Annotated in this window: 53 protein-coding genes (1 of these 53 running past the window's edge); 44 read left to right on the forward strand and 9 right to left on the reverse strand. The window is 33.6% G+C overall.

The genetic code is table 11. The features are described 5' to 3' along the window. The first annotated feature begins 168 nt into the window (after positions 1–168). The 10 genes from Q1W72_RS02525 to Q1W72_RS02570 all read left to right on the forward strand — a co-directional run bounded on the left by Q1W72_RS02525 (position 169) and on the right by Q1W72_RS02570 (position 8,829). Positions 169–474 (forward strand): DUF202 domain-containing protein, encoded by a 306-nt coding sequence (locus tag Q1W72_RS02525; RefSeq protein WP_099716363.1) that lies wholly within the window; start codon positions 169–171, stop codon positions 472–474. 116 nt (positions 475–590) lie between these two features. Further along, a complete protein-coding gene (locus Q1W72_RS02530; RefSeq protein WP_302137203.1) occupies positions 591–1,805 on the forward strand; it encodes an MFS transporter in 1,215 nt (404 codons plus the stop codon). 10 nt (positions 1,806–1,815) lie between these two features. Then, on the forward strand, positions 1,816–2,136 hold the full coding sequence (locus Q1W72_RS02535; RefSeq protein ID WP_302137205.1) for a rhodanese-like domain-containing protein: 321 nt from the start codon (positions 1,816–1,818) through the stop codon (positions 2,134–2,136). Between the two features lie 61 nt (positions 2,137–2,197). Then, complete coding sequence (locus Q1W72_RS02540; protein WP_302137207.1) at positions 2,198–2,767, forward strand: TlpA disulfide reductase family protein; 570 nt, start codon at positions 2,198–2,200, stop codon at positions 2,765–2,767. Between the two features lie 103 nt (positions 2,768–2,870). Beyond that, positions 2,871–3,434 carry a YeeE/YedE family protein gene (locus Q1W72_RS02545; protein WP_302137911.1) on the forward strand — a complete coding sequence of 188 codons (564 nt, stop codon included), beginning with the start codon at positions 2,871–2,873 and terminating at the stop codon, positions 3,432–3,434. 11 nt (positions 3,435–3,445) lie between these two features. After that, positions 3,446–3,943 (forward strand): DUF6691 family protein, encoded by a 498-nt coding sequence (locus tag Q1W72_RS02550; RefSeq protein WP_302137209.1) that lies wholly within the window; start codon positions 3,446–3,448, stop codon positions 3,941–3,943. A 6-nt stretch (positions 3,944–3,949) separates the two neighbouring features. Continuing rightward, on the forward strand, positions 3,950–5,029 hold the full coding sequence (locus Q1W72_RS02555) for a c-type cytochrome (RefSeq protein WP_302137211.1): 1,080 nt from the start codon (positions 3,950–3,952) through the stop codon (positions 5,027–5,029). Positions 5,030–5,038: 9 nt separating this feature from the next. Next, positions 5,039–5,464, forward strand: coding sequence for a DsrE family protein (locus Q1W72_RS02560; RefSeq protein ID WP_099715784.1), 426 nt, complete (start codon positions 5,039–5,041; stop codon positions 5,462–5,464). Between the two features lie 101 nt (positions 5,465–5,565). After that, positions 5,566–7,260, forward strand: coding sequence for a bifunctional UDP-sugar hydrolase/5'-nucleotidase (locus tag Q1W72_RS02565; protein ID WP_302137212.1), 1,695 nt, complete (start codon positions 5,566–5,568; stop codon positions 7,258–7,260). Positions 7,261–7,398: 138 nt separating this feature from the next. Then, on the forward strand, positions 7,399–8,829 hold the full coding sequence (locus Q1W72_RS02570) for an OprD family outer membrane porin (RefSeq protein WP_302137214.1): 1,431 nt from the start codon (positions 7,399–7,401) through the stop codon (positions 8,827–8,829). A gap of 360 nt (positions 8,830–9,189) precedes the next feature. Here the strand turns inward: Q1W72_RS02570 and Q1W72_RS02575 are convergent, their stop codons facing one another. After that, positions 9,190–9,636, reverse strand: a complete 447-nt coding sequence (locus Q1W72_RS02575) for a tellurite resistance TerB family protein (RefSeq protein ID WP_302137215.1) — start codon at positions 9,634–9,636, stop codon at positions 9,190–9,192. A 385-nt stretch (positions 9,637–10,021) separates the two neighbouring features. On the opposite strand from Q1W72_RS02575, the gene katG reads away from it, so the two are divergent. After that, complete coding sequence (gene katG, locus Q1W72_RS02580; protein WP_302137218.1) at positions 10,022–12,277, forward strand: catalase/peroxidase HPI; 2,256 nt, start codon at positions 10,022–10,024, stop codon at positions 12,275–12,277. Between the two features lie 431 nt (positions 12,278–12,708). On the opposite strand, the gene Q1W72_RS02585 is transcribed toward katG, so the two are convergent. Both Q1W72_RS02585 and Q1W72_RS02590 read right to left on the reverse strand, forming a co-directional pair. Beyond that, positions 12,709–14,289, reverse strand: coding sequence for an NADP-dependent glyceraldehyde-3-phosphate dehydrogenase (locus Q1W72_RS02585; RefSeq protein ID WP_121341801.1), 1,581 nt, complete (start codon positions 14,287–14,289; stop codon positions 12,709–12,711). A gap of 66 nt (positions 14,290–14,355) precedes the next feature. After that, the gene (locus Q1W72_RS02590; protein WP_099715790.1) at positions 14,356–14,667 is read right to left on the reverse strand and encodes a rhodanese-like domain-containing protein; all 312 of its coding nucleotides are present in this window, start codon (positions 14,665–14,667) and stop codon (positions 14,356–14,358) included. A gap of 165 nt (positions 14,668–14,832) precedes the next feature. Between Q1W72_RS02590 and Q1W72_RS02595 the strand changes: the two genes are divergently transcribed. The 9 genes from Q1W72_RS02595 (at position 14,833) to Q1W72_RS02635 (ending at position 22,435) form a co-directional block, all read left to right on the forward strand. Continuing rightward, positions 14,833–14,970, forward strand: a complete 138-nt coding sequence (locus Q1W72_RS02595) for a hypothetical protein (RefSeq protein WP_302137220.1) — start codon at positions 14,833–14,835, stop codon at positions 14,968–14,970. Beyond that, the gene (locus Q1W72_RS02600; RefSeq protein ID WP_121341799.1) at positions 14,955–15,581 is read left to right on the forward strand and encodes a Crp/Fnr family transcriptional regulator; all 627 of its coding nucleotides are present in this window, start codon (positions 14,955–14,957) and stop codon (positions 15,579–15,581) included. The genes Q1W72_RS02595 and Q1W72_RS02600 overlap by 16 nt, the downstream gene beginning before the upstream one ends. Positions 15,582–15,648: 67 nt before the next feature. Next, positions 15,649–16,437 carry a sulfite exporter TauE/SafE family protein gene (locus tag Q1W72_RS02605; RefSeq protein ID WP_302137223.1) on the forward strand — a complete coding sequence of 263 codons (789 nt, stop codon included), beginning with the start codon at positions 15,649–15,651 and terminating at the stop codon, positions 16,435–16,437. 79 nt (positions 16,438–16,516) lie between these two features. Beyond that, on the forward strand, positions 16,517–17,932 hold the full coding sequence (locus Q1W72_RS02610; RefSeq protein ID WP_302137225.1) for a rhodanese-like domain-containing protein: 1,416 nt from the start codon (positions 16,517–16,519) through the stop codon (positions 17,930–17,932). A gap of 49 nt (positions 17,933–17,981) precedes the next feature. Beyond that, a complete protein-coding gene (locus tag Q1W72_RS02615; RefSeq protein WP_302137227.1) occupies positions 17,982–18,818 on the forward strand; it encodes a methyltransferase in 837 nt (278 codons plus the stop codon). A gap of 25 nt (positions 18,819–18,843) precedes the next feature. After that, positions 18,844–19,050 carry a hypothetical protein gene (locus tag Q1W72_RS02620; RefSeq protein WP_302137229.1) on the forward strand — a complete coding sequence of 69 codons (207 nt, stop codon included), beginning with the start codon at positions 18,844–18,846 and terminating at the stop codon, positions 19,048–19,050. Further along, positions 19,043–19,342, forward strand: a complete 300-nt coding sequence (trxA, locus tag Q1W72_RS02625; RefSeq protein WP_099715796.1) for a thioredoxin — start codon at positions 19,043–19,045, stop codon at positions 19,340–19,342. The genes Q1W72_RS02620 and trxA overlap by 8 nt, the downstream gene beginning before the upstream one ends. Before the next feature lie 149 nt (positions 19,343–19,491). Continuing rightward, a complete protein-coding gene (locus Q1W72_RS02630) occupies positions 19,492–20,223 on the forward strand; it encodes a TIGR00730 family Rossman fold protein (RefSeq protein ID WP_302137230.1) in 732 nt (243 codons plus the stop codon). Between the two features lie 325 nt (positions 20,224–20,548). Beyond that, positions 20,549–22,435, forward strand: a complete 1,887-nt coding sequence (locus tag Q1W72_RS02635; RefSeq protein WP_302137231.1) for an IS1634 family transposase — start codon at positions 20,549–20,551, stop codon at positions 22,433–22,435. Here Q1W72_RS02635 and Q1W72_RS02640 read toward each other — a convergent pair. The 3 genes from Q1W72_RS02640 to Q1W72_RS02650 form a co-directional block, all read right to left on the reverse strand. Continuing rightward, entirely contained in the window at positions 22,425–24,443 is a 2,019-nt protein-coding gene (locus Q1W72_RS02640) for a PAS domain-containing hybrid sensor histidine kinase/response regulator (RefSeq protein WP_302137232.1), read from the reverse strand. The genes Q1W72_RS02635 and Q1W72_RS02640 overlap by 11 nt on opposite strands. A 66-nt stretch (positions 24,444–24,509) precedes the next feature. Beyond that, positions 24,510–25,043: a hypothetical protein gene (locus Q1W72_RS02645; RefSeq protein WP_302137233.1), complete on the reverse strand. Its 534-nt coding sequence runs from the start codon at positions 25,041–25,043 to the stop codon at positions 24,510–24,512. A gap of 483 nt (positions 25,044–25,526) precedes the next feature. Beyond that, on the reverse strand, positions 25,527–31,544 hold the full coding sequence (locus Q1W72_RS02650; protein ID WP_302137234.1) for a PAS domain S-box protein: 6,018 nt from the start codon (positions 31,542–31,544) through the stop codon (positions 25,527–25,529). A 402-nt stretch (positions 31,545–31,946) separates the two neighbouring features. On the opposite strand from Q1W72_RS02650, the gene Q1W72_RS02655 reads away from it, so the two are divergent. The 14 genes from Q1W72_RS02655 to Q1W72_RS02720 all read left to right on the forward strand — a co-directional run bounded on the left by Q1W72_RS02655 (position 31,947) and on the right by Q1W72_RS02720 (position 45,287). Then, positions 31,947–32,402: a MarR family winged helix-turn-helix transcriptional regulator gene (locus Q1W72_RS02655; RefSeq protein ID WP_099715801.1), complete on the forward strand. Its 456-nt coding sequence runs from the start codon at positions 31,947–31,949 to the stop codon at positions 32,400–32,402. Positions 32,403–32,414: 12 nt separating this feature from the next. After that, positions 32,415–33,047 (forward strand): NAD(P)H-dependent oxidoreductase, encoded by a 633-nt coding sequence (locus tag Q1W72_RS02660; RefSeq protein WP_099715802.1) that lies wholly within the window; start codon positions 32,415–32,417, stop codon positions 33,045–33,047. Between the two features lie 41 nt (positions 33,048–33,088). After that, positions 33,089–33,658 (forward strand): YceI family protein, encoded by a 570-nt coding sequence (locus tag Q1W72_RS02665; protein WP_302137238.1) that lies wholly within the window; start codon positions 33,089–33,091, stop codon positions 33,656–33,658. Between the two features lie 371 nt (positions 33,659–34,029). Further along, positions 34,030–35,307 carry a hypothetical protein gene (locus tag Q1W72_RS02670; RefSeq protein WP_302137240.1) on the forward strand — a complete coding sequence of 426 codons (1,278 nt, stop codon included), beginning with the start codon at positions 34,030–34,032 and terminating at the stop codon, positions 35,305–35,307. A 403-nt stretch (positions 35,308–35,710) separates the two neighbouring features. Beyond that, entirely contained in the window at positions 35,711–37,111 is a 1,401-nt protein-coding gene (locus Q1W72_RS02675) for an anthranilate synthase component I family protein (protein WP_099715805.1), read from the forward strand. A 94-nt stretch (positions 37,112–37,205) separates the two neighbouring features. Beyond that, a complete protein-coding gene (locus Q1W72_RS02680) occupies positions 37,206–37,772 on the forward strand; it encodes an aminodeoxychorismate/anthranilate synthase component II (RefSeq protein ID WP_302137243.1) in 567 nt (188 codons plus the stop codon). 55 nt (positions 37,773–37,827) lie between these two features. Then, positions 37,828–38,235, forward strand: a complete 408-nt coding sequence (locus Q1W72_RS02685) for a GNAT family N-acetyltransferase (RefSeq protein ID WP_302137245.1) — start codon at positions 37,828–37,830, stop codon at positions 38,233–38,235. Positions 38,236–38,311: 76 nt separating this feature from the next. Next, positions 38,312–39,304, forward strand: a complete 993-nt coding sequence (trpD, locus tag Q1W72_RS02690; RefSeq protein WP_302137247.1) for an anthranilate phosphoribosyltransferase — start codon at positions 38,312–38,314, stop codon at positions 39,302–39,304. A gap of 102 nt (positions 39,305–39,406) precedes the next feature. Further along, complete coding sequence (trpC, locus tag Q1W72_RS02695; protein ID WP_302137249.1) at positions 39,407–40,186, forward strand: indole-3-glycerol phosphate synthase TrpC; 780 nt, start codon at positions 39,407–39,409, stop codon at positions 40,184–40,186. Between the two features lie 2 nt (positions 40,187–40,188). Then, a complete protein-coding gene (locus Q1W72_RS02700) occupies positions 40,189–40,833 on the forward strand; it encodes a phosphoribosylanthranilate isomerase (RefSeq protein ID WP_302137251.1) in 645 nt (214 codons plus the stop codon). Between the two features lie 4 nt (positions 40,834–40,837). After that, complete coding sequence (gene trpB / locus Q1W72_RS02705; RefSeq protein ID WP_302137253.1) at positions 40,838–42,019, forward strand: tryptophan synthase subunit beta; 1,182 nt, start codon at positions 40,838–40,840, stop codon at positions 42,017–42,019. Between the two features lie 141 nt (positions 42,020–42,160). After that, on the forward strand, positions 42,161–42,478 hold the full coding sequence (locus Q1W72_RS02710) for a gamma-glutamylcyclotransferase family protein (protein WP_099715811.1): 318 nt from the start codon (positions 42,161–42,163) through the stop codon (positions 42,476–42,478). Positions 42,479–42,544: 66 nt separating this feature from the next. Beyond that, entirely contained in the window at positions 42,545–43,306 is a 762-nt protein-coding gene (gene trpA, locus Q1W72_RS02715; RefSeq protein WP_302137257.1) for a tryptophan synthase subunit alpha, read from the forward strand. Between the two features lie 250 nt (positions 43,307–43,556). Beyond that, positions 43,557–45,287: a hypothetical protein gene (locus Q1W72_RS02720; protein WP_302137259.1), complete on the forward strand. Its 1,731-nt coding sequence runs from the start codon at positions 43,557–43,559 to the stop codon at positions 45,285–45,287. Positions 45,288–45,520: 233 nt separating this feature from the next. Here the strand turns inward: Q1W72_RS02720 and Q1W72_RS02725 are convergent, their stop codons facing one another. Beyond that, complete coding sequence (locus tag Q1W72_RS02725; RefSeq protein ID WP_302135917.1) at positions 45,521–47,059, reverse strand: IS1182 family transposase; 1,539 nt, start codon at positions 47,057–47,059, stop codon at positions 45,521–45,523. 101 nt (positions 47,060–47,160) lie between these two features. Here Q1W72_RS02725 and Q1W72_RS02730 point away from each other — a divergent pair, with 101 nt between their 5' ends. The 6 genes from Q1W72_RS02730 to Q1W72_RS02755 all read left to right on the forward strand — a co-directional run bounded on the left by Q1W72_RS02730 (position 47,161) and on the right by Q1W72_RS02755 (position 51,711). Continuing rightward, positions 47,161–47,805, forward strand: coding sequence for a hypothetical protein (locus Q1W72_RS02730; RefSeq protein ID WP_302137260.1), 645 nt, complete (start codon positions 47,161–47,163; stop codon positions 47,803–47,805). Positions 47,806–48,028: 223 nt separating this feature from the next. After that, on the forward strand, positions 48,029–48,592 hold the full coding sequence (locus tag Q1W72_RS02735; RefSeq protein ID WP_302137261.1) for a TetR/AcrR family transcriptional regulator: 564 nt from the start codon (positions 48,029–48,031) through the stop codon (positions 48,590–48,592). Positions 48,593–48,632: 40 nt separating this feature from the next. Beyond that, on the forward strand, positions 48,633–49,043 hold the full coding sequence (locus Q1W72_RS02740; protein WP_302137262.1) for a nuclear transport factor 2 family protein: 411 nt from the start codon (positions 48,633–48,635) through the stop codon (positions 49,041–49,043). Positions 49,044–49,055: 12 nt separating this feature from the next. Further along, positions 49,056–50,024, forward strand: coding sequence for an alpha/beta fold hydrolase (locus Q1W72_RS02745; RefSeq protein WP_302137264.1), 969 nt, complete (start codon positions 49,056–49,058; stop codon positions 50,022–50,024). A gap of 216 nt (positions 50,025–50,240) precedes the next feature. Then, positions 50,241–50,840, forward strand: coding sequence for a transposase (locus Q1W72_RS02750; RefSeq protein ID WP_302137265.1), 600 nt, complete (start codon positions 50,241–50,243; stop codon positions 50,838–50,840). Between the two features lie 355 nt (positions 50,841–51,195). Continuing rightward, positions 51,196–51,711, forward strand: a complete 516-nt coding sequence (locus Q1W72_RS02755; RefSeq protein WP_302137267.1) for a GNAT family N-acetyltransferase — start codon at positions 51,196–51,198, stop codon at positions 51,709–51,711. 119 nt (positions 51,712–51,830) lie between these two features. Here Q1W72_RS02755 and Q1W72_RS02760 read toward each other — a convergent pair whose 3' ends face one another. After that, positions 51,831–52,388, reverse strand: a complete 558-nt coding sequence (locus Q1W72_RS02760; protein ID WP_302137269.1) for a DUF4494 domain-containing protein — start codon at positions 52,386–52,388, stop codon at positions 51,831–51,833. Between the two features lie 208 nt (positions 52,389–52,596). On the opposite strand from Q1W72_RS02760, the gene Q1W72_RS02765 reads away from it, so the two are divergent. The 4 genes from Q1W72_RS02765 to Q1W72_RS02780 all read left to right on the forward strand — a co-directional run bounded on the left by Q1W72_RS02765 (position 52,597) and on the right by Q1W72_RS02780 (position 57,304). Further along, positions 52,597–53,229, forward strand: a complete 633-nt coding sequence (locus Q1W72_RS02765; protein ID WP_302137912.1) for a TetR/AcrR family transcriptional regulator — start codon at positions 52,597–52,599, stop codon at positions 53,227–53,229. Beyond that, positions 53,219–54,550 carry a TolC family protein gene (locus Q1W72_RS02770; protein WP_302137271.1) on the forward strand — a complete coding sequence of 444 codons (1,332 nt, stop codon included), beginning with the start codon at positions 53,219–53,221 and terminating at the stop codon, positions 54,548–54,550. The genes Q1W72_RS02765 and Q1W72_RS02770 overlap by 11 nt, the downstream gene beginning before the upstream one ends. A gap of 11 nt (positions 54,551–54,561) precedes the next feature. Next, the gene (locus tag Q1W72_RS02775) at positions 54,562–55,641 is read left to right on the forward strand and encodes an HlyD family secretion protein (RefSeq protein ID WP_099715821.1); all 1,080 of its coding nucleotides are present in this window, start codon (positions 54,562–54,564) and stop codon (positions 55,639–55,641) included. A gap of 79 nt (positions 55,642–55,720) precedes the next feature. Further along, on the forward strand, positions 55,721–57,304 hold the full coding sequence (locus tag Q1W72_RS02780) for a DHA2 family efflux MFS transporter permease subunit (RefSeq protein WP_099715822.1): 1,584 nt from the start codon (positions 55,721–55,723) through the stop codon (positions 57,302–57,304). Between the two features lie 66 nt (positions 57,305–57,370). Here Q1W72_RS02780 and yaaA read toward each other — a convergent pair whose 3' ends face one another. Then, on the reverse strand, positions 57,371–57,671 hold the 3' end of the coding sequence (gene yaaA / locus Q1W72_RS02785; RefSeq protein ID WP_099715823.1) for a peroxide stress protein YaaA. Its footprint extends 458 nt past the window's final position; the window shows 301 of its 759 coding nt (coding positions 459–759); its start codon lies beyond the right edge, outside the window; its stop codon occupies positions 57,371–57,373.

Raw genomic sequence — 57,671 nt, forward strand, 5'->3', positions numbered from 1 at the left:
ACAAGAAATATATTTGTTTTAAACTGCACACTTATTTAGAAATCGAAATTTGATGTAAATAAAGAAGTAAATTTGATAGACTTTTTAAGAGATACTAATGAATTTATTGCATTAAATGTAACAAAGACTACCGAACTGCTTTTTGAAATTAACTCGAAAAAAACTGATATGAAAGATACAAAGGCAATAAACAAAGACTTAATTTTAAGAGAACGATTAGCGCTACAACGAACAGTGCTGGCCAATCAATCTACATTTCTTGCCTTCCTGAGAACGGCAATGTACTTTTTGATTGCAGGATTGAGTTTGCGAAATTTATTAAAAGTTGAAAATAGTTTCCTGATTGAAATGGCGCTGTTTGTTATTTCATTCGTGATACTTTTACTTGGAACTCTTAACTATTTCAAGCATAAAAAATCCATTTCCGAAAACAAAAAGCACATTGGTGATTACCAATTAGAATATTACGAGTAATTCCAGTACAACTCTTTTTAATGCCTTACTTCCTATTGCTACATCAAGAATAAATGGAAAATATTGGTCCTTTTGGGAATTAAAAATAAATCATTCAACAATTGAATATGAATACTATGAAACTCGGACTAAAGGAAAATTGGAAACAATTTACCATTTTGGTAATCGTAAATGCTTTTGTTGGCGGGATGATAGGAATGGAAAGAACGATTATTCCAAAATTTGCCGAAATTGAATTTGGTATTGCTTCAAAAACAGCTATTCTTTCCTTTATAACTGCCTTTGGAATTACTAAAGCCATCACCAATTATTTTACAGGAAAATTGGCAAACCGTTTCGGGAGAAAAAATTTACTCCTGTTTGGATGGGCTCTGGCAATTCCTATTCCTTTCATTTTGATACATGCAGAATCATGGAATTGGGTGATTTTTGCCAATATACTGTTGGGTATAAGCCAAGGATTAACTTGGAGCAGTACCGTGGTGATGAAAATTGATTTGGTTGGAGAAAAAGATCGCGGACTGGCAATGGGACTCAATGAATTTGCCGGTTATTTTGCCGTTGGATTAGTTGCTTTCCTGTCAGGCTATATTGCCCAAAAATATGGCATTACACCCTACCCTTTTTACTTGGGAATTGGAATTTCGATAATTGGTTTTTTATTGACTTTGTTTTTTGTGAAAGATACCAGAGTATTTGTACACCAAGAAAACACCACCAATCAAACCAAAAAATTAGAAAACATTTTTCTGGAAACCACTTTCAAAAACAAAACTTTAAGTGCTGTTACGCAAGCTGGATTAGTCAATAATTTGAATGATGGCATGATTTGGGGACTTTTGCCTATTGTCTTACTTTCTTTGAACTACGACTCTGAAAACATTGGCGTCATAACAGCTATTTATCCCACCGTTTGGGGTTTTGGACAATTGATAACCGGAAAAATGTCGGATATATATTCGAAGAAAAAGATGCTTTTTTGGGGAATGTTGGTACAGGGAATTGCGATTCTTTTTATTCCTTTCAGTACAGAAATGTATCAATTGGCAACTATTTCAGCCTTACTGGGATTTGGAACTGCCTTAGTTTATCCTACTTTTTTATCAGCCATTGCGCAAGCCACAAATCCAACACAAAGAGCGGAAAGCATTGGTACATTTAGACTTTGGAGGGATTTAGGTTATGCGATAGGCGCGATTATTTCAGGAATAACCGCTGATTTATTTGGGGTAAATTATGCTATTATATTGATAGGTGTTATCACGATTCTATCGTCTGTAATAATCGAAGTTCGTATGCCGAAAGACCATTTGCAAAAGACAAATAACTAATACAATCAACATGAAAGAAATAGATAGCACCTCAAATGAATGTATTTCAGTTGAAGAGACAAAACAAGCGCTTCAGCAAAATGAAAAAATACAGATTATTGATGTCCGTTCCAAAGAAGAATTCGAAAACAATCATATTCCGGATGCCATAAATATTGCTTTGTCAGAAATTGAAAACCAAATACATAAAATTAAAAAAGATCATACAATTATCACCGCTTGTGGCAAAGGTGGAGGAAGGTCGATGGATGGCGCTAAAATTTTAAAAGAAATGGGATACAATGCCAACTGGCTTTGCGGTGGAACAAATGAATGGCTGAATTTAAAATAAACTATAAAGTTAAAGTCAATATTCTTTCTTTTCAGAAAGTAATGCTACAAAAACATAAAAAATGAACTGGAAAACACCTAAAAAATCTACTCTGCAAAATATTGCTTTTATCCTATTTATAGCACTGCTTCTGTTTAGTCCTTTGGGCACTTTTGTAAAAATACAATTAAACCGCTTAATTGTTTTTTCACCCAAAACTATTGCTGTAACGGATCAAAAAATGCTGTCCAGTTACCAATGGCAATTAGTTGATGCATCGGGGCAGCGTGTGACATTAGAAGACTATGAAGGGAAAATGATATTCATTAATTTCTGGGCCACTTGGTGTCCGCCTTGCATTGCCGAAATGCCAAGTATGCAAAAATTATATGCTGATTATCAGGATAAAATTGTCTTTTTGTTTGTGACAACGGATTCTTTTGAAAAAGCGAATGCGTTTATGGTCAAAGAAAATTTAACACTTCCTATCTATCAATCGGTTACAAATCCTCCTATGGAAATGGACTCGTCTACAATTCCAGCCACATATCTTATTGACAAACAAGGAAATGTAATTTTAGCCAAAATTGGTACTGCAAATTGGAATAGTGATTCGTTCCGAGAAAAGTTAGATCATTACATTAGAAAATAAAATCAATGTAATTTTTTAAAATCTTTTTTGTTGTGTGACAAAAGTAACACAACTCCTCATTTATAAGTATAATCTTTGCAGTATTAAATCAACAAATATGGAAATTTTAGAATTTATCAAACAACCTTGGCCTTGGTATATTGCAGGCCCATTAGTTGGACTTACAGTTCCGGCATTATTAATTATTGGAAACAAATCTTTTGGAATTAGTGCTTCATTACGTCACACTTGTGCGATGTGTTTACCGGCAAATATTAAATTTTTCAAATACGATTGGAAAAAAGAAATCTGGAATATGTTTTTCGTTTTCGGAATTTTAATTGGTGGTGTTATTGCTTTCAGTTTTTTATCAAATCCAGATCCAATTATTATAAACGACAATCTAAGAACAGAATTAGCGTCGTATGGAGTTACAAATATCAACGGAATGCTGCCCGAACAACTGTTCTCTTGGGAAAATTTAATCACATTCAAAGGATTTTTTATGATGGTTATAGGTGGATTTTTTATTGGTTTCGGTTCTCGTTATGCGGGAGGTTGCACCAGTGGTCACTCTATTTCAGGTTTGTCTAATTTACAATTGCCTTCTTTGATTGCAACGTGTTGCTTCTTCATAGGCGGATTGATTATGGCGAACATCATTTTACCTTTTATCCTTTCACTATAAAATTATTAGCTATGCAAAATAAAGATCAAAATACAGATTTCGAAACTCGTTCTTTAGATACCGTTTGTGTCAACGAGAGTCAATTGGAACACAAGTGGTACCATAATTTAAAATACTTAGTCATCGGTTTATTGTTTGGAATTGTTTTCATCAAAGCCGAAGTAATCAGCTGGTACCGCATTCAGGAAATGTTCCGTTTTCAATCCTTTCACATGTATGGGATTATAGGCAGTGCTGTTGTGGTGGGAATGATTTCAGTATTTCTTATTAAAAAATTCAATATTAAAACCATTTATGGTGAAAAAATTGAGTTCCACGACAAAACATTCAACAAAGGACAAATTTACGGCGGGCTTATCTTTGGATTGGGTTGGGCTGTAACAGGAGCTTGTCCTGGACCATTGTTTGCACAAATTGGAACAGGTGCTACTGTTATGATTATTACCTTACTATCCGCAGTAGTGGGAACTTGGGTATATGGTTATTTTAGAGATAAACTGCCTCATTAAAAAAATATGAATTCAGAAAAACAAAATATAGTCCAATTTAGGTCGATGATAAAAAGGGTAATTTACCTCTTCATCACTATTATTTCTTTAATAATAGGGTTGTTGCTATTCTTGTTTTTCAATTCATCAATCACCGCTTGGTTTCAAAAAAGTGATGTAAATATTGACTCTCTTTATATCGATGCCGAGAAAAAAGTGATTTTACAGAATGAAATGGCAAAATTCTGGAAACCAGCTGATATCAATTTGATTACTGATTCAACTTTAAAGCAAGAAGTGGAATATGGCAAAGATTTAATTGCACATACTGCTAAATATTTGGGTCCAAATGGTAGTGTGAAGCAAATTACTAATGGTATGAATTGTAACAATTGCCACTTAGATGCGGGTACAAAACCTTGGGGAAATAATTACGGTTCTGTATATTCTATGTATCCAAAAATGAGAGCGCGAAGCGGACAAGTAGAAGACCTTTATAAAAGAGTCAATGATTGCATGGAAAGAAGCTTAAATGGTCAGCCTCTAAAAAGAGATGAAAAAGAGATGAAAGCCATGATTGCGTATATCGAATATATTGGTAGTAATGTCCCTAAAGGAAAAGAAGCAAAAGCCTCTGGAATCTATGATTTAGAATATTTAGACAGAGCTGCAGACCCAGTTAAAGGAAAAGCTTTGTACGATACCAAATGTGCCAGTTGTCATCAAGTGAATGGTCAAGGAATTTTGGCAGAAGATAAAAAGGAGTATACGTATCCACCACTTTGGGGCAAAAATTCATATAATAATGGTGCGGGATTATTTAGAATCAGTCGTTTTGCCGGGTATATAAAATACAATATGCCGCTGGGCGCTACGTATGATAATCCTCAATTATCTGATGAAGAGTCTTGGGATATTGCCGCTTATGTTGAAAATCTTGACAGACCATCAAAAGATTTAAGTCAAGACTGGCCCAATATTTCTAAAAAACCGTTGGATCATCCTTTTGGTCCTTTTTCTGATACCTTTACGGAAGCGCAACATAAATTCGGACCTTTTAAACCCATAAAAGACGAAAAAAAGAAAAACGAAAAAAAACAATCTTAAAACTCAATTATGAAAAACGGGACCCTTTTATTTATTCTTGTATTTAGTATGATTTCAATTGGCGCATTGGCACAAAAAAAGCCGAACAACCATAAAATCGTTTTCCAGTTTACTAATGCTACTGATACTTTGCAACAGAAAGCAATTGTAAACCAGCTGAAAAATATGACTACACATTGGCCAAATGCCAAATACGAAGTCGTCATTCACAGTATGGGTTTGCCATTAGTAATGTCTGCAAAATCAAAGCAAATAGACGCCATAAAAGCGCTTCGGGCAAAAGGTGTCCGCTTTTTAGTATGTGAGAACACCATGAAAAGTCAAAAAGTAAACAAAGACCAATTGATTCCGGAAGTAGAATATGTGCCGGTTGGAATTGCTGAAATTGTTGAAAAACAAGAGCAAGGCTGGACGTACGTCAAAGGCGGATTTTAAATTAAAAATGTAAATTATATTTTACACCATCTTACACCATTAATTTAGCTGTAGTTTTTCTGTAAAAAGCTGTTAAAAACTAAACCAACAAACCTAAAACCATGAGCAATAACCGAAGAGATTTTCTAAAATCAGTGGGGACATTAGGCCTCGGTGCTGCGATTATTTCGCCTATTTCCGCTATTGCAAATGCAAATCAGACTGAAAAAATAAACTTGGATACAACAATAGATGGTTCTAAACTGCAAACAATTTCTATTCTTCAAACCACCGATGTGCATTGTCAGATTCATCCGCATGATGAGTTATTCTGGGAAAATGGCAAAGCCGTTTTTAGAAAAACGGGCGGTTATGCCTATATGGCAACCTTATTGAAACAGTTAAAAAAGAAAAACCCAAATACTTTTACTATTGATACCGGTGATATGTTTCAAGGCAGCGAATTAAGCGTAGAAACCACTGGTGAAGCTTTTGTTCCCATTTTAAATGCATTGAATTACGATTTGTACTTACCTGGAAACTGGGAAGTAATTTATGGAAAAAGAAAAATGCAAACGCTGTTAGGTTCTCTTGATGCACCAAAAATTTGTACAAATATGTACCACGATTTAGGCGAAGGAAAACGAGGTGAACTTATTTTTCAGCCGTATACGATTTGGCATATTGCCGGAGCAAAAATTGGTTTTTTAGGATACACCGATCCTTTGGTACCATTGCGCCAAAGTCCAAATTACAGCAAGGGAATCTTATATACTAATCCCGAAGAAAATCTGGCTCATTATGTGGATGTGCTAAGAAATCAGGAACAATGCAGTTATGTAATTATAATTGCACATCTGGGTTTATCGCAGCAAATAGCATTGGCAAACCGACCAGAATGTGAAGGTGTGAACTATATTTTGGGTGGCGATACGCACGAAAGAGTCCGCAAACCTATTGTTTGTAAGTATTCTAAAGTGGTGGAACCTGGAGCCTTCGGTTCTTTTATTGGGAAATTAGATTTGACTATCCTCAACGGAAAAGTCATTGAAGACAGCTATGAATTAATAGAAGTCGATTCTCCAAAAATAAAACCCGATGGTACAATTGAGAAATTATTAAAAGAGAAAGAAGCTCTTTATCAAGAACAAATCAATCAGGTTATTGGCTATAGCACGATTCCTTTGTACCGTTATTTTGTGGTAGAAAATCCTATTGACACGATGATTTTGAATGCTCTAAACTGGAAATTTCCTGAAATCGATATTAATCTTTCTAATGGATTCCGTTTCTGTCCGCCCAAAACTACTCCGGATGAAACAGGAAATATTCCCATCACAAACGGATTTATCTTTGATATGCTTCCCGTGGACAGCACCGTAAGAACCGCAAAAGTGACTGGAAAGCAATTGAAAAACTGGCTCGAAAAAGAATTAAATAATGTCTTTGCCGAAGATGCTTCGAAACGTTTTGGCGGTTGGGTCGTAAAATTCAAGGGAATGGAGGTACAATTCAATGCTTTTGCAGAAATGGACAAAAGAGTGCAAAGTATTACTGTGAAAAATATTCCGATCGATTCTGAAAAACTATATACCATCATGGCATGTGAACGTGATGGCGATCCTGTGGATATGCTTTGCAGAATGAAAGGCGTTATAGATGCCAAAAATACAACCTCAACTTTGCATACGGTAATGAGAGAATATTTAAAACAAAATTCTCCCGTTACGCCAACACCCGAAAAAAACGCGATAATTTTGGATGCTCCAGAAACATTGCTATCTCAAGTTACAGGTGTTGATTATACTTTTAGATAGTCTTTCAATCGTAAAGTCAAAAGTTATAAAGCCGAATGTATAGAACATTCGGCTTTGTTTTTTTTGGTCAATGTGATAAAAGTTACTTCCCAATTATATTGATGGAATTATTTTTGTACCAAATCTAAACGTTCAAAAATGAAAAAATTTTTCATAATAATTTATATACTTACCTCTCTCCTTTTTTCTATAAATACAATAGCGCAACATCAGGAAATTTTAGATAAACCAACCGTTTGGAAAGAAAAAAGTAACGAAAAAATTGATTCTACCTCGATTTTAAATGCTTTCAAAAATGGAAATTTCAGCGGTCATTTTCGTTATTATTTCATGAATACCAATAATAAAAAGGGCTTATCTGATTATTATGCGAATGCACTTGGCGGAGGCGTAAAGTTTGAAACCGCAAAATTTTATAATTTTCAATTTGGCGTAAGCGGGTACTATATTTTTAATATTGGTTCCTCTGATTTTACTGAAAAAAATTCCATTACCAATGCTCCCAATCGATATGAAGTAGCACTTTTTGATATTCAAAATCCATCAAACAAAGACAATTTAAGCCGATTAGAAGAATTATATTTGAAATACAACCATAAAAATTCGGATGTAACTCTTGGAAAACAACTCCTGAATACTCCCTTTATTAATCTTCAAGATGGCCGAATGCGTCCTACAGCAGTAAACGGGATTTGGGTAGATTTTAATGAAATCAAAAAGACTACAATCAATTTAGGCTACCTCTACGGAATCTCACCACGAAGCACGCTAAAATATTTTGAAGTGGGAGAATCAATAGGAATCTACCCTACAGGCGTGAATCCAGATGGAACAAAATCTGATTATGTAGGGAATTTAGACAGCAACGGAATTTATATTTTTGGTGTGCAAAATGAATCCATACAGCATCTAAAAACACTTTTATGGAATCAATATGTTGAGAATATATTTAATACTGCTTTGTTCCAAATGGACTATGCCTACCCTTTACATTCAAACTCAAAACTGCTTATTGGATTTCAAACCATTTACCAAAACGCGCTGAATTTTGGTGGAAATGAAGATCAAAGTAAAACCTATTTTCAAAAAAATAGCAACTCACAAACTTTTGGAGGAAGGCTCGGTTGGAGAAATAAAACGCTCGAATTGACTTTAAATTACAACCGAATTACAGCCAAAGGAAGGTATTTAATGCCCCGAGAATGGGGACGAGATCCTTTTTATACGTTTATGCCAAGAGAACGCAATGAAGGTTTTGGAGATGTAAATGCCCTGATGACCAAATTACAATATACACATCCTAAAAAAACATTCAAATCAAATTTCGCAGTTGGTTATTTTGATTTGCCGGATGTAAAAAACGTTGCATTAAACAAATACGGATTACCATCTTATATCCAGACTAACGCTGACATTCGATATAAATTTCAAGGATTTTTAAAAGGTTTTGATGCGCAACTATTGTATGTGCATAAATTCAATGTGGGAGAAACTTACGGCAACAAAAATTATGTTTTCAACAAAACTGACATGAGTACTATCAATTTTATTGTCAATTTCAATTTTTAAAACCCTTTAATCCAAGTGATAAAATTTCATTATCAAATAATTCAGCAGTAGATACAACAACGTTCCTACCACAGCAAATGTGATGACACAGCTAATCAGGTTAAGCACAATATTAGGAATAAACTTCAATCGGGGATGTGTAATTAAGGGTTCCCGATGCAGTCTTTCGTGAAAGTTTTCCTTTGCTATTTTGAGTTTCTTTTTGATAGCCCTTGCGTTTTAAAGACAATAGCGATGAATGGTCACTATTGATTTTTGGTTTCCTATTTTGAATACTCTAAATTACGTAATATTTTTAAGATAAAGAGGTTATAAAATAGATTTAATCTGCTTAGGTATTGACTGTATCAAAATTGCCTTTTATATCCCTTTTATATTCCCTTTGTTTTTCAAGAAAATCACTTCAATTATTTTACTGGTCATATCAGCATCAATTTTGAGTCGATTTGATAAAACTTCAATTAGGTTTTTTTCTTCTTTTTCCAATGTTCCGTCAGCCAGTAACACTTCTAATGCAAGAGCAAATACAGTTTCTTTATCTTCTTCTTTAATTAGTTCACAACAAGCAGAAATGTATTTTAATTGCCCCAGTTCCATTCTTAAATTGAATGATTTTGCATAAAGTGGTGCCATATCGATTCCGACAAATTTTTGTTTCGAATGCAATACTCTTGATAACGATGCTGTTTCCGAATCCGTAATTTGATTATCGGCAGAAATACAAGAATATAAAATTCCAACCCAAGCTTCAAACTCTGAGGTTACTGGATTTTGGTCACTATTATTTTTATTTTCAAATGAATTCATATTTTTATTTTTTTCTAAAGTTACTGTTTACCTTCCAACACATTGCTTGAGTTTGGGAATAAATTACCATTTATTTTTTAGGTATCAGTAAATTTTCAACTAGAGGACCACTTGTACAAGAAACCAATTCCCAATTTTTATAAGACAAAATACAACCGTATCAAAAATAATAAAAGTTAAGGAGAACGATTCTAACCTAATTTATGAATTTAATACTGGCTTAATAATATCCTGATGAACTGATGTTCATTTAATTAAACATTTTTAGTAAATTTATCAATCACTAACACCATTTGTAACTATAGTTTTTATCTATTAAAAATAAAATTAGGTACGGATAGTTTTTGGTAAATTCGCTTTAAGTAAATAAAAAATCAATCATACTATGGAAAATAACACAAACCCGAGCTCAACATCCTACAACGTCAACGGAGAAAGTAAATGCCCGTTTTCTGGAGGAGTTGCTCCAAAACAAGGTTCCGGTTCAGGGACTAGTAACCGTGACTGGTGGCCAAATCAATTGAAATTGAACATTCTGCGCCAAAACTCCTCTCTATCCAATCCTATGGGAGAAGCTTTTAATTACGCTGAGGAATTTAAGTCTCTGGATTTAGAAGCTTTGAAAAAAGACATTATGGATGTCATTACCACCTCTCAGGATTGGTGGCCTGCTGATTACGGCAGCTATGGTCCGTTCTTCATTAGAATGGCTTGGCACAGTGCAGGAACGTATCGTATTGCAGATGGTCGTGGTGGTGCTGGTTTCGGTACACAGCGTTTTGCACCACTAAACAGCTGGCCGGATAATGCGAATCTGGACAAAGCTCGTTTGTTATTATGGCCAATCAAACAAAAATATGGCAAGAAAATTTCTTGGGCAGATTTAATGATTCTTACAGGTAACTGCGCACTTGAGTCGGCTGGTTTTGAGACCTTTGGTTTCGCTGGTGGACGTGCCGATGTTTGGGAACCACAAGAAGATATTTACTGGGGTTCTGAAAAAGAATGGTTAGCACTTAGTAATACTCCAAATAGCCGTTACTCAGGTGATCGTGATTTAGAAAATCCTCTAGCTGCTGTGCAAATGGGGCTTATTTATGTAAACCCTGAAGGTCCTGACGGTAATCCTGATCCGCTATTAGCAGCTCGTGATATTCGCGAAACATTTGCCCGTATGGCTATGAATGACGAAGAAACTGTTGCGCTTATTGCTGGTGGACATACCTTGGGGAAAACCCATGGTGCTGCTGATCCAAATAAATACGTCGGCCCAGAACCAGCTGGAGCGTCTATTGAAGAGCAAGGCTTAGGTTGGAAAAATACCTATGGTACTGGGAATGCAGGTGATACAATTACCAGCGGTCTGGAAGGTGCTTGGACGACAACCCCAATAAAATGGAGTAATAATTACTTTGAAAACCTGTTCGGGTTTGAATGGGAATTGACAAAAAGCCCGGCCGGAGCACATCAATGGAAACCAAAAGGTGATGCAGGAGCTGGTACAGTGCCAGATGCTCACGACCCTTCAAAAACCCATCAACCTTTTATGTTGACTACTGACTTATCATTACGAGTTGACCCAATATACGAGAAAATTTCAAGACACTTTTTTGAAAATCCAGCAGAATTCAATGACGCATTTGCTAGAGCATGGTTCAAGCTAACGCATAGAGATATGGGACCAAAAGTGCGCTATTTGGGACCCGAAGTTCCTGCTGAAGAATTAATTTGGCAAGACCCGGTTCCAGCTGTTACGCATCCATTAATTGATGACCAAGACATTGCTACGCTTAAAGCTAAGATTCAGGCTTCAGGATTGTCTGTGTCTGAATTGGTAACTACTGCTTGGGCATCAGCATCTACTTTCCGTGGCTCTGATAAACGTGGTGGTGCTAACGGTGCCCGTATTCGTTTAGAACCTCAAAAAGATTGGAAAGTAAACAATCCGTCTCAACTGGAAAAAGTGCTTAACAAACTTGAAAATATCAAAAATGAGTTCAACAGCACACAATCTGGTGGAAAACAAGTTTCAATTGCTGACTTGATCGTATTAGGTGGTAGCGCAGGTATTGAAAAAGCAGCTGCAAATGCGGGACATTATGTAACCGTTCCTTTCTCTCCAGGAAGAACAGATGCTTCACAAGAACAAACAGATGTAGAGTCATTTGCAGTTCTGGAGCCTCAAGCAGATGGATTCCGTAATTATGTTAAAACAAAATATACGGTTTCAGCAGAGGAAATGCTGGTTGACAAAGCTCAATTATTGAACTTGACAACACCAGAAATGACAGTTCTTGTTGGTGGTATGCGTGTGCTAAATACTAACTTTGATCAATCACAAAACGGTGTTTTCACAAAACGTCCTGAGACTCTTACTAATGATTTCTTTGTGAATTTACTTGATTTAGGTACTACATGGAAAGCTGTTTCAGAATCTGATGATGCCTTTGTAGGAAGTGATCGTATGGCAGGCGGATTAAAGTGGATTGGAACTCGTGTGGATCTTATTTTTGGTTCTAACTCAGAGTTAAGAGCACTTGCCGAAGTGTATGGTTATCGCGATGCTCAAGAAAAGTTTGTAAAAGACTTTATCGCAGCTTGGACTAAAGTGATGAACTTAGACCGTTTCGACTTAGTTTAATATTAGAATTTATAATTTGTTTAAAAAGGTGGTCTGGCAACGGATCACCTTTTTTTATTTTGTAGTTTGATTTTCAGACTGATTATACCTAAATAAAACTTGTTCATTAATCTTAAAAAAGATTCTAGATTCTGTATTACCAGCCATAAAGTGGCACTAATCCCTCCAATTTGGATGGCTTCGTGCCATTAAATGACTTCTGCTAATGTGATAGATAACTAACCATAAATTAATCTATATAAACAAATCTAAATGATTTCATTTTCAATGTTTTACGGTTTCCCGTAAAGCATTGAAAATTTATAATTATTTAAAAAGACTTAGACGTATTACATAATTTTTTGAGAATAAAAATCTCATTTGCAAACTCAATCCCATAAAAAAAGCCGTCACGAAAAACGAGACGGCTTAAATTTTTAATTAAAAAGAGATTACAAAATATAATCGGTATTAATGAAATTAGATTCTTTACTGCTCAGTAATTCCTGTAAAATAGCATTGTTATACTCATTGTCTTTAGATGCTACAAAGGTTCTAATCGAGAACGAACGCAAGGCATCATGAATACTCAATGTTCCTACAGCTGAATCTTTTCGTCCTGTAAAAGGGAAAACGTCCGGTCCTCTTTGGCAAGAACTGTTCAAGTTTACTCTACACACTAAATTTACCAAAGCATCAATAAGCGGCGCAATAGTTTTGATGTCTTTTCCAAACAAACTTACTTGTTGCCCGTAATTTGATTCGGCCATATCATTCAAAGGCTCTTGAATGTCTTTGAAAGAAATAATAGGCACAACTGGACCAAATTGCTCTTCGTGATACACGCGCATTTCTTTATTTATAGGAAATAAAACTGCCGGGAAAATATAATTAGAAGAATGCTTCCCTCCTTTTTCATTGATTATCGCAGCTCCTTTACTGGTCGCATCATCAATCAATTCTTGAATGTAAGCCGGTTTTTCTTTTTCTGGTAAAGGCGTCAGAAACACGGATGCATCCCACGGATTTCCAAAAACCAACGCATCCACTTTGGCAGCAAAACGTTTGTTGAACTCATCTGCAATAGACTCATGCACATACAACACTTTCAAAGCCGTACAACGCTGTCCATTGAACGATAAAGAGCCCGCAATACATTCTTGGATAGCCAAATCTAAATCGGCATCCGGAAGGATTATCGCAGGATTTTTTGCCTCCAAACCTAATATCAAACGCAATCTGTTTTTATTCGGATGCTGGTCTTGTAATGCAATTGCTGATTTACTGTTTCCTATCAAAGCCAAAATATCTACTTTCCCGGATTTCATTATTGGCGAAGCCACTTCACGTCCGCGACCGTATACAATATTGATGGCTCCTTTTGGAAAACTGCTTCTGAAAGCTTCCAACAAAGGAGAAATTAATAAAACTCCATGTTTAGCAGGTTTAAAAATTACCGGATTTCCCATAATCAAGGCAGGAATGAGCAACGAAAAAGTCTCATTCAACGGATAATTGTATGGTCCTAGACATAAAACAACACCAAGCGGTCCTCTGCGAACCATGGCATTTATTCCTTGTACTTTAGAAAAATGAGCGCTACGACTATTTAATTCTTTTAAACTGTCGATTGTATCGTAGATATATTCTACGGTTCTGTCAAATTCTTTTTCAGAATCACCTAATGATTTTCCAATTTCCCACATCAATAATTTAACAACTTCTTTACGGGTTGTTTTCATTTGAGTAACAAAATTTTCCATGCATTTGATACGATCCGCCACTTTCATGGTAGGCCATAATCCTTGACCGTTATTATACGCTGCACTAGCTGCATTAACTGCTTCCAGCGCTTCAGCTTCTCCCATAAACGGGATTGAACCTAAAATAGTTGGGCCGTATTCTTCGGTGGATGAAATTGTTGAAAAAACCGGAGTGGTCTGACCGGTCCATTTTTTTAATTCTCCGTCAACTAAATACGTATCTTGATTTAATAAAGTGCTAATTTGAAATTCTTCTGGTATTACATTCATACTAAAGTATTTTATGTTTTTAATTTAAATTTTAAATAAACAAAGAGGCACTGGCCTCTTTGCGTTTTATGGAGCAACTACTTCTCCATCCCATTCTATAATGCCTCCAACTAAGTTATATGCATTTTCAAAGCCCAGCTCATTCATTATTTCACAGGCTTTTGCACTTCTCATTCCGGAGCGGCAATACACATAATAGTTTTTTGTTTTGTCTAACGCTTCAATTTCAGAGATAAAACCTTGTCCCAAATGAATATCAATATTAATGGCATTGGCTATAATTCCTTCGTTAAATTCGGCTTCGGTTCTCACGTCTAAAATTACTGCGTTTTCGTCAGTTTCAAATTGAGAAACCCAATCTTCTTGTGTTAAATTCATAGTGATGTTTTTTGTAAAAATACAAAGATTTTAGCTAACAATAAACGCACGATTTGTTAATTGGATAATATTCATAAGAAAACGTTTTCGCAAAACATTAACTATCAAGAAACTATAAAATCAACAAGTATTTTTACGAAAAATAGCCTATTAAATCCATAGGAAATGCGTAAACAATATAGCGCCAATCAAGGACCAGCCATTTTCATTAACACCAAAAATTACCATCCTTTTTTGAGTTTTTTAGATTACTTTTACAATACAAACGATAGAAAAAAAGACCAAAAATGCTTGATTCCGTAAAAAAAATTTTCCCTTCATTTTCTAATGAATTAGTGAAAGAAATAGAAGCCAATGCAACTATTCATTCCTATCAAACAGGTGATATAATTATACGAACTGGGCAGTATATCAAAAACACTGTTTTAGTAATCAGCGGGAAAATAAAGATTTACCGCGAAGATGAAAATGGCGGTGAATTTTTCATGTATTATTTGCAACCCGGACAAGCTTGTGCCATTTCTATGATTTGTGCCACCAAGAACGAAAAAAGCCAAATAATGGCTAAAGTTGTTGAGGATGTTGAATTAATCATGGTTCCGCTTCCATTAATGGATAAGTGGATGATGCAGCACCGCAGTTGGTATGAATTTGTGATTGGTTCTTATCGCAGTCGTTTTGAAGAAGTCTTGGAAGTGATTGACAGTATTGCATTCAGGGCAATGGACGAGCGTTTGGAATTTTATTTAAAACGCCATGCTGATGCTTGTGGCTGCAAGGAATTGAAACTGTCCCATCAGGAAATCGCATCTGAGCTCAATACATCAAGAGAAGTAATTTCCCGTTTGTTGAAAAAAATGGAACAACGCGGTATTGTTTCCTTACACCGCAATAACATTGAACTTTTAAAATAAAATTAGCTCAATAAAATCCATTCTTGTAAACAAAATGGATAGAAATATTATTTCAAAAAATTTTAAGATGGAATATTTAGGCTATTTTGCTTCAATTATTATTGGACTTTCATTAGGATTAATTGGAGGCGGAGGATCTATACTTACTATTCCTATTCTGGTTTATCTCTTTAAAATAGATCCTGAAACTGCTACCAGTTATTCTCTATTTATAGTGGGAATCACGGCTTTATTTGGCTGTATCAGCCACTATAAAATGGGAAATCTTAAAATTAAATCGGCATTATATTTTGCCATTCCTTCCGTTTTTTCTATCCTGATCATTCGAGAAGTCATTTTCCCAAAAATAGCGGCAACAATTTTCTCCATTGCTTCCTACCAAGTATCAAAAAATTTCCTGATAATGATTGTTTTTTCAGTACTCATGATAGCTGCGGCAATAGCTATGATACGCAAAACAAAAACGGTTATAAGTCCTCCAAAAACAAATTATACACAGCTTGGGCTAATTGGATTTTTAATTGGAATTGTAACCGGATTTTTAGGAGCCGGAGGCGGGTTTTTAATCATCCCAGCCTTATTATTTTTTTCTAATTTACCAATGAAACAAGCCGTTGGCACTTCATTATTGATTATCTTTATAAACTCAAGTATCGGTTTTGGAGGTGATTTATATATTGGTACTCCTATAGATTATTCGTTTTTACTGATGATTTCAAGTATGGCATTTATAGGAATGATAATTGGCATCAAACTTTCAAAAAAAATAGATGGAACTAAACTAAAACCAATCTTTGGTTGGTTTGTACTAGTAATGGGAATTTATATTATTATCAAAGAATTTTTCTTCAATTAAAAAATGGAATGTAACAATTATCACTGTTTATCCTAAAAAACAGAAGTACATTTGTACTGTAAAATTAAAAAACGCAATCATGCAAATAGAACAAATATATACAGGATGTTTAGCCCAAGGTGCTTACTATATAACCTCAAATGGCGAAGCGGCAATTATTGACCCGTTACGTGAAACCCAACCTTATCTGGACCGATTGGAGAGAGATGGCGTAAAATTAAAATACATTTTCGAAACCCATTTCCACGCTGATTTTGTATCCGGTCACGTTGATTTGAGCAGAGAAACCGGCGCTCCAATTGTTTATGGTCCAAATGCAACTTGTGAATTTGAATGTATTTCTGCTAAAGACGGACAGGAATTCTCCATTGGAAACATCAAAATAAAAGTATTGCACACTCCTGGACATACGATGGAAAGCTCCACTTTTTTATTGATTGACGAAAACGGAAAAGACCATGCCATTTTCTCCGGAGACACTTTATTTATTGGAGATGTTGGAAGACCGGATTTAGCACAAAAAGCGGCACACATGACACAAGAGCAATTAGCGGGTATTTTATTTCATTCCTTAAGAGATAAAGTAATGACTTTGGCAGATGATGTCATTGTGTATCCGGCTCACGGTGCAGGAAGTGCCTGCGGAAAAAATATGAGTAAGGAAACAGTATCAACCATTGGCGACCAAAAAGCTACGAATTATGCGTTGCGAGCCAGTATGACTGAAGCCGAATTTATACAAGAAGTAACTGAGGGTTTATTGCCTCCTCCAGCCTATTTTGGAATGAATGTGGCGATGAATAAAAAAGGATATGACAGTTTTGAAAACGTATTGCATTTAGGAATGCGCGCGTTATCTGTAGTTGAATTTGAAGTGGCTGCCGAAGAAACCGGAGCCTTAATTTTGGATACTCGAAAAAACGGTGAATTTGCCAAAGGATTTATTCCTCAATCGATAAACATTGGAATTGATGGGGATTTCGCTCCTTGGGTTGGTGCTTTAATTGCCGATGTAAAACAACCTATTTTAATTGTTTGTGAACTGGGACAAGAGGAAGAAACAGTAACACGTTTAAGCCGTGTAGGTTTTGATAACTTGATTGGCCATCTTGATGGTGGTTTTAATGCTTGGGCAAAAGCCGGAAAAGAAGTTGATACCGTAAATAGAATCACAGCCGAACAATTTGCTGCAGCTGTGAAAATTGGCGAAAGCAACGTAATCGATATCCGTAAAGAAAGTGAATATTGTGCCGAGCATGTTGAAGAAGCTTACAGCAAGCCTTTAGCGGCAATAAATGAATGGATAAAAGATATAAATCCAAAAGAACATTTTTATTTGCATTGCGCAGGCGGATACCGCAGTATGATTGCAGCCTCGATACTGGAAGCTCGCGGATTTAGAAATTTTACAGAAATTGAAGGTGGCTTTAATGCTATTGCAAAAACGACTGTTCCAAAAACCGATTTTGTTTGCCAAAGTAAAGTTTTGAAATAAAAGCAATTTCAATAACAATAGTAAAAGCATTTTCAAAAAAAATGAAATTATGGAAGATATAAAATGTTGTGTAGTTTCCTGCGATAAACCGCTAGACGCATCTTATTGGGAATCGCAATACGAAGCCAAAACTACCGGTTGGGATTTAGGCAAAGTATCGCCGCCCATACAAGCATATGTAGATACGATTGCCCATAAAAATTGCAGTATTTTGATTCCCGGTTGCGGAAACAGTTATGAAGCCGAATATCTTCTGGAACAAGGTTTTACAAACCTAACCGTTATAGATATTGCGCCAACACCTGTGGCAGTTTTAAAAGAAAAGTTCAAAAACAATCCTAATATTCAAATCATATTGGGTGATTTCTTTGAACATAAAGGGAACTATGATTTGGTTCTTGAGCAAACTTTTTTCTGTGCTTTGCCTCCAACAATGCGTCAAAAATACGTTTGGAAAATGCATCAACTTTTGGCTGATGAAGGAATTTTAGCGGGATTATTGTTCAATAGAATGTTTGAATCTGGTCCTCCTTTTGGCGGAAGCAAAGAAGAATATGAACTGCTTTTTACAGCTGCTTTTGACTTTTTGAAAATGGATGTTTCTGAAAATTCAATTGCACCAAGAGCAAATTCTGAATTGTTTTTCGAACTAAGAAAGAACAATCAAGTTGTTGTGAATTTATATGAATTTGATGGAATTACGTGCAGCGACTGTATGGAAACCATCACAAAAAAATTGGCAGGAATTGACTGTGTATTAAATGTAAGCATCAGCAGTAACTTTGCTGAAGTATTAATTGTCAGTAAAAATGAAATTGCAATCCAAGTATTGCAAGACGTTATTTCTTATGATGAGAAGTATAAAATCAAAAAAATAAATCCGTAAAACTAAATTCTTTTTTTCAAAAAAAATGAAAGCATTAATATTTACAAATTGGCATCTTATGCGCTGGGTTCGTCTGGTGTTTGCCTTATTTTTATTCGCTCAAGCCTATATTTTAAAAGAGTGGATGTTCATTGGTTTTGGACTATTTTTCTTCATTCAGGTCGTTTTTAATTTGGGTTGTGGTTCTAATGGTTGTACTATTCCTAACAATAAATACAATAAAGATGAATAATTTCGCTACGATTATCAATTCAGACAAACCGGTCTTAGTAGACTTTTTTGCCACATGGTGCGGACCTTGCAAAATGCTCAGTCCCATTTTGAGAGAAGTAAAAGACAGCTTAGGTGATAACGTTTCCATCATCAAAATTGATGTGGACAAAAACCAGCAAATTTCAAGTCAGTATCAGGTTCGAGGTGTTCCAACGATGATTTTGTTCCAAAACGGAAAACAATTATGGAGACAATCCGGTGTAGTATCCAAAGAGGAAATCATCAAAACTATTTTAGAAAAAAAGCAATAAATAACCCAAAGCATTTGCAGCTTAGCAGTTACTTTTGGAAGTAATTATTGAACTTTTGGCAACGAATTCTTTTTTCGAAAAAAGTGTCATCTAAGTTTTGTTTTATACTTTCAGAATTTAATTGTTATTTTTCCTAACTTAGGCTCACTATGGAAAAACCGCGCCAATATAGACTTTCAAAATCTGAATCTTTATTTGTAAGAGGACCTTTGACACGATTAAAAAATCTTTTTTTTACTTTCAAAGTCCAATACAACTTCATTAGAGCTTTTCAAAAAATGCATTTTATTGGTCCTTGTGTTACGGTTTTTGGCTCTGCCAGATTTGGTCCGGAAACAGAACATTACAAAAGTGCTGAAAAAATTGGTGCCGAAATTGCCAAATTAGGATTTACAGTAATGACAGGTGGCGGTCCAGGAGTTATGGAAGCAGCAAATAAAGGAGCGTTTGAAGCAGGAGGTTATTCTGTGGGGTCAAATATTGTGCTTCCTATTGAACAAAAGCCAAATCCTTATTTGCACAAATGGATTTACATTCCATACTTTTTTGTGAGGAAAGTTATTTTAATAAAATATTCCTATGCATTCGTTGTTATGCCAGGAGGAATAGGGACGCTCGACGAATTATTTGAAGCACTGACACTGATTCAAAATAAAATAATTAATAATTTCCCGATAGTAATTTTTGATACTGAATATCACAAAGAGTTGTACCATCACATTCAAGTTATGTCACAAAATGAGAGCATCAGTCCTGAGGATATGAGCCTTTTATTTGTAACGGACTCTGTTGAGGAATTGATTGAGCATCTTAAAAAACATGCTATCAAAAAATTTGGTTTAAAAAAACAGGAGTACAAACCTCAACGGTGGTTTGGATAAAAAGACTTTAATTTTTTAACCATTTAAAAAGCACCTTCTCTAAGTTGGATCGAATAATGGGTTTCGAAACATAATCATCCATTCCTGATTCTAAACACTTTTCCTTTTCACCCAGCATTATTCCTGCAGTTAACCCAACTTGCAGGGTTGAATGACGATAAAAGTTAATTAATTGTTAATTACATCATTTTAACAATCATTTCTGTAAGTTTTTATTTAAAAATTGGTATTTTTTGTATTCAAAACAGGTGTTTTTTAGGTAAATTCCGTTTTGTAGTCCCCAGCAAATCTTGTCTTTAATGGGGATATTTCCGATTTTTACTAAATGTATTTCAAATCTACTTTTCGTCGAAATCCTGAAACAGGCAAAATGGAATCCTACTACCGATTGGTAGAGAGTTTTCGTGATCAAAACGATATTGTTAGAAACAGAACTATTGTAACTGCTGGATTTATAGACCATTTAACGGCTGAGGAATTGAATTATATCCAGAAAAAATTGACTGAAAAACTCAATGGAAAAAACAGCTTGTTTGAAGATGATTTTCAAGAACATCTTTGGGAGTATATTGATGAATTGTATTCCAAAATACTAAAATCAAACAAAATAGATAATTCTCATTCTTCCCAAAAAGACATTCACAGTGTAGATTTGAACACACTAAAACACACTGAAGCACGTGAACTAGGAGGTGAATGGATGAGTTTGCAAACATTGAAGCAACTAAAAATAGACCAGTTTTTATTGGATAAAAATTGGCCGGAAGAACAAGTTCAATTGGCACTCACTCAAATTATAAGCAGAGCCGTTTATCCCGCGAGCGAAAACAGAACCAGTAAATGGATAAAAGAAAATTCGGCTATTTGTGAATTAACCGCTTATCCTATCAAAAAAATAACAAAGGATAAATTATATCAATCTGCCTTAAATTTGTATCAAGTTAAAGATGAGATGGAAAAATATTTGTCTCAAAAGACCAATGAATTATTTGATATTGAAGATAAATTTTATTTGTATGACCTAACCAATACCTATTTTGAAGGTCAGAAAAAGAACAGTGATTTAGCTCAGTACGGACGTAGCAAGGAAAAGCGAACCGATGCCAAACTAGTTGTTTTGGCAGCTGTTGTAAATGTAGAAGGCTTTTTGAAATATTCCAATATCTACCAAGGGAATATGGCCGATTGCAAGACCTTGTCCGATATGATTGATAGCCTTCGTGAGGCTACGAGTGAGTCCACAAAAAAGGCTTTGGTGATTATGGATGCTGGTATTGCCACTGACGAAAACTTGAAATTGGTGACAGAAAAAGGATATGATTATTTATGTGTAAGCCGTACTAAACCCAAAAAATATGCCTTAAAAAATGAAATCCCTACAATAGTTTATGACAAAAAAAATCAGAAAATAGAGCTGAATGAAATTGAAGGTGAAGAACAAAATCAGTGTGTTTTCAAGGTGAAAAGCGACATGAAAGCAATGAAAGAACGTTCAATGAATCGCAAATTTAAAACCCTTTATGAAGACACATTAACCAAACTTGCCAATGGATTAGCCAAAAAATCGGGGATAAAAAAGCAAGAAATTATAAATCAAAAAATAGGGCAATTGCAACAAAAATATCCCTCAATAGCCAAGCATTACCAAATTGATTTATTGGTTGACCAAAAAACGAGCAAGGTAACTTCTATGAAATGGGAGGTCAAAGAAAGTCAAATAAATCAGAAAAAAGAACATGGCGTTTATTTTATAAAAACGTCTCTAAAAGAAAGGGATGAGCAAACAATTTGGAGAATATACAATTGCATACGAGAAATTGAAAGTACTTTTAGAACGTTAAAAACAGACTTGGATTTACGACCTATTTATCATCAGAACGATGAGTCAACTATGGCACATTTAAACCTTGGATTGTTAGCCTATTGGATCGTAAATACGATTAGATATCAACTAAAAGTAAAAAAAATAAATCACGATTGGCAAGAAATTATGAGAATTGCAAATACTCAAAAGTTAGTTACAACAGAGATAAAAGATGTACTTGAAAACACAATCGAAATTAAGAAATGTTCAGAGCCAAGCCCTAAACTAAAGGAAATTTACTTAGCCCTAAACTATAAAAAATGTCCCTTTACCAGGAAAAAATTTGTAGTCCCCAAATCTGAAATCCTAAAACAAGATTTCCTTTTTAAACAAAGGTTTACAAGCTAAAGTCTGCAAGTTGGGTTAAGGCAATTATGGGAATATTATTGTATTTCTTTAGCTGTTTAATTTCGGCAGTAGTTTCATAACCATTTTTATGTGGCATTTGAATGTCCATTAAAATTAAATCCAGTTTCTCTTTTTTATACAATTTAATGGCTTTTTTACCATCAGAAGCTTCTAATACTGTGCTTCCCGGAAGTATTGATTTAAGTAATGTTTTTACCAAAAGCATGTTGATTTTATTATCCTCGACTACTAATATTTTCTTGTTTGATAAATTTTCGATTGAAGGAATTTCTTCACCAACCTCAACACTATCATCAAAATCTTTTGAATCATTTTTATGATTTGATTTTTCTAATTGAACCGTGAAGAAAAACTCACTTCCTTCGCCAAAATGACTATTCAGTTCTAACTTACTGTTCATTAAAGCTAAAAGCTGGTTTGTAATAGCCAATCCTAAACCTGTTCCTCCAAATTTTCGCGTAATTGTATTATCTTCCTGTATGAAGGATTGGAATATTTTTTCATGATTTTCATCTTTTATTCCAATACCAGTATCCTTAACCAAAAATTTCAAATGACATTGATTTTCATTTTCTGAAGAAACTACGCTAACATTTAACGCAACAGAACCTTCTTTTGTAAATTTCATCGCATTACCAATTAAATTCACAAGAATCTGTTTCAATCGAACAGAATCAACTAAAACATAATTGGGCACCGTAGCATCAATATTTACTATTAAATCTATGTTGTTTATTTCTGCTTGGTATTTAAAAATATCGATTACATGATGAATCAGGTCAAAAAGATTAACCTGTTCAACATTCAATTCTAATTTACCGGATTCAATTTTTGAAAAATCTAAAATATTATTGATAATCTCAATTAATATTATAGCTGATTCATGAACCGTATTCATATATTCGGTCTGATTTTTATCCAGATTTGTTTTCATCAGCAAATCCGTAAAACCAATGATTCCGTTCAATGGAGTCCTAATTTCGTGACTCATATTAGTCAAAAAACTGGATTTTGCCTTATTCGCCGCTTCGGCTTGATCTCTGGCTTTAATCAATTCAATTTCTAATTTTTTTAGCTCCGTAATTTCAATAAAACTGATCACAACTTCAGCTATTTCCCCTAAATTATTAAACACAGGAAAACCATTTATCAAAAGCCATTGAATGGAATCCTTCTCGTTTTTTTTAATTCCAATTATAAAATTCTTTATAAGTTTTTTAGTATTCAGAATTTCGTTTACCGGATAATTCTCCTGAGTCAAAGGCTTGTTATCTACTTTTATGAATTCCCACTCAGGATTAAAAATCTGTTTCCCATTCATCTGATCTATGTCTAACCCTATCAATTCAGAAGCTTTAGGATTAGAAAAAATTATCGAATTGTCTTTATCATGCAAGATAATCCCAACATCAAGATTGTTTAATAATTCTCTGTACCGTTTTTCGCTTTCTCTCAGAGCGCATTCTGTCAATTTAAGTTGTGTAATATCCACCGCAGTAATTAGAGCTTCATTTCTATTTTCAAAAAGCACTGCTGTGAGGTAAACATTTATAGTAAAATTGTTTTCTAAAAACAGTTTTACTTCACAACATTCTTTTCTATTACTATGGAAAACATTACTTAAGAATTCATTGAAGATTGGCTTTGTATCATCTGAAATGAAAAACCCAAATTGACTGTTTATTAATTTTGATCTGTCTTTTTGTAATAATTGGGAACCGGTAAGATTGAGTTGTGCTATTTTTCCTGAATTTGTTAGTGTAAAATAACCTGAAGGAGCAAAATCATACAATTCAGTATATTTTTGCATAGCCATTTCAGCTTCTTCTTTCGCAAGAATCAGTTCTTCTTTTTGCATCTCCAATTCTATCTGATGAACTTCTAATTCATGGATCAGTTTTAATGTTTCCACTTCTGAAAGTTTAGAATCAGTTATTGAATGTTTTTGTTGTTGGAAATCTTCCACCTCATCTTCAATATTTTCCATACGTACTACCTTTATAAATACTACTTTTTATACTTCTTAACAATTGAAAACTCAATACTTATTCTTTTACTTATGTAATACTATATCATTTATAAAACTAAAATTTCTAGGATTAAGACTAAAAGCCAAACTAACAAACTCCGTATCCCTTTTTTTATATTCTATTTTTCTATTACAATGAAATCTAAAAGGAAGTACTACGATTTTATTTATGTCTCGTTTACTTTTATTAAGTGTTTCAGAAACTGCATTTAACTCGATAAAATATTCGAATAAAACAATTCGTTTAATTAGGAGTTCTTTTGAAAGGGAAATAAAATAAGCTAGAACAGCTTCAATTGTATTGTATCGCATAATATTAAACTTTGCCAAGGTAGGTTCTTGGATAAGTACTAAACTATTTTCTCCTTTATCGGATTCCATTCCAGAGATAATAATTCCAATACTTTTTTTTATCCTATGCAATAGCTTAAGTCTCCATACTGGTGTTCCAATACTAATTATTGAAAAACCATTATTACAGGCAATAGACAAGATTGAATTTAGTTTCAAATCAAGAATTTCGCCTTCCCCTTGGCTAATTTGATTGTTTTTTATCATCTCGAAATTAGAATTTCTTAATCTTATTATTAGTTGAGTCGGATTGTTGTTTCAATAATTATGCTTTTAACTTTGAGTACTATTGAACGGCAGGTTTAGTACTTTTTTTAAAATTTTCACCCTTTTTACAAAAGCAAAAATGATTCAAAAACTTGTTACAAATAAGTTAGAAATCATTTAATTTTAACAATTGTTTATTTTTTTTTAAAATAAATTAAAAATTAACGTTAAACTTAATTACAAATTTTTATTATTCATGACACTAAATTAGTGTTAATTAAAATAATTAACTAAAATGAATCGTAAACCATGTTAAATGTAATAAAAATATATATTTTTCACAAACAAACACAAACCTAAATAGATAAACATTCCATAAAAAAGTGACAAGCGAGACTACTACATCTTAATTTTAAAAAATTAAATTTCATAAAAAAAGGTGAACATCAATTGAACACCTTTTATATTTATAAAAAAACAGAATTAATTCTTACTTAACCATTTGTATAATACTTTTTCTAAATCCAATTGAATAATAGGTTTAGGCAAGTAATCATTCATTCCGGCTTCAAGACATTTTTCTTTATCTCCAACCATTATTCCCGCAGTGATTGCAATTATAGGAATACTTTCAGAATCTTTTAACTGTCTAATTTCGTCTGTTGCTTCATATCCATTTTTATTTGGCATTTGAATATCCATTAGAATCACATCTGGCTGCTCTTTTTTATAAAGTTCAACAGCTTCATTACCATCCTTAGCTTCCAGAATAATACAATTAGAGATAATTCTTTTGACCAATGTTTTAGCTAAAAGCATATTAATCTTATTGTCCTCAACTATTAAAACCTTGTGACCACTCAAAGTGTTTACTGGTACAATGGAATCCGCTTGAATCGTTTTATCGAATAATGCATCTGCATTTTTTTTATTATTTGCCTTTTTGAATTTAATGACAAAGAAGAAATCACTTCCATCACCATATTTACTGATTAATTGCAACTTACTGTCCATCAATGCCAATAACTGATTTGAAATTGCCAAGCCCAATCCGGTACCGCCAAATTTTCTATTGGTAGAGTTATCTTCCTGAACGAACGAATTGAATATTTTCTCGTTATTATCTGTTTTTATTCCTACTCCGGTATCTTTTACAGAAAACTTTATGGTTGACCATTTTTTATCAGAAACCTCTATCTCATTAATATCCAATCTTATTTCTCCAAAATTGGTAAACTTTATGGCATTGCTTAATAGATTTACCAATATCTGTTTCAATCGTACTGAATCAGCAAGAATATGTTGTGGAACACTTTTACCAATATCAAGTTTTAAATCTATCTTTTTTTGGTTTGCTTGGAATTTAAATAAATCGATAACCTGATTAGTCAATTTAAAAAGATTTACCTCTTCAATATCTAACTCTAATTTCCCGGATTCAATTTTAGAAAAATCCAAAACATCATTAACAATTTCCATCAATGATGTTGCTGATTCATTTACTGTAGTCATATATTCTGCCTGATTTTTTTTCAAATCTGACTTCATCAATAAATGAGTAAAACCAATTATACCGTTTAATGGAGTTCGTATCTCATGGCTCATATTGGCTAGGAAATCCGTTTTGGCTTTATTAGCACCTTCTGCTTGTTCTTTGGCATTTATGAGTTCTGTTTCCATCAATTTTTGCTCTGTGATATCAATAAAACTGATAACAATTTCATTAATGTTACCATTAGCATCAATATCAGGAAAGCCATTGATTAAAAGCCATACAATGTCACTACTCACAGGACAATTGACTCCAAGTTTAAAATTTTTGATCGCTCGTTTGTTAGCTACAATTTGGTTTACAGGGTAATTTTCAAACTGCATTACAGAGTTATCTTCATTCAAAAAATTCCAAGTCGGATCAAAGGCCGTAATTCCCTTCATCTGATCATCAGTTAGTCCCAATAATTCTGAAGCTTTTATATTATTCACAATAATTGAAGTATCTGATGCATGAACCACAATACCTGCATCTAGATTATTTAATAAACCGCGGTATCTTTCCTCGCTTTTGAAGAGTGCAAAATCCGATTGTTTCGCATTAGTAATGTCTCGAGAAAGACATATAAAATGGATATCATGATCGATGCTTTCCTGCATAGGTGCTACAGAAAGTTCAAACCAATGCAAACCAGTTTCTAATTGTAATGAGTACTGTCTTCCTGCAGAAAATCCTTTTTCTGAAGCTTCTAGTATAGCTGACAAACATAAATTTGCGGCATCAGAAGGTAATATTTCTGTAAAGTTTTTTCCTAAAAACAGATTGGCCGGCATTGCCAATAAATCATTTCGACGAGAATGATAATTATAAATTTCACCTTTCATGTCTACTTCAAACAACAAATCTGGAATGGCGCCAAGTATAGCTTCCAGTTTTTTATGCATTTTCTTAAACTCATCATCTATTTTTTTACGTTCGCTGACATCTCTAACAATAGCAACTATTCGTCCGTCACCAATCATTTTAGCCGTAATTTCTACCGAAATAAAGGATTGATTCTTGTGAAGCATATTGCGTTCAATCAACGTTTGTTCACCGTTTATCAATTCTTTATACATAATTGGCCTAGTTACAAGTTCCTCATCTGTATATAAATCTGTTAAGTTTTTGGTACACAATTCCTCTTTTGTATATCCAAGCATAATACAGGCACTTTCGTTAACATCAAGCAAATTCCCTGAAATATCATTAATAAAAATAGCATCTGAGGCTTGTTCTATAAGACTTTTATATTTTTCTTCGCTATTAACTAATTGCTCTTTGATGTTTTTTAATTCTGTGATTTCTGTTAATGCTCCATTCAAACGAATTGCTTTTCCATATTCATCTCTGGATATAAATCCTCTATCGTAAAATATACCATAACTGCCATCACTTTTCATAAAACGAAACTCGTCAGACCATAAATTTGTGGAACCTGAATAATAATCCTCTAATTTTTTGATAACTCTATCTCTATCATCTGGATGAAGTTTAGATCGCCATAAAATCATGTTGTCAACCCCATTAGGTTCGATGCTCCCAAAACCTAAAAGGTCAATAAATGCCTTATTATTCCAACTTTCTCCGGTCAATAAATTAACTTCAAAAACAGCATCATTAGTCGCTGCAGAAATCATTTCAAATCGTTCATTAGCAATCCTGATTTTTTCTTCTGCCTTTTTTATTTCAGAAAGATCCAATCCCATTCCCAGCAAACATTTTTTCCCTTTGTACTCGATTGCATGAGAATTAACATAATATGGAATTTTATTTTTGCTTTTTGTGAATAATTCGACTTCTATTCCCGGTGATTTTTTCTCAAATACAGTCTTTATTCTTGCTCTTATTTTTTCTTTAAAATCGTCGTCATAAAAATCAACTGGTTGCATTTGAGCAATTTCTTCTGTAGTATAGCCACTAACTATCTCGAAATTTCTGTTCCATTTTACAAAACTTCCTGATTCTTCATAAAGATAAAAAACACCCGGAAGATTGTTGATTATTGTTTCCGATAGTTGTTTCTCTTTCAAAATTGCATCTTCAGCGACCTTACGTTCCGTGATATCGGTTATAGTACCAATATACCCTACAATTTCATTTCTGGTATTCTTTTCAGGAATAGCCTGACCCATAACCCAGGCAATTGAACCGTCAGGCCGAACAAATCGGTATTCTGACAATGATGTTTCTTTATTGGTTGATGCACGTTCCCATCCCGAAATCAACGTTTTTTTATCTTCTTCATGAACTGCATTAAACCAACCGTTCCCTATTGCTTCCTCAAATGATAATCCGGAAATTTGGCTCCAGTATGGATTAACATACGTAGTATAACCTGTTGCGTCCGTACGAAAGATTCCTACGGGAGAAACTTCTGTAAGTGTGTGATATCTTTGCTCACTTTCAAATATATCCTCCTCCGCTTTTTTGCGCAAAGCTTCTTTTTCAAAAATTTCTAATGCAAAAGCCACATCACCGGTAGCTTCCTCCAATAAAGCAATTTCCTCTTCGTCAAAAAAGTTTTTTTCATTTGCATAAAAAGAAAAAGCACCTATAACCTTTCCGAATTTTTTTATTGGAACTGACATTGAAGAAAAAAAGCCACGCATTAAAGCTTCTTTCCTCCAAGGCTGCATTATAGAATCGTTTTCTATATCATTACAAATGACTGATCTGCCTTCTCTCATTGCTACACCTGTCGGGCCTCTTCCTTCCGGTTTATCCTCTATTGAAATCGTTTTAATTTTAGAAAAATAACCATTATCATCTCCTGCAATCATAGCTGGTAATACATTATGAGTACTTTCGTCTATTAATCCTATCCATGCCATTCTAAACTTTCCTAAATCAACTGCAATAGTACAAGCTTCTCTAAACAAGGTTTCTTGATCAGTAGTGCGAACAATCATCTGGTTTATCTGACTGATAAATAAATAAAGTCGATTGGCTTTAATAATTTTCTGTTCTGTCAAAATTCTTTCGGTAACATCTGTAATAATTCCATGGCAAATTACTGTTCCTTCCGGCTCAATCACGGGCAAAGAATTTACTTCATGCCAAACCATTCCTTTTTTTGGATGAAAATAACGGTATTCGCTTTTGAGCGGAATTAATTTTGATTTAGTTATGATAATACTTTTCATGACAAAATCTATATCCTCCGGATGAATGAGTTTAAAAATTTTATCTGCATCATTCTCAATCTCTTCAAAAGCAAAACCAAATATTTCCTCAACAGCATTACTGGCATAAGGGTAACATAAGCTACCATCTTTATTTTGACGCATGGAATAGATTAATCCAGGCGAGGTTTCAGCGATTTTAGAAAACTTATCTCTTTCGGATTTAAGCAGTTCTTGTGCCTTTTTAGTCTCAGTAACGTCTCGCATATTTGTTACAATGCCTCCTACTTCAGGATCATGCAACAAATTATTAATAAACCCTTCCATCCAAATATAATGTCCCTTTTTATGCTTTACCTGAAGTGAAATGGGAAAAGGAACACCTGGAGTGGCAATAGCTTGCTCCATAAATCTATGTACATTTTCTATATGGTCCGGATGAACAAATTCTATGGCTGATATTATTTCAAACTCATCATAAGACCAACCGGTAATTCTCTTTGCTGATTCGCTTCGAAAAAGAACATTTAACTTTTCGTCCACTAATGACACAATATCCTGATTGTTTTCTAATAAGGCTCTAAAACGTCTTTCATTTTGTGCAATTTTTTCTTCTGAATTTTTCTTTTCAGTTATATTTTTAACAAATCCAAGAAATCTGTTTTCAGAAAGTTTTACTGCATCAACAAAACACCATATCGCTTCTCCGCTCTTATGACGAATTTTTATTTCTCCTTTAATAATTCCTGTCGTTTGGAGCAATTGGAATTTATAAATTGTTTGTTCAACTTGGTCATTTAAAGATAAATCTCCAAATTTCATTTTTAAAAGTTCCTCTTCTGAATAACCGGTTAGCTGAATTGCCGCTTCATTAACTTCTATATAGTTTCTTTGTCCATCTATCACAAAAACCCCATCAGGAGCATTTTCTATATAATTCTTAAATTTAGCATTACTTTCTTCTTCAATTAATTGTAACTTATAATCTATTACTGCGGCTTCTTGATCTTTTATAGATTCCTCAATTTGTTTTTTTAGAGTGATATCTTGTGTATTTCCTCTTAATGCAAAAACATTCCCATTATTGTCAATCAATGGAATTACTATAGCATAAATCCATTTTTTTCTATTATTTGATAAAATGACACTTTGCTCTACTTCAAATTGCTTTTTATCTGTAATGGATTCATCAATTTTATTTAGAAAAAATGCCACATCTTCTTTAGAAAAAAGATTTAAAAATTCTTGAAACAAATTTTGGTCAGGCTTCATTTCAATTTCATAAATTGAATACAATTCCTTAGACCAAATCATTTTTTTAGTTATAAAATTAAATTCCCAACTCCCCATCTTGGCAATTTTTTGGGCTTCATTTAATAATTTTTCATTTGAGATTAAATATTCTTGATTTTTTTTGATTTCTGAAATATCCCTACCTATTCCATAAACGAATTCTTGTGTAGGAGATACCGTAATTGTCCATTGTATAGTTACAATAGCATTATTTTTGCTTACATATCGGTTTTCAAAATTGACTGATGATTGCGATTGAGATAACAATACGACTTCCTGATTTGTTTTCTCAATATCATCCGGATGAATAAATGTTAAGATAGGATTAGTCAGTAACTCTTCCTCAGAATATCCTAATATTTTTATAAAAGCGGGATTAATCTCTTTAAAGAAACCATCAAAACCAGCAATACAGACTAAATCATGAGATCCTTTCAGGTAGAAATCAAAATTACTATTGGATTTTTCTTTTTTTAGTAAGCGATTTATTTCTGACTCTTGGTATTGAATTTTATTGAGTAAATCGTCATAGGAAAGTTTATCTTTATTCATACTCATTAATTTCAAATAAGTGTTAAATATAACAAATTTTAATTATAAACAAAAAGGCTTTGCTTTTAAAAAATCACTCAAATGCATTCAGTACTATTGTTTTAATATAAATTATACTTTCAATTTTATTTTTCCATGATTATTTAAAAAATCTAATTGTTTCAAAATCATTACTGAAAAAATTAAAATAAATATTACTTCTAAAAAGATTAGACACAAGTAAATTTCGGCTTAATTTTTGGTAACTCTATTATTCAAAATCCAGAATACTGGTTTTATTTTTAGACCAAAAACAGTTCTTAAACATCTCGTAAAATTTATTTAACAAAAAAATAACTCACATTTGTATATACAAATAAAAAATGTGTTACATTTGTACCAACAAATTACATATATACAAATATGAAAATTGAGGAAATAATAAAATCAACTGTACCCATGGATAATTCGAAAAAAATTATTCTTAACGTTCTGTATACGCAAAACGTGATAACAGATAATTTTAATGAATTATTAAAGCCTTATGACCTATCCGGAGAACAATATAATGTTTTGCGGATATTAAGAGGCCAGAAAGGAAACCCGGCAAACATGTGCGTAATTCAAGAACGAATGTTGGCCAAGACGAGTAACACAACTCGATTAGTAGATAAATTACTGCTGAAAGATTTTGTAACCCGAAAAGTCTGCCCAGAAAACAGACGAAAAATAGAAGTCCTGATTACACAAAAAGGACTGGATGTTTTAAAAGAATTAGATCCAAAAGTAATTGCACACGAAGAGTTTTTTTCAAAAAACTTAAATGCTGAAGAAATAGATCAATTAAATCAATTATTAGAAAAATATAGAAATCAATAAATAAAACACATTATGAGTACTTTCCTAGAAAATCAAAATTGGAGATATGCAACAAAGAAATTTGATGCAACAAAAAAAATAACTACAGAAGATTTAAATACTTTAAAAGAAGCCATTCGTTTGAGTTCTTCATCTTATGGATTACAACCGTATAAGGTTATTATCGTTGAAAATCCAGAATTAAGAGCAAATCTTCAACCAGCGGCATGGGGACAATCTCAAATTGTAGAAGCATCACACTTGATCATTTTTGCAAATGAAACTAAACTTGATGAGGTAGCTATAGATGAGTATATTAAAAACATAAGCCTTACCAGAAATACTCCAATTGAAGCTTTAGCAGGTTATGGTGACTTTATGAAGTCTAAAATCATTTCTCTTACAGAGGAAGAAAAAAATATTTGGACAGCAAAACAAACTTATTTAGCTTTGGGAAATCTATTGAACATAGCAGCAGAACTTAAGATTGATGCGACTCCAATGGAAGGTTTTGTTCCTGCTCAGGTTAATGAAATACTAGGGCTTGACAAATTAGGATTGAACGCAACTCTAATCGCAACTCTAGGGTACAGACATGATGAAGACGCAACACAACATTATAAAAAAGTCAGAAAATCAAACGAAGACTTATTCATTACATTATAAATAACTAATTCAAATATTAATCTAAATTCAAATTCAAACACATGAAAAATTTCAAAACAATCGCATTGGTATTAGTAGTAGTTTTATCTACTTTATCAGTAACAGCACAAACTAAAAAAGTTGATGCTACAAAAAGTTCTATCAACTGGACTGGAAAAAAAGTAACTGGACAACATGAAGGTACAATCAATCTTAAAGATGGTGCATTAGTTTTCAAAGGAAAAAAATTAGTTGGTGGTACATTCAATGTAGACATGAATTCAATTGTAGTTACTGACTTAAAAGCAGGTCAAGGTAAAGAAAAACTAGAAGGTCACTTGAAAGCTGATGACTTTTTTGGAACTGATAAATTTGCAACAGCAACTTTAGTTTTCAAAAAATTAGTTACTAAAGCTCCTAATGCATACACTGTAACTGGAGATTTAACAATTAAAGGGATAACTAAACCAGTTACTTTTGATTTAACTACAACTGCTAATACAGCTACAACTAATGTAAAAATTGACAGAACAAAATATGATATTAAATATGGTTCTGGAAGTTTCTTTGACAGCTTAGGAGACAAAGCGATCAATGATGATTTCAATTTAGCTGTAGACTTGAAATTCTAATTTCATCTCAGAAAAAATATCTTAAAACCCTAACAAGCAATTGTTGGGGTTTAATTAAAATCAAGCCCTTGTGTAAAACAAGGGCTTTTTTTATTTAAAAATCTAACCTAAAAAACAGAATGAATTTGGTTTAGAAATAATAGATTTTTAGATTTTAACTCTTGATTTAGCAGTGATATCAAAATTACATAATAGATTCTATAGTAACATATCGTTAATATTCAATGATTATTCAGTTAACACATACTGCCTATTTTTGAAAAATAAAGGATGCAACTTTATAATAAATACGATGTTTTTGTTAACCAAAAAACATAATGTAAATCCCAATAAACAAATATCCTTCAATATTTCATTGATAAAATTTAATTATGAAAAGAACATTACTTATTTCTATAATCTGTTTGCTAAATGGCATAACTATAAATGCCCAACAAATAAAAGGGATTATTGGGGACACCAATTGGATGGGAAACTGGACTAATTTTAGACCTACTGCCGCAGAATATCCAGAGACTACAAACATCTTGACCGGCATTATCGATAGTGACCTTACACTGTATAAAAAAAACACTTACCGATTAATTGGGGTTGTATACATAACAAACAATGCTGTATTAACCATTGAGCCCGGAACTGTTATACGTGGTGATGTAGAAACATGCGGCACACTGGTTATATCAAAAGGTTCAAAAATAATGGCCGAAGGTGAACAAACAGATCCCATTGTTTTTACTTCCAATAGAGAAATTTCAGCCAGAAAACCAGGAGATTGGGGTGGCATTATTATAATGGGGGAAGCTCCAATAAATAGAATTGGCGGAGTCGGATTTTTGGAATTTAATTTAGATCCAATGGTAAATCATTACGGTGGACAAAATCAGGACAGCAATTCCGGTATATTAAAATATGTACGCATCGAATTCTCAGGAAGAAAACTCAATGCTCTCAAAGAACTTAATGGGTTATCATTAGCAGGTGTTGGTCGAAAAACTAAATTTAATTTTATTCAAATCAGTTATTCTAATGATGATTCTTATGAATGTTATGGCGGAGATGTAAATTTTGATAATATCATTTCATTTAGGGCTACTGATGATGATTTTGATTTTACACAAGGCGCACAATGCAATATTAGCAATAGTCTCGCAATTCGTTATCCGTATTCATCCGATATTTCTGGTTCCAGATGTATTGAAATAGACTCTTTTGATAAAATTGAAAACACAGATGTAACTAAAAAACTAACCAAAATAACTGCTACAAATATTACTTTGACAAATTTAGAAGAAAACAATCAAGGCTTGGTTCGGGAAGCTATTTACATTAAAGATAAAAGTTATTTTAGTTTAAATAACAGTGTCGTTTCAGGATTTAAAAGCTGTATTTTATTAGAAGGTAAAATAGCTAATCTCTCAGCAAATTTGGCTAAAATTAATTTACAAACTGTACTCATTAATAACTGCGATGGAGGGATTCAAAGCGAAATACCTGCTTATGATGCCGAAATAAAAAATTGGTACAGCAATAAATCCTTTTCTATTGAATATTCTAAAACAAGTCATTTGGCACTATTTAAAGAGTCCAATCCTAAAAAAACGTTTGATTTTAGAACAAAAGCAGAACCCATACTAGTCAGTGATAATTAAAGTCTAACGTGCAATCAATTTTTGAATGGTCAAATTATCATAATTTCAATAATCCTGAGATGAAGCATCCCTTTTTTCAATAAGCTAAATATGATTTTTTTGGCGTTTGATTTTTCATAAATTACGACCTATAAATTTATTTAACAAAAAATCTTTAATTTTTAAGTTTTTTAACGCATTATATTTTTGAATAATCGAATTTCATTTCTACATTTGTTGCAACAAAATAAAACATGAAAACAATTTTAAACAATACTTGGTGGTGGAACAATTTACGTCAGTCGTCGTGAACAAAGCTTCCTATAGTATTATTAAACTATAAATATAAAAGGCTTGTCATCACGACAAGCCTTTTTTTTATGCTTCATTTATTCGCTATCCAATAATATTAAAAAATTATATTTTGAAACCATACTTACTAAATACAAATTACAAACAAATCCTTGCAGATACTATAACTCCTGTAAGTGTATATCTCAAAATTCGTGATAAATTTCCCAATAGTTTGTTACTGGAAAGTAGTGATTATCATGGAAATGACAACAGTTTTTCATACATCTGTTGCAACCCGATTGCTTCAATAAAAATAGAAAACGAAACCATTCATAAGACTTTTCCCGACGGCAGTTTTGAGAAAATTACAATTGATTCCACTACTGATATTCCAGCAGTAATTCAAGAATTTTCAGGTCAATTTAAATCCGAGAAAAACGATTTCAAATTCATCAATAATGGACTTTTTGGATATATTTCGTACGATGCCGTTCGTTATTTCGAAAAAGTGTCAATTGCCAAAAAAGAAAATAGCAATACCATTCCCGATGTGTATTATGCTGTGTACCAAAATATAATTGCCATCAATCATTTCAAAAATCAAGCGTATATTTTCTGTCACAGTTTGGATGGAAAAAATAACATTTCAGAAATCGAACAATTATTACAATCCCGAAATATTGCTTCTTATAAATTCTTTAAAGAAGGTGAAGGTTTCTCGAATCTAACTGACGAAGAATTCAAACATAATGTGGCTTTGGCCAAAAAGCATTGCTTTAGAGGTGATGTGTTCCAATTGGTTTTATCCAGAAGGTTTACCCAAGGCTTCAAAGGCGATGAATTTAATGTGTACAGAGCATTGAGAAGCATCAATCCATCTCCTTACCTATTCTTTTTTGATTACGGGGATTTTAAAATATTTGGTTCTTCACCCGAAGCCCAAATTATTGTCAAAAACCGTAAAGCCGAAATTCATCCTATTGCAGGGACTTTCAAACGAACAGGTGATGATGAAAAAGACGCCATTCTTGCCAAGCAATTATCTGAGGATAAGAAAGAAAATAGTGAGCATGTGATGTTAGTAGATTTAGCCAGAAATGATTTAAGCCGAAACGGTCATAATGTCAATGTAGAGAAATACAGAGAAGTGCAGTTTTTCTCGCATGTAATTCACTTGGTTTCAAAAGTTACCGGACATTTACATGAAAAAGCCTCTACGATGCAGGTTGTAGCCGATACTTTTCCAGCAGGAACATTGAGCGGTGCTCCAAAACACAGAGCGATGCAACTGATTGAAGAGTATGAAAAAACCAATAGAAATTTCTACGGAGGCGCGATTGGTTTTATGGATTTTGAAGGTAATTTTAATCACGCCATTATGATTCGGACTTTTCTGAGTAAAAATCATCAATTGCATTCCCAAGCGGGTGCCGGGATTGTTGCCAGTTCCGATGAAGAAAGCGAAATGCAGGAAGTTTACAATAAGTTGAGAGCACTGAATGCCGCTTTGGATTTAGCCGAAACAATATAAAATAATTTAAAGATTCAATAATTTAAGAATTTAAAGATTGCTGAAACACTAGAATTTTTCAATCTTTAAATCTTTCAATTTTTCAATAATAAAAATGAAAAAAATACTAGTCATAGACAATTACGATAGTTTCACTTATAATTTAGTGCATTATCTGGAAGATTTAGATTGCGAAGTAACCGTTTACAGAAACGATGAATTTGATATTGACGAGATAGCAATCTTCGACAAAATACTTCTTTCTCCTGGACCTGGAATTCCGGATGAAGCAGGATTACTGAAAGAGGTAATCCGAAAATACGGGCCTACCAAAAGTATTTTTGGAGTATGTCTGGGACAGCAAGCCATAGGAGAAGTATATGGAGGAACGCTTTCGAATTTAGACAAAGTGTATCATGGTGTTTCCACTATCGTAAAAACGGTTGTTGATGATGAACTTTTATTTGAAGGATTAGGAAACGAATTTGAAGTGGGACGCTATCATTCTTGGGTTGTAGATACTAATTTACCGGATGTTCTGGAAGCAACTTCATTCGATGAAAACGGACAAGTAATGTCATTGCGCCACAAAACATTTGATGTGCGCGGTGTACAATTTCATCCCGAAAGTGTGTTAACTCCAAACGGGAAAAAGATATTAGAAAACTGGGTAAAAAGTTAGTAATCCGCTTTTAGTATTAAATTACAGTGTTCCTTAAATCAATTAAAAAATAGAAATGACAATTATAATTTCCGAAACAAAAGATTTAAAAATTGAAGATGTAATAGCTCTTTATAAAGCAAACGAATGGAGTTCCGCTGACAAACCAGAACAATTGTTTAATGGTCTTTTGAATTCAGCTACTTTAATTACTGCTTGGGAAAATAAAAAATTAGTTGGACTGGGAAATGCTATTTCTGATGGATATTTAGTGGTTTATTACCCTCATCTGTTAGTTCATCCAGACTATCAAGGAAAAGGAATTGGCAAGATGATTTTTGATAAAATGCAAGAGAAATATAGTTGCTTTCACATGCAAATGCTAACCGCGGATGGAAAAGCGATAGATTTCTATAAAAAAAATGGTTTTGAACGCGCTGGACAAACAGAACCGATGTGGATTTACAAAGGAAATGAACATTAATTGTTGTAATTTCAAATGTCATACTGTCGAAAGACTTTAAGACCTTGAACTTTCAACTTTAAGACAAATAATAAAAATGAAAAACATATTAAACAGATTAATCAATCACGAAATGCTTTCGAAAGAAGAAGCAAAAAACGTGTTGGTTAATATCTCTAACGGAAATTATAACACCAGCCAAATTGCTTCTTTTCTGACCGTTTATATGATGCGAAGCATAAGCATCGAAGAACTTGCGGGCTTTCGTGAAGCGCTGTTGGAATTATGTATCCGTGTAGATTTATCGGCATACAATACCATCGATTTGTGCGGAACCGGCGGTGATGGAAAAGACACTTTCAATATTTCAACCTTGTCTTCTTTTGTGGCTGCAGGTGCAGGAATAAAAGTGGCGAAACATGGAAATTATGGTGTCTCATCGATTTCCGGATCTAGTAATGTCATGGAAAAAATGGGAATCAAGTTCAGTAATGATACTGATTTCTTGGAAAAATGCATGGACAAAGCCGGAATTTGTGTTTTGCACGCTCCTTTATTTCACCCTGCAATGAAAAATGTAGGACCCATTCGAAAAGAATTAGCTGTAAAAACGTTCTTCAATATGTTGGGACCAATGGTTAATCCTTCGTTTCCAAAAAATCAATTGGTAGGAGTCTTCAATTTAGAAATGGCTAGAATGTATGCGTATTTGTACCAAAACACAAATACTAATTTCACCATTTTGCATTCGCTTGACGGGTATGACGAAGTTTCCTTGACAGGACCTACAAAAACGATTACCAGTTCAATGGAAGGAATGCTAAATCCAGAAGATTTTGGTGTTCAACTTTTGCTGCAAAGCGAAATCGAAGGTGGGAAAACCATCGAAGAGTCCGCTCAAATGTTTACTGATATCATTTCCGGAAAAGGAAGCGAAGCCCAAAATAATGTGGTTTGTGCCAATGCAGCAATGGCAATTGCTACTGTTACAAAATGTTCTCCTTTAGAAGGATTTCAAATAGCAAAAGAAAGTTTATTATCTGGTAAAGGACTTGTAGCTTTGAAAACATTACAAGAATTGAGTAAATAAAATAGTTTAAAGTTTAAGGTTTAAAGTTCTGAAAATGAATAATTACAAATAATGAACAGCTTTAAACGTTAAACAAAGAAAACTTTAAACAAAGAATTAAGAATGAACATTTTAGATAAAATTATAGTTGACAAAAAAAGAGAAGTCATTCTCAAAAAATCAATCATTCCCGTTTCGCAATTGGAAGCCTCAGTTTTCTTTGGAAAAAAGACTATTTCTTTGAGTGATAATTTAAGAAATAGCACATCAGGAATTATTGCAGAACACAAACGCCGTTCGCCATCCAAAGCAGAAATAAATTATAGTTTTACGGTGGAAGAAGTGACAAAAGGCTATGAAAATGCTGGTGCTTGTGGAATTTCAGTATTGACGGATGGAAAATATTTTGGTGGTTCGTTAGACGATTTGCTTTTGGCAAGAGCCACAGTAAATATTCCATTATTGCGAAAAGAATTCATTGTTGATGAATACCAAATATTAGAAGCCAAAGCACATGGAGCCGATTTAATTTTGCTTATCGCAGCGGTTTTAACGAGAGACGAAATCAAATCATTATCTGAATTTGCTAAAAATCTTGGGTTAGAAGTTTTACTGGAAGTTCACAATCAGGAAGAATTGGAAAAATCGATTATGCCCACATTGGACATGATTGGTGTGAACAACAGAAACCTAAAAACATTCGAAGTGAGTTTGGATTTCAGCAAGCAATTGGCAGCGCAAATTCCGGATGACTTTGTAAAAGTTTCCGAAAGCGGAATTTCATCCATTGAAGCTATTAATGAATTAAAACCTTTTGGTTACAAAGGATTCTTAATTGGAGAAAACTTTATGAAAACGGATAATGCCGGTAAAGCAGCAACCGAATTTATATCAAAACTATAAAGATGAAACTCAAAATCTGTGGCATGAAATATCCCGATAATATTCTCGAAGTAGGTACGCTCCTACCCGATTATATGGGCTTTATATTCTGGGAGAAATCAGCTCGGTATTTTGACGGTGTGATTCCAGATTTACCAAAATCGATTAAAAAAGTGGGCGTTTTTGTAAATGCAACACAAGAAGAAATTCTTGAAAAAATAACAAAATACGATTTACAAGCCATTCAATTGCACGGACAAGAATCAGTTGTATTTTGTCAGGATTTGAGAGAGAATCTGAAACAAGCTCAGATTGAAATTATCAAAGTATTCTCTGTTGATGACACTTTTGATTTTGAAGTACTGAAACCGTTTGAAGCCGTTTGTGATTATTTTCTTTTTGATACCAAAGGAAAATTACCCGGCGGAAACGGAACCACATTCGACTGGAAAGTATTAGAAAAATATCCGTCGAGCAAACCGTTTTTCCTGAGTGGAGGAATCGGAATGGAGGAAATGGAAGCGGTGAAAGAAATTTTGAAAACAAATTTACCCCTTTATGCCATTGATGTAAACAGTAAATTTGAAATAGAACCAGGATTAAAAAACATAGAATTATGTAGAGACGCACTGCAGTGCGTCTCTGCATATAACAAAATAAAAAAATAAAATTATGTCATACAACGTTAACGAAAAAGGCTATTACGGAGAATTTGGAGGCGCCTACATTCCTGAAATGTTATATCCAAATGTGGAAGAATTACGTCAACAGTATTTAAAAATAACGGCCGAACCAGAATTTCAAGCTGAGTTTGGTGCATTGCTAAAAGATTATGTAGGTCGCCCAACACCTCTTTATTTTGCAAAACGCCTATCAGAACAATACAACACTAAAATCTATCTGAAAAGAGAAGATTTATGCCACACTGGTGCGCACAAAGTCAACAACACGATTGGGCAAATTTTATTAGCTAAACGTTTGGGTAAAAAACGAATCATTGCCGAAACCGGTGCCGGTCAACATGGCGTTGCTACAGCAACCGTTTGCGCGTTAATGGGACTGGAATGCATCGTGTATATGGGTGAAATCGACATCAAACGTCAGGCACCAAATGTAGCCCGTATGAAAATGTTGGGTGCCGAAGTTCGTCCGGCAATGTCAGGTTCAAAGACCTTAAAAGATGCCACAAACGAAGCCATTCGCGACTGGATCAACAATCCCGTTGATACCTATTACATCATTGGTTCTGTAGTTGGTCCACATCCTTATCCGGATATGGTGGCGCGTTTCCAAAGCGTTATTTCTAAGGAAATTAAAGAACAATTACTGGAAAAAGAAGGCCGTGAAAATCCTGATTATGTGATTGCTTGCGTGGGTGGTGGTAGCAATGCTGCTGGTGCGTATTATCATTTTTTGGATGAAAAAGACGTGAATATTATTGCCGTTGAAGCAGCCGGTTTAGGAGTCGATTCTGGCGAAAGTGCCGCAACTTCAGCATTAGGAAAAGTAGGTGTCATTCACGGCAGCAAAACCTTGTTGATGCAAACCACTGACGGTCAAATCACAGAACCTTATTCCATTTCGGCAGGATTGGATTATCCGGGTGTAGGCCCTATGCATGCTAATTTATTCGCTACTGGCAGAGCGCAATTCATTTCCATTACGGATGATCAAGCCATGCTATGGGGATTGAAATTATCTAAAATGGAAGGGCTTATTCCCGCTATCGAAAGTGCGCACGCCTTTGCCGTTCTGGACGAAATGAAATTCAAACCAGAGGATATTGTAGTCATCAATCTTTCCGGTCGCGGCGACAAAGATTTGAATACCTATATCGATTATTTTAAATTATAACAGAAGAATAATTTGGGCGTTACCCTCCCAAAAAAAGTCGGGTCGGGCTGTACACTATATCTTTTTTGTGGTAGAAAAAACCACAAAAAAGGATGCCGTTCCTATCCCTAACGCAAATAAATAACGAGAAAAAATAATATTATGGAAAATATATTCTCTTACGGAACATTACAGTCTAAAGAAATTCAAATGCAGGTTTTTAACAAGCTATTGACTGGAACACTAGACCAACTCAAAGGCTATAAACTAAAAGATCTAAAAATAGAAGAAGAATTTGGAATGGCAGATTATTTTGTAGCAACACCAAGCGAAAATCCTTCGGATGAAATAAATGGTATTGTTTTTACTGTTTCCAGTGAAGATCTGACTAAAGCAGATCAATTCGAATCTAATGCGTATAAAAGAGTTCAAATAACATTGAAATCTGGAATAGTTGCATGGATTTATCTGGAAAATTAATAATTGTAAATATAAATACATACACCTACAAGGTTTTGAAAACATTGCAGGACAAAAAATAAAACAATGAACAGAATAAATCAAAAATTACAAGAAGACAAAAAGATACTTTCCATCTATTTCTCTGCGGGATATCCTAACTTAAATGATACCGTACAAATCATTCAGGATTTAGAAAAAAGCGGTATTGATATGATAGAAATCGGATTGCCGTTCAGCGATCCATTGGCAGATGGACCAACGATACAAGCGAGTTCCACACAAGCGTTGCATAACGGAATGACCACACAAGTTTTGTTTGACCAATTAAAAGATATCCGCAAAACAGTTTCTATTCCTTTAGTGATTATGGGGTATTTCAACCCAATGTTGCAATACGGAATAGAGAATTTCTGCCAGAAATGTGCGGAGATTGGCATCGATGGATTAATCATTCCTGATCTTCCAGTTGATGTGTATGCCGATGAATACAAAGCTACTTTCGAAAAATATGGCTTGAAAAATATATTCTTGATTACGCCACAAACTTCTGACGAGCGCATCCGTTTTATTGACAGCGTATCTGATGGATTTATTTATATGGTAAGTTCCGCGAGTGTTACAGGTTCCCAAACTGGTTTTGGAAACGTTCAAGAAGAGTATTTCAAACGCATTACAGCAATGAATCTAAAAAATCCTCAAGTAATTGGTTTTGGAATCAACAATGCGGAAACCTTCAATCAAGCCACGCAATTTGCCAAAGGCGCGATTATAGGTAGTGCTTTCATCGCACATTTAACCGAAAACGGGACTGGAAAAATTGAAGAGTTTGTACAAGCGATTCGATAAATAACTTCTTTTTTATAATATTAAACGGCGTTTAAAGTTGATTTAAACGCCGTTTTTTTATGCCTCTATTTTATAAAATACTAAAATTATTTGTAAGTTTTTATTCCTACATTAGCAAAAGCAAAAAAGATGACGTTTATCAGACAAAGCCACCAAAATTTGGGGTGATAGGTCTGATTCTATCAGACTTATATACAAGTTACCTGATATGCTCCCAAAAAATGGAGAATAATAGAAACCAAAATCAAATATGGATAATAGAATACCTAAAGTAATTAAAGATTTTGTAACTCCTAAAAAAGTCGAAAATGATGAAATAGATGGATATTCATATTTATCTTTTGAAGACTGGATTAATGAAAAAGATTATTTAAAAAGTGATTGGATATTAATTGCAAAAATTGACGATTCTAAAAAAAATGAAGATTTAACTACCATTAGTTGTTTTGTATCTCCACCAGATGAAAAATCAAAAAAGATTTTATTTAAAAGAAATGATTGGGAAATAAATAGTGAATTTGGTATTCCATATATTGATGGAAACTTGAATAATGAATGGGATTTTGAGAAAAGCTTAAAATATAAAATAAAAGGTATTACTCTAAAACCATTTGTTATACGAAGAGATTTTCATTCATATATTCCAAGTAGGTTTGAATTAATTCAACATTTTTTACTCTATTATAAAGCTTTTTGGGTTGAAGAAAAACAAGAATTTCAAACTATTGAAGCAAATGGAGATGTTAATGCAATAGTAAAACATAATACCAAAAATGAAGATTTTGAAGAGATTTATGTTAACACAATATATTTAAGAAACTATTTAGCACTTACTAAATCTTATTTAATAAGATTTCACGACCACAGAAGAAAATTTGAAAAACAAATGCCCTTTGAAAGTAAAGATGCGTCTTTCAAAAACGATGACTGTTCATATAATATTGAAGTTTATAATGAAAGTTTTATGGAGGGGTTTAAAAGTTATTCAAGACTTTTGGGTAAAGACATCATAAAACCATTTGAAAAACCAACTTTGAACTTTACGTTTGAAAAACTTGAAACTGACTATGAGAATTTCATATATGATATAAGTGAAAATGGAAAGAATATTGAATTTTCTTGTAATAAAAAACTCTTGAGTAGTTATTTTAAAGATACAGGTGCTCCAAATTTTTTAACTCCAATATATTTTAATAAATCGGTATTATTGAAATATTATTCGGAACCAAAAAAATATACAGTGTCTTCACATCGTTTTACTTGTCTAAATCTTTGGGGGATCGATTTAGACATAACAGCGGAAAATTTAGTACAAGTTTGGCTAGGAGATTTGTCCAGTTTACCAAAAAACGAACAATTACATTGGAAGCAATATAATGTTCCCCCTAGAGGAAAAATATCAAATCATAGATTTGAAAGGGATTTTGAGGCGAAGTTTTCCTCTCCAACAGTCGAACAATCTCCAATTGCTTATCTTATGTTGGTTTATGATGAATTAAACTCTTCAATTAATTCAGAATTTTCAGCAAATTTATTTTTAGAACTTACAAAAAATGACTTACATTATTTAAAAATATTGAGAATTCCATTAACAGAAGAATGGAAAGAATTTGATGAGCAAATTCAAGTTCTAGCAAAAATATTTTGTGATTCACTAAACGTAAAATTATTAGAAAAAATATCTGATAAAAAAATAGACAATAAAGAAATTAAAGGTTCTATTTCATTACTTTATGTTACACTCGAAAAAATTGGAATTGAAAAAGAAGAAATAAATTTAACAATTGAAGCATTACAAGCAATTCAATCAATACGTTCAACAGGTTCTGCTCACAGAAAAGGAGAAAAGTTTGAACAGAGTTTAGAAAAATATAAACTCAATAATTTAAGTAACGAAAATAAAATAAAAGAACTTACTGTAAAATTGTATAATGGATTAAATGCAATAAATAAAAAACTAAATAGTAAACAAATAGATTAATAAATATAAGCACATCAGGTAACAGCCGTTTGGCGAGATTGGGGTTTTAGGCTGAATTTAAAGATGGTTTTGTATTTGGAAAATTGTGTTTAACCGAAAAATCTCGCATCTTTATTCCCCAACCACGCCAAGCGCCAGAACGTCAGGCTGTGAAAAAACCTCTTTTTTGCGTTAAAATCTTCAATTTTTCCTTTTCTACAATCCAAAAGAAAGCCTTTTAAGAAAGGTCTTTTTTAGGCTGCTAATTTTAAACTGGAAAAAAAGAACTCTAAATTCAGCTTTAAATAACTCGTTTTTAGCAAAAACAAGACTTTTGCCTTGTAGGGTGAGTTCCATTTTTTGAGTTTGGCAATCAAATCGGGAACGCCTAGGATATTGATACTGCGTTTGATGTTATACACCAGCATAATCAGGCTGTGTTCTCCGTTTACTTTTTCTAATCCCGTTAAGTTGGTATGGTTATAGCCCCATTGTCGTTTGATGGTGCCAAAAATATGTTCATTAATTTCTTGCCTCATGCGGTACAACTGCGCATTTGCATGGTAACGCTTGTTGTTTTCTTCTACGGCATCGGCATATTGGCTTCGGTCGATTTCTCTGCCTGCAGCTCTACTTGTACATAAATGCTTTACGGGACATTCTTTGCATTTTGGGGTTCGGTATTTTTTAAAATTATAACTGTCTTTATCTGTAGTTTTCTTATGCCAACTGCCTGTAGTTTTTAGTGTTTCGCCTTGTGGGCAAGTATAAGTATCGGTGTCGTGATCGTATTGAAATTGGGCTACCAAATAAGCCTTGGTCGTACCGTTTTCGTTACTTTTTCCTTGTTCAGGCTGTGCTACAATGGTAGTTATGTTGGCTTGTTTGCAGATTTCTATTTGTTTGCCATTATGGTAACCTTTATCGACCAATGCAGTATAGGTTTCGATACCCAGATTCTCTTTGGCTTCTATGGCAATAGCTGACAAAGCACTGCGATCATTCTTATTGATGGTGTGCGTGGCTACAACAAGATTATTTTTAGCATCGACTGCGGCTTGAACATTAAACGAAATTTCAACTACTTGTCCTTGAACTAGTAATGCTCTGGCATCACTGTCAGTTGTGCTTATTTGAGGCTCGCCACTTGCTTTTAGTTTTTCTTCCAGTTGCTCATAACGCAATTTGTTCCCTTTCAATCGGTCTAACTTTTGTTGGATATTTTGGATTATAGCTGGATTATCTTTGCCGTCATTTTCTTCCAAGGTATCCAAGTATTCTTGGGTCTTAGCTTCAATATAAGCTAAGTGTTTGTCTATTTTCTTTTGGTTAAAATTGGCTTTCTTACTATTGTGCGCGCGACTTTTGGTGCCATCAATAGCTATAGTTTCACCGCCTATTAAGTCAGAATCTTTTAAAAAGAGAACATAGAGTTTGAATAATTTTTTCAAAGCAATAGGATTGTCTTTTCTAAAATCTGAGATGCTGTGGTAATTGGGACGAATATCCTCTAAAAGCCATTGCATTTCGATGTTTCTCAAACATTCCTTTTCTAGATCACGGCCACTTCTGATTCCGTTGAGATAACCGTATAAATACATCTTTAGAAATACTTTACTATTGAAACTTGGGCGACCTTCGGTCTTGAGCGTTTTTACAGCAAAATCGAGTTTAGAGAGGTCAATATATTCGACAAAGGCATCTATAAATCGCACCTGATTATCGGGACTTATAGTGTCTTCTAAACTTGAAAAACGCATTTGTTGACGGGAAATACCTGTGATATGTTGCATTCTTAAAAATACGAAAAATCTTCTTTTTATACTAGTATTTTGTTATATTTGATGATAATACAACGGAGGTTTTTTCACAGACTGACGTTAGCCGAAATTACATGAAAATCGTCGTAAACATGAGGAAATACCTCTTTGCAATCTTACTAACATATTACTATAGCAGTTTCTCGCAAGTCAAGAAAGTGGTATACTACAATGAAAATCAAAAAGAAATTTCTGAAACCGATTTCTTCAAACAAAAAAACAATCAGCGAAATCTCGACATCTATTTCGAAAATGACAGCTTAGTTTCCAGCTTTTTAGTTACCAGAAAAAACCATGGACAACTTAACGATATCGAATTAAAAAGCCTGAACGACTATCTTTATCATAATTCAGAAGCAACTAATGAATTAACTATTCTAGTGTATTACCCAGGAAAAGATAGATGCAACGGAATGGAAAGAATTTCAACGTGGAATATTTTTGATGGCGATTATTTACGTAAACTCAAAAAAATCAATTCTTATGATCATTTTTGGATTTATAAAAGTGATGAGAATTTAAAATATTATCACCCGAAACAAGTTAAATGGCAAAGCGATCAAAATCAATTAGTAGAAAAAATGTTCTTTAAGTTCCACTATCCATGTTTTAGTTTTGTGATTTTAAATAAGAAGGGCAAATATCTTTCTTATTTTGGAGAGTTTAGCAAAAATACTGTGTGGGAATTATCAAAAGAATTTACGGAAATGAACCCGTAACTTCTGCTAACAGCAGCTAAGCCTAATTGCTTCATTTTCGTAGCCGGAACTTTTTCATCACGAAAAAATTCTATCTTAGCCGAAACGACTCAGTTCGTTTTGATCGCAACGCAGGCCTAACCGCAACCGTTAGCAACAAGCAAAAGAAACAGCGTGTATAATCGAGAATATAAGAATTTTAACGAACGTTAGGTAATTAATAAATTTTACTTATATTTGCACTATGAGACCACAGAAAATTTTAGATACAGATATGATAGCCGGACTTACCAAAGTTTTTAGAGATAAAGGCTATGAAGGAACGAGTTTAAATGATTTAGCAAAAGTAACTGGATTAAAAAAAGCAAGCCTCTATCATCGATTTCCAAATGGAAAACAAGAGATGGCAGAATCTGTATTAAGAGATATAGATCAGTGGGTTGATGATAATATTTTCTTTCCTCTATTGGACGAAAATAAATCAATAAAATTGAGATTAAAAGATGCTCTAAAAAATATTGAAATTCTTTATGATAGCGGAAAAGAAACGTGTGTTTTAAGAGCCTTTTCTATGCATAGCGGTTTATCGCTATTTGAGCAACAGGTGAAATCTGGTATGGATAAATGGATTACCGCTTTTAATGCATTAGGTATTGCCTTAAAATTAACTTCCACAGAATCTCAACAAAACGCTATTCAGACCTTAATAGAATTGCAAGGCAGTCTAATTGTAACAAAAGGGTTAGCTGATACAAGTATTTTTAAAAATACTTTAAAAAATATTGAAAAGCGATATTCAATAGAGTAAAAAAATTTGAATTAATAAATTAACAAACGTTCGGTAAATTATGATACAATTACATCCAATACCTCCTTTTAACAAAGAAACAGCGATACAAAAAATTCAAAAGGCAGAAGATGCTTGGAACAGCAAAGACCCAATTAAAATTTCAAAAGCATATACACTTGATACAGAATGGCGTAATCGAAATCAATTCATTAACGGAAGAAAAGAAGTACAAGATTTTCTTGCTAACAAATGGAAAAATGAATTGGATTATAAACTAAAAAAACAACTTTGGACATTTAACGACAATCGTATTGCTGTACGATTTGAGTACGAATATCGAGATAAAAATGGTCAATGGTATAGAGCTTATGGAAACGAAAATTGGGAATTTGATGAAAATGGATTAATGAAAAAAAGGTTCGCAAGCATAAATGACTTAAAAATTAAAGAAACAGAAAGAAGGTTGTAAACAATTTAGAATATGAAAAAAATTATCCTATTACAACTAATTATCCTATTCACATTATTTGGATGTAAAAGCAAAACAAGTAGTAAAACTATCGATAAATCAAAAAGTATGACACACAAACACCCCACATTATTTAAAACCATCGAAATTGATGGAATTAATATTGCTTACAGAGAGGCAGGAAACCTCAAAAATCCTACAATAGTGCTATTACACGGTTTTCCTTCATCTTCACATCAATACCGAAAAGTTTTATCACAGTTATCTGATGACTTTCATTTGATTGCACCAGATTATCCCTCATTTGGAAATAGCGATTTTCCATTGGCAAGTGAATATGAATACACTTTTGATAATATTGCAAAAACTATAGACGCCTTTCTAGAAAAGAAAAAAATTGAGTCTTATGCATTAATGATACAAGATTATGGAGCACCTATTGGCTTCAGAATAGCGACAACTCACCCAGAAAGGGTTACGGCAATAATAAATCAAAACGGAAACGCATATTTAGAAGGTTTGGGTGATGCTTGGGCTGGAATTAGAGCGCTTTGGAAAGACCGAAATCCTGAAACCGAAAAAGCAATACTACCAGCCTTTTCATTAGACGGTTTGAAATGGCAATACACACACGGAACAAGAAATGTTGAAACAATAAATCCCGACACTTGGCATTTAGATTATTTAAGAATTTCAAGACCAAATGCACATAAAGTCAATATGGATTTATTTTACGATTATCAAAACAACTTAAAACTTTATCCAAAATGGCAACAGTATTTAAGAGATAATCAGCCACCTTTATTAATAGTTTGGGGAAAAAATGATGAGTTTTTTCCTGAAAGCGGAGCAGTTGCTTTCAAAAAAGATGTAAAGGAAATCGACTATAATATTTATGATACTGGCCATTTTGCATTAGAAGAAGATGGAGAAGAAATAATAGAAAAAATTAGAATATTTATGACGAAAGTTGGGCAGTAATTGCCAGCTCCGCAAAGTGTTCCCCCCGCTCCGCAAAGTGTTCTTCTGAAAAATAAATTTCTCGTTAATGCTGCGCAAATGTCTCTGACTTTGCGCAATTTTAGGAACTTGCCATTAAAACAAAACGCCATAAAGTCTCTGACTTTCATCGTCTTAAATTAAAAAAACACAAACAAGTCATTAAAATCGTTATTTTTATAGTAAAAATACGTCAAAATGAAAGAAGGCTATATAATTCGGGACCAAACTTTACCATATTATATTACGGCAACTGTTGTCGATTGGATCGATATTTTTACCAGGCAAACTTACAGAGATAGTATAATAGAATCTTTGGATTACTGCATAAAAAACAAAGGAATGATTTTGTATGGTTATGTTATTATGAGCAATCACATTCATTTAATTATTCAATCGGAGGACGGGAAATTATCAGATTTGATAAGAGATTTTAAAAAATTTACCGCAAAAAATATTTTAGATAAAATCCAAGCCGTACCAGAAAGCCGAAAAGAATGGATGCTAGAACACTTCAAATTAGCAGCAGAAAAGCATACAAGAAACAAAAATTATCAATTTTGGCAATACGGAAATCATGCAGAAGAGATTTATAGCAATAAATTTATGTGGTCTAAATTAGATTACATTCATCTGAATCCAGTAAGAGCCGGTTTAGTTGAAAAGACTTCACACTATATTTATTCCAGCGCAAGCAATTACATAAACGATTCAGGATTATTAAAAATAGAAAAAGCAGATAATCCTATAATTAATGTTTTAGATTCGAATGCTTTTGTAAAATACAATCAGCAATGAAATAGTACAAAAGTCAGAGACTTTTATGACACTACCTAATTTAAACAGATGCTGAAAATTACGCAAAGTCAGAGACATTTGCGCAGCATACATAACAAACACTTCTGCTCTACAACATGTTCTTTTAAAAAAAGTATTCAAAAGTCAGAGACTTTTATGACGCTACTAATTTAAACAGATGCTGAAAATTGCGCAAAGTCAGAGACATTTGCGCAGCATACACAACAAACACTTCTGCTCACAAAATAATCTTCTAAAAAATAAATACATTCTACAATGTGGATTGTGCAAAATTTAAAGTTTGTTTTGTACTTTTAAAACATACTCATTAACCGAAAAAACTTAAATTACAATAATGAATTATCACTTTAGAAAAGCAGAACTATCTGAAATAGCTCCAATATGGGAAATTTTACAACAAGCTATACTGCGAAGAAAAGAAGACGGGAGCAATCAATGGCAAGACGGTTATCCAAATCCGGAAGTCATACAAAAAGATATTGAAAAAGGAGAAGCATTTGTTTTGGTTGATGGAGAAACAATCATCGGTTATAGTGCCGTACTTATCAATGACGAACCCGCCTATGAGAAAATTGAAGGAAACTGGCTAACGAATGGTGATTTTGTAGTACTGCACCGCGTTGCTATTTCGGAGAAGTACTTGGGTAAAGGCTTGGCTAAAATGATTCTCAAATACATAGAAGAATTTGCGGTAAGCAACAACATTTACAGCATAAAAGCAGACACCAATTTTGACAACATCGCCATGATGAAAATTTTTGAAAGTTCGGGTTATACGTATTGTGGCGAAGTATATTTTAGAGGAAGTCCTAGAAAAGCTTACGAAAAAGTCTTAGCGAAACTGGACTAATTGAAATTTTGAAAACTTAAGGTGACAATTAAAAAAACCGCAAATTCGCAGATAAAAATAGTTAGCAACTGTTTCTATACTATGCGAATTTGCGGTGTTTTTTTTGAGAACAACTTATCTTAAACTGCAGCTTCTTCTTCTGGAACCATTTCAAATTCCATGTGATCCACAATTTCTACTGCTGCTTCCGGTTTAGAACCTTTAAGCGCATTGAATCGTTCTAATTGTTCCAGTTCCCCTTCTTCCCCACTGAAATAAGGAAAAACATCCATAATAGGTGATTCTGAAATGGCTGGTATGGTATAATCGCCCATCGTACCTTTCATCACACTAGTGGTGTTATCATAAGCTTCTTTTACATCATTAGCCTGCACTAATAAATACATATTGGTCTTGCGTTCTTTACCGCTTTCTTCGTCATACGCTAGTAATGAAACTTTAGATCTAAACCAACGATCCGCATTTTCGAAAGGGTGAATCTCTGCATAATTGGCCACTTTTATATTCGTGATTTTGAATTCTTCACTGATATACGCCGACATTTCTTCATTGATTCTGCTTTCGGCTTCTGTGTAGGATAACGCGTCTACCAAATACGGTTCTGTCGTAATCTTTTGTCCTCCAGTTTCATCCGTTTTTCTATATTTTACCTTGCATTCGTACCAATTTGTGCTCATCTCTTTTTTTTTTAAGGATGTCAAAGATAGATTTTAGAGGTTAAAAAAAGCAGCATTCCTAAAATAGATATTCACAATTTCGGAAGAAGATTAGTGTTGTTATGAACTTTATTCTGGCCCTATTTAAAATGTTAAAACAATGTTAAATAAAAACTAAACAGTTGTTTAAATTAAACACTTGTTTAGTTTTGTTTTTTGAAAAAATTAGATTCCATTGAAAAGTAATTTTAACGACAAACAAATTCAAATTCTCGAGGTTGCAGAAACACTTTTTGCAGAGAAAGGATTTGACGGTACTTCCATCCGAAACATAGCAAAAGTGGCAAAAATCAACATTGCCATGGTTTCGTACTACTTTGGTTCCAAAGAGCGATTATTGGAATCGCTTATTGTTTACAGAACTTCAGATCTTAAAAACCAATTAGAAAATTTATTGCAAGAAGATCTGGAACCTATTGAAAAAATCAATAAGCTGATTGAACTGTACATCAATAGAATCAATAGTAATCGAGGAATATACAGAATTTTACACTTCGAATTTACCTCCAAAAAGAGAGAACAAAATCTCCAGGCTTTTTCTGAATTAAAAAAAGGAAATTTAAAATCCCTTGAAACCATTATCGAGGAAGGCCAGAAAAAAGGCATTTTCAGAAAAGACGTTATTATTCCGCTTATCACACCTACAATTTTGGGTACTTTCTTTCATTTTCACATGAATAAACCTTTCTTCGAAAATTTATTAAACTTGAAAACCGAAGATCTATACAACAATTACATCAAAACCAATTTGACAAAGCACATTCAACAAACTATAAAAGCACTTCTGATATATGAAAGTTAGTCAACTCATGCTCTTTGGGATTTTCTTTATTGGAATTTCATCCGTAGCAGCACAAGAAAAAACAAGTTTAACATTGAACGAAGCCATTAATTTGGCTTGGACCAAGAGCAATGAAGTTACTCTGGCCAATACAAAAGTGAAAACTAAAAAGTACGAGCTGCAATCCACAAAAAACAATCAATATCCTGATTTGAAACTTTCAGGTCAATACCAAAGATTGGCAAATGCATCGGTAGATTTTAAAATAAATCAAAATAATTCCGGTTCACAAGAACCGCTTCCTATAGTAAATCAATTGATGATTGGACAGTTGAACGCCAGTGTTCCTGTATTTTCTGGTTTTAAAATCCAAAACAGTATCAAGGTTTATGAGAATCTTTATGAAGCTGAAATGGCAACAGCATCACAAACCAAAGAAGAAATCGCTTTGCGCGTAATTGATTATTATGCTGGTTTGTACAAAGCGCAAAAAACAATTGAACTGCTGAAAGAAAATCAAAAAAGTGCACAACAACGTGTAAACGATTTTATTGAGCTCGAAAAAAATGGAATTATTCCTAAAAACGACCTTTTAAAATCACAATTACAAGCCTCTAAAATTCAATTGTCATTAGACGAGACGAATAATAATTTAAAAATTATCAACTTTTATTTGGTTACGCTTTTAAAATTAAATCCAGATACCAAACTGGAGATTCGTGAAAGTGATTTTGCTGATTTCCAAATGACGAATGTCCCAACAAATGAGTTGCCAGCATTAGAAAATCGTAAAGATTTAGAAGCAATTCGGTTTCAAGGAAAAGCAAGTGAAGCCAATATCAAAATAGCTAAAGGTTCCTATTATCCTGCAATTGCAATCATTGGCGGTTATACTACATTAGACTTAAGTAATGTTATCACTGTACAAAATGCGATGAATATTGGTGTGGGTATTTCCTATGATTTGAGTGCCATTCTTAAAAACGGAACGCTGGTAAAACTGGCTGAAAATAAATTCCTTGAAGTACAAAACTCCGAAGCTATATTAACGGATTATATTAAAGTTCAGGTTCAAAAAGCAATTGAAGATTATGATTTGGCTTTGAAACAAAATGTAGTTTACGGACAAGCAGTAGAACAATCTTCGGAAAATTACCGAATCATAAAAGACAAATATGACAACGGACTTTCAGATACGAATGATTTACTGGAAGCTGATGTAGAGCAACTAAGTTCAAAAATCAATAAAGCATTGGCGCAAGCAAATACCATTCAAAAATACTACGAGTTACTGTCGGTAACTGGACAATTATCTCAAACCTTTACTATTTCAAAAAACTAATCATACCTACCATGGAAAAGAAAAAAACAAATACAAAATTTATTATTATCCTAGTGGCTTTGGTAGTTTTAGGTGGAACTTACGGAACTTATAAATACATGCATTCCTTAGCTCACGAAGAAACAGACGATGCGCAAATTGAAAAAAATATGAATCCTATTATTCCAAGAGTTTCCGGATATGTGGACAAAGTGTACATCAAAGATAATGATTTTGTAAAGAAAGGCGATACGCTTTTTACTATCGATAAAAGAGATTACCAACTGAAAATTGAAGAAGCTAATGCTGCAATGGTTGGCGCTGAAGGTAGTTTTGAAGTTTCTAAAGCGGATATTGGAAGTGCTTTGGCTAACATTTCAGTTTCTGATGCTAATGTGCAATCAGCGGGTGGAAATATCGAATCGGCAAAAATCAGATTGGATCGAATTACCAGTGATTACAACAGATATAACAATTTGTACAAAAGTCATTCGATTACAAAACAACAATACGAGCAAGCTCTGGCTGCAAAATTGGAAGCAGAAAGCCAAGTGCGCGTTTTACAACAACAACAAAGAGCGAGTGCTTTTCAAAAATCGGTTATTGTAGCTAAATCTAAAGTTTCAGACAAACAAACGGAAGTGGCTGCTGCCAATATCAAAAGAGCTAAAGCGTTGCTTGATGCGGCAAAATTAAATTTGACTTACACCGCTGTAACTGCTGCGATTGATGGTCAGGTTTCTAAAATTGACATTCAGCCAGGACAATTAGTGCAACCGGGACAATCGTTATTTTATATTATCAACAACAAAGAAGCTTGGGTAATTGCTAATTTCAAAGAAACGCAATTGAACAAAATGGTAATTGGTCAAAAAGTTACCGTAAAAGTGGATGCGTATCCCGGTTATGATTTTCAAGGTTCCATCACTTCGTTCTCACCTGCTACAGGCTCTCGTTTTTCATTGCTTCCTCCTGATAATGCTACAGGAAACTTTGTGAAAACAATCCAAAGATTGCCCGTTAAAATAAGTTTGAACACATCCAATGATCCTGAGAAAATAAAATTACTTCGCCCGGGAATGAACGTGGATGTAGATGTACATTTAAAATAAATTCACCCTTTTGGTGATTTCCAAAATGGTAAAAATGGCAATACTTTTAAGAAAATGATAGTTTACACTTTAGTATAAAATGGTACAAACAGGAGAAGACGATTTAGTAGAATATGGCTTTAGAAGAGTCATAATTACCATTACAGCCGTTCTTTGTGCTATGCTTGAAATTGTAGATACTACAATTGTAAATGTAGCTTTAAACAATATGCGAGGCAGCCTTGGTGCATCACTTACTGATGTGGCTTGGGTAATCACAGCTTATGCTATTGCAAATGTGATTGTGATTCCTATGACGAGCTGGTTGTCACAACAATTTGGGCGTCGGAATTATTTTGCGGTTTCCATCATTATTTTCACAGTCGCTTCCTTTTTATGTGGTAATGCCAATAATATTTGGGAATTAGTTGCTTTTAGATTCATTCAAGGATTAGGTGGTGGCGCTTTATTAGTAACTGCGCAAACCATAATTACCGAAAGTTATCCTGTTGCCAAAAGAGGAATGGCGCAAGCTATTTACGGAATGGGAGTTATTGTAGGACCTACTCTTGGACCGCCTTTGGGAGGTTATATTGTAGATCATTTTTCATGGCCGTATATCTTTTACATCAACATTCCTATCGGAATTATTGCCACTTTATTGACGCTTTCTTTTGTAAAAAGCCCTAAATATGGTGACAAACTAAAAGCAAGTCAGGTCGATTGGTGGGGAATTTTTCTCTTAACGGCTTTTATTGGGTCGTTACAATATGTTTTGGAACACGGTCAGCAAGACGATTGGTTCAATAATAGTACGATTGTATTGTTATCTGTCATTTCTGTTTTTGGTTTATTGCTCTTTATTTGGAGAGAACTCACTTATAAACATCCCATCGTAAACTTAAGGGTTTTAAAAGATACCAACTTGAGAATAGGAACCATTATGTGTTTTATTCTAGGTTTCGGATTGTACGGTTCTACCTTTATCATTCCTATTTACACCCAATCCGTTTTAGGTTGGAGTGCTTTGGATGCCGGTTTGTTGTTAATTCCAAGTTCCATTACGACCGGGATTATGATGCCATTCATTGGTAAAATGATTCAGCGTGGTGTACCGCAAGCGTATATGGTAGCTGCTGGGTTTTTGTTGTTTTTCTTTTTTACGTATTGGATGCAACAAGTTATCACACCAGATTCTGGAGAAGAACATTTATATTGGCCGTTGATATTAAGAGGAATTGGATTGGGATTGTTATTTGTTCCTATTTCTACACTTTCATTGTCCACTTTAAAAGGAAAAAGTATTGGTGAAGGAGCTGCTTTTACGGGAATGATGCGACAATTGGGTGGTTCTTTTGGTATTGCCATTATCACCACTTTTATTGCCCGATTCAATCAGGAACACCGTGTAAATCTTATTTCGCATCTTAATGTGACTTCTTATGAAGTACAAAAAACGGTGCAACAACTGAAAATGGGATTCATGTCCAAAGGCTATTCTGAGAATGAAGCTTTGGCAAAAGCCTACAAAGCCATTGAATACAAAGTAATGGTACAAAGCTCTGTACTCTCTTATATGGACATCTTTTTATACTTAGGCGCGTTATTTTTATTTTGTATTCCTTTTATACTTTTGATAAAAAAAGGGAAAAACAAAATCAATCCTGCCGATGCAATGCATTAAAATCCAAACATAAAAAAACGCCGTTATCATTATGAGAACGGCGTTTTTTTTATTTGTTAAAATATATTAGCGGGTAAAAACCAAATGATTTCCTTCCGATAAATTAGCGTCAAATTGATAGCCATCGTAATTGAAACCTTTTAAATCATCTATCGTTTGAGCGTTGGTATCAATAATATAACGCACCATCATACCCCTCGCCTTTTTGGCAAAAAAACTGATTATTTTAAGTTTTCCATTTTTATAATCTTTGAACTCCGGAGTAATTACAGGAACTTTCAACGCCTTAACATCAATTGCCGAAAAATATTCATTACTCGCCAAATTGACAAATAACTCGCCCTTTTCAAGCTCTTTATTTAATGCT

It is taken from the genome of Flavobacterium sp. ZE23DGlu08 (assembly GCF_030505335.1).
Taxonomy (GTDB): domain Bacteria; phylum Bacteroidota; class Bacteroidia; order Flavobacteriales; family Flavobacteriaceae; genus Flavobacterium; species Flavobacterium algoritolerans.

Coding starts and splice junctions, on each gene's coding strand:
- Q1W72_RS02525 (WP_099716363.1), top strand. CDS start 169: ATGAAAGATACAAAGGCAATAAACAAAGACTTAATTTTAAGAGAACGA.
- Q1W72_RS02530 (WP_302137203.1), top strand. CDS start 591: ATGAAACTCGGACTAAAGGAAAATTGGAAACAATTTACCATTTTGGTA.
- Q1W72_RS02535 (WP_302137205.1), top strand. CDS start 1,816: ATGAAAGAAATAGATAGCACCTCAAATGAATGTATTTCAGTTGAAGAG.
- Q1W72_RS02540 (WP_302137207.1), top strand. CDS start 2,198: ATGAACTGGAAAACACCTAAAAAATCTACTCTGCAAAATATTGCTTTT.
- Q1W72_RS02550 (WP_302137209.1), top strand. CDS start 3,446: ATGCAAAATAAAGATCAAAATACAGATTTCGAAACTCGTTCTTTAGAT.
- Q1W72_RS02555 (WP_302137211.1), top strand. CDS start 3,950: ATGAATTCAGAAAAACAAAATATAGTCCAATTTAGGTCGATGATAAAA.
- Q1W72_RS02560 (WP_099715784.1), top strand. CDS start 5,039: ATGAAAAACGGGACCCTTTTATTTATTCTTGTATTTAGTATGATTTCA.
- Q1W72_RS02565 (WP_302137212.1), top strand. CDS start 5,566: ATGAGCAATAACCGAAGAGATTTTCTAAAATCAGTGGGGACATTAGGC.
- Q1W72_RS02570 (WP_302137214.1), top strand. CDS start 7,399: ATGAAAAAATTTTTCATAATAATTTATATACTTACCTCTCTCCTTTTT.
- Q1W72_RS02575 (WP_302137215.1), bottom strand. CDS start 9,636: ATGAATTCATTTGAAAATAAAAATAATAGTGACCAAAATCCAGTAACC.
- katG (WP_302137218.1), top strand. CDS start 10,022: ATGGAAAATAACACAAACCCGAGCTCAACATCCTACAACGTCAACGGA.
- Q1W72_RS02585 (WP_121341801.1), bottom strand. CDS start 14,289: ATGAATGTAATACCAGAAGAATTTCAAATTAGCACTTTATTAAATCAA.
- Q1W72_RS02590 (WP_099715790.1), bottom strand. CDS start 14,667: ATGAATTTAACACAAGAAGATTGGGTTTCTCAATTTGAAACTGACGAA.
- Q1W72_RS02595 (WP_302137220.1), top strand. CDS start 14,833: ATGCGTAAACAATATAGCGCCAATCAAGGACCAGCCATTTTCATTAAC.
- Q1W72_RS02600 (WP_121341799.1), top strand. CDS start 14,955: ATGCTTGATTCCGTAAAAAAAATTTTCCCTTCATTTTCTAATGAATTA.
- Q1W72_RS02605 (WP_302137223.1), top strand. CDS start 15,649: ATGGAATATTTAGGCTATTTTGCTTCAATTATTATTGGACTTTCATTA.
- Q1W72_RS02610 (WP_302137225.1), top strand. CDS start 16,517: ATGCAAATAGAACAAATATATACAGGATGTTTAGCCCAAGGTGCTTAC.
- Q1W72_RS02615 (WP_302137227.1), top strand. CDS start 17,982: ATGGAAGATATAAAATGTTGTGTAGTTTCCTGCGATAAACCGCTAGAC.
- Q1W72_RS02620 (WP_302137229.1), top strand. CDS start 18,844: ATGAAAGCATTAATATTTACAAATTGGCATCTTATGCGCTGGGTTCGT.
- trxA (WP_099715796.1), top strand. CDS start 19,043: ATGAATAATTTCGCTACGATTATCAATTCAGACAAACCGGTCTTAGTA.
- Q1W72_RS02630 (WP_302137230.1), top strand. CDS start 19,492: ATGGAAAAACCGCGCCAATATAGACTTTCAAAATCTGAATCTTTATTT.
- Q1W72_RS02635 (WP_302137231.1), top strand. CDS start 20,549: ATGTATTTCAAATCTACTTTTCGTCGAAATCCTGAAACAGGCAAAATG.
- Q1W72_RS02640 (WP_302137232.1), bottom strand. CDS start 24,443: ATGGAAAATATTGAAGATGAGGTGGAAGATTTCCAACAACAAAAACAT.
- Q1W72_RS02645 (WP_302137233.1), bottom strand. CDS start 25,043: ATGATAAAAAACAATCAAATTAGCCAAGGGGAAGGCGAAATTCTTGAT.
- Q1W72_RS02650 (WP_302137234.1), bottom strand. CDS start 31,544: ATGAATAAAGATAAACTTTCCTATGACGATTTACTCAATAAAATTCAA.
- Q1W72_RS02655 (WP_099715801.1), top strand. CDS start 31,947: ATGAAAATTGAGGAAATAATAAAATCAACTGTACCCATGGATAATTCG.
- Q1W72_RS02660 (WP_099715802.1), top strand. CDS start 32,415: ATGAGTACTTTCCTAGAAAATCAAAATTGGAGATATGCAACAAAGAAA.
- Q1W72_RS02665 (WP_302137238.1), top strand. CDS start 33,089: ATGAAAAATTTCAAAACAATCGCATTGGTATTAGTAGTAGTTTTATCT.
- Q1W72_RS02670 (WP_302137240.1), top strand. CDS start 34,030: ATGAAAAGAACATTACTTATTTCTATAATCTGTTTGCTAAATGGCATA.
- Q1W72_RS02680 (WP_302137243.1), top strand. CDS start 37,206: ATGAAAAAAATACTAGTCATAGACAATTACGATAGTTTCACTTATAAT.
- Q1W72_RS02685 (WP_302137245.1), top strand. CDS start 37,828: ATGACAATTATAATTTCCGAAACAAAAGATTTAAAAATTGAAGATGTA.
- trpD (WP_302137247.1), top strand. CDS start 38,312: ATGAAAAACATATTAAACAGATTAATCAATCACGAAATGCTTTCGAAA.
- trpC (WP_302137249.1), top strand. CDS start 39,407: ATGAACATTTTAGATAAAATTATAGTTGACAAAAAAAGAGAAGTCATT.
- Q1W72_RS02700 (WP_302137251.1), top strand. CDS start 40,189: ATGAAACTCAAAATCTGTGGCATGAAATATCCCGATAATATTCTCGAA.
- trpB (WP_302137253.1), top strand. CDS start 40,838: ATGTCATACAACGTTAACGAAAAAGGCTATTACGGAGAATTTGGAGGC.
- Q1W72_RS02710 (WP_099715811.1), top strand. CDS start 42,161: ATGGAAAATATATTCTCTTACGGAACATTACAGTCTAAAGAAATTCAA.
- trpA (WP_302137257.1), top strand. CDS start 42,545: ATGAACAGAATAAATCAAAAATTACAAGAAGACAAAAAGATACTTTCC.
- Q1W72_RS02720 (WP_302137259.1), top strand. CDS start 43,557: ATGGATAATAGAATACCTAAAGTAATTAAAGATTTTGTAACTCCTAAA.
- Q1W72_RS02725 (WP_302135917.1), bottom strand. CDS start 47,059: ATGCAACATATCACAGGTATTTCCCGTCAACAAATGCGTTTTTCAAGT.
- Q1W72_RS02730 (WP_302137260.1), top strand. CDS start 47,161: ATGAAAATCGTCGTAAACATGAGGAAATACCTCTTTGCAATCTTACTA.
- Q1W72_RS02735 (WP_302137261.1), top strand. CDS start 48,029: ATGAGACCACAGAAAATTTTAGATACAGATATGATAGCCGGACTTACC.
- Q1W72_RS02740 (WP_302137262.1), top strand. CDS start 48,633: ATGATACAATTACATCCAATACCTCCTTTTAACAAAGAAACAGCGATA.
- Q1W72_RS02745 (WP_302137264.1), top strand. CDS start 49,056: ATGAAAAAAATTATCCTATTACAACTAATTATCCTATTCACATTATTT.
- Q1W72_RS02750 (WP_302137265.1), top strand. CDS start 50,241: ATGAAAGAAGGCTATATAATTCGGGACCAAACTTTACCATATTATATT.
- Q1W72_RS02755 (WP_302137267.1), top strand. CDS start 51,196: ATGAATTATCACTTTAGAAAAGCAGAACTATCTGAAATAGCTCCAATA.
- Q1W72_RS02760 (WP_302137269.1), bottom strand. CDS start 52,388: ATGAGCACAAATTGGTACGAATGCAAGGTAAAATATAGAAAAACGGAT.
- Q1W72_RS02770 (WP_302137271.1), top strand. CDS start 53,219: ATGAAAGTTAGTCAACTCATGCTCTTTGGGATTTTCTTTATTGGAATT.
- Q1W72_RS02775 (WP_099715821.1), top strand. CDS start 54,562: ATGGAAAAGAAAAAAACAAATACAAAATTTATTATTATCCTAGTGGCT.
- Q1W72_RS02780 (WP_099715822.1), top strand. CDS start 55,721: ATGGTACAAACAGGAGAAGACGATTTAGTAGAATATGGCTTTAGAAGA.